The sequence below is a fragment of the Collinsella aerofaciens genome (genome assembly GCF_040926405.1).
GTDB lineage: Bacteria > Actinomycetota > Coriobacteriia > Coriobacteriales > Coriobacteriaceae > Collinsella.
In genome coordinates this window covers 1-46,555 of record NZ_JBCOIG010000018.1, presented here as the reverse complement: position 1 = coordinate 46,555, position 46,555 = coordinate 1, and the positions used below count along the sequence as shown (strand labels likewise).

Sequence of the window (46,555 nt, the reverse complement as noted above, 5' to 3'; positions counted from 1 at the left end):
ATAGTCCACTGGAACACGAGCCGGAGGCAGGTAAGATTGAAGGGCCTGACCCCGGAGGAGTACCGGAATCAGGCCCTTGCGGCCTAGTCGCTATTTAGGGCGTCCAAGATTTGGGGCGCGGTTCACAACGTTCTAGCGGGCTTTTTGTTACCGAAACCACTGGGGTAGGCCTCGAGCCCGCACAATGCTCCATCGGGTTCCCCTAATTCATCTGGGAAAACGACTGCAAACGATTGCAAGTAACCGGTGAACGGTCGAAAACTACCGTTCACCGATAATCTCAAAACTGGTTCTAACTGGTATTAAGTCAAAAAGACCAATTCACATATCTTCACAATGACCTGCAATTTTTCTACACGCTATTTTTAGCCGCCCTGCGTTGTTTAGACACAGGAAAAGATCCGATCTTTTGCCAAAGCATTTCGGAACGGTTTCAAAACCGCAGGTAGAAGTATTAACGACCGGTAAACGGTCGATTTATCACCGTGAGCGGTGCAAAAATGTTTTACCGTATGAATCAACGAAAGCGACCTCTTCTGGGGTGATATAGTGACAACAACATATCACGTGGTTACTACCAGTTTAGAAACCACTGGTCTTCAAAGTACGCTTTCTAAGAAGCTTTAAGGGCGAGCGCCCGCTGGCTTCCGAAAATCATCGGACTCAGATCGTACACACCTTCGGAAGGGAAATTTGAATGGTTGGCTTTATTCTTACCGGTCATGGACAGTTCGCACCCGGCCTCGCAAGCGCTATCGCTATGGTTGCTGGCGACCAGCCCGCTTTTACCGTCGTTCCTTTTGAGGGCGACCAGGCTGCTTCCTACGGTGAGGATCTCCGCGCCGCTATTACCGCCATGCGCGAGGAGTGCGATGGCGTGCTCGTCTTTACCGACCTGCTTGGTGGCACCCCGTTCAACCAGGCGATGATGATTGCCCAGGATGTCGACAACGTCGAGGTTCTGACCGGCACCAACCTTCCCATGGTTATTGAGCTTCTGTTCCTCCGCGGCAACGCCACGCTCGCCGAGCTTGGCGAGCAGGCCGTGACCGTTGGCCAGACGGGCATCACCGCCCAGACGGTCGCATCCGTTGCCGGCTCCGACGAAGAGGATATCTTCGGCGACGAGGACGGCATCTAATGGCCGATTTCGGAGCCAACGTCCTGAGCTCCTCGGTCGCCCTTTTAGGCCTGCTTGTCATCATGGGCTTGATTTACACCATCTGGTCGCAAATCAACATGAAGAAGAAGCAGAAGTACTTCAAGGAGCTGCACACCGAGCTCAAGCCGGGTCAAGAGGTTCTTTTCGCCGGCGGTATCTACGGAACCGTCAAAGGCATCGAAGGCGAGAAGGTCCAGATTAAAGTCCGATCCGGAGCCGTCGTAGATGTTTCGCGTTACGCGATTCAGGAGATCAAGTAACTGTCGTCAGCAAATAACGAAAGGAAGCTGATCAACATGGCAGAACCCAACATTCTTCTTACCCGCATCGATAACCGACTGGTTCATGGTCAGGTTGCCACCCAGTGGAACTCCACCCTGGGCTCCAACCTCATCCTCGTCGCCAACGACGACGTGGCGTCCAACACCATGCGCCAGAACCTCATGAAGATGGCCGCTCCCGCCGGCGTCGCTACGCGTTTCTTCTCTCTGCAGAAGACCATCGACGTCATTGGCAAGGCGAGCCCGCGCCAGAAGATCTTCATCGTGGCCGAAACACCGGAAGACGTGCTTACGCTCGTCAAGGGCGGTGTGCCTATAAAGAAGGTAAACATCGGCAACATGCACATGTCGGAAGGAAAGCGCCAAGTCGCCACCTCCGTCGCAGTTAACGACGAGGATGTCGCTGCGTTTAAAGAGCTGCAGGAATTGGGGGTGGAGTTGGAGATCAGGCGCGTTCCGAGCACGCCTGTTGAGGACACGAGCAAGCTCTTCTCGTAATCCTCGTGATCCACGTTGTCAGGAGTGAAACCCTGACGTTCTGTACGTGAAATCCAAAGTGCGTACATACATTTTGAAAGGAGGAGCAAGATGGAATACTCGATCATCCAGATCGCTCTGGTCTTCGTCGTCACGTTCATCGCGGCAATCGACCAGTTTGACTTCCTCGAGTCTCTCTATCAGCCCATCGTCACCGGCGCCGTCATCGGTCTTATCCTTGGCGACCTCAACACCGGTCTTCTCGTGGGTGGTACCTATCAGCTCATGACGATCGGCAACATGCCGATCGGAGGCGCTCAGCCGCCTAACGCCGTCATCGGCGGCATCATGGCAGCCATTCTCGCTATCGCCACGGGCCTCGAGCCCAACGCGGCAGTCGGTCTCGCCATTCCGTTCGCTCTGCTTGGCCAGCTCGGCGTTACCCTGGTCTTCACGCTTATGTCCCCGCTCATGTCCACGGCCGATAACATGGCTCACAACGCGGACACCAAGGGCATCGAGCGCCTGAACTACTTCGCCATGGCTCTGCTCGGCCTGATCTTCGCTGTCGTCGTCACCCTGTTCTTCATCGCTGGCGCTACCATTGGTCAGACCATCGCTTCCGCCATCCCGACTTGGCTGCAGACCGGTCTGTCCGCTGCAGGCGGCATGATGCGCTTCGTCGGCTTCGCCGTCCTGCTCAAGGTTATGATGAACCGCGATATGTGGGGCTTCTTCCTCATGGGCTTTGGCCTCGCGCTCATCACCGTTGCCAACGATTCGCTGGCAACCCCTGCTCTGCTCATCCTCGCTCTCATCGGCTTCGGCATCGCTTTCTGGGACTTCCAGCAGCAGACCGAGCTGAAGGGTGCAGCTGTTTCTGACGGAGGTGACTTCGAAGATGGCATCTAATGAGTATGTGATCCCGGAGCACTACGAGGATCTCACTCCTGCTCCGCAGCTCGACCAGAAGACCCTCAACAAGATGGCTTGGCGCTCCTGCTTCCTGCAGGCATCGTTCAACTACGAGCGCATGCAGGCCGCTGGCTGGCTCTACTCCATCATCCCCGGTCTGGAGAAGATCCACACCAACAAGAACGACCTCGCGGCTTCCATGAGCCACAACCTGGAGTTCTTCAACACCCACCCGTTCCTTGTCACCTTTGTTATGGGCATCGTGCTTTCGCTCGAGCAGAACAAGGTTGACATCCCCACGATCCGCGCCGTCCGCGTCGCCGCAATGGGCCCGCTCGGTGGTATCGGTGACGCCCTGTTCTGGCTGACGCTCGTGCCTATCACGGCCGGCATCACCTCCAACATGGCCATCAACGGCAACGCCGCTGCACCGATCATCTTCCTGGTGATCTTCAACGTCGTCCAGTTCGCTCTGCGCTTCTGGCTCATGAACTGGTCCTACAAGCTTGGCACCAGCGCTATTGACGCTCTGACCGCCAACATGCAGGCCTTCACGCGTGCCGCTTCCATCATGGGCGTCTTCGTCGTCGGTTGCCTGGTCGTCACCATGGGTGGCACCCAGATCAACCTCCAGATCCCCAACGGCACCACCCGTGGTCTCTCCGCTACTACCGTGATCGTCTCCGAGAAGGAGGCCGAGAACTTCACCGGTATGGAGGGCATCGATACCGAGACCGCTGAGGCCGGTACCATCGCCATGACCGATAAGGACGGCAACGCCCTTACCGCTTCCGATGCCGACGGCAACGCTGTCGAGTGCGGCGTCACCGATCTGGGTAACGGCATGGAGTCCGTGACCTACGGCACCGTTACCGAGGATCCGGTCAACTTCTCTGTTGCCGACACCCTCAACACCATCGTCCCGAAGCTCGTCCCGCTTATGCTTACGCTGCTGCTTTACTACATGTTCGCTAAGCACAGCTGGACCCCGACCAAGGGCATTCTCCTGCTCTTCGTCCTTGGCATCCTGGGCGCTGGCCCGCTTGGTCTCTGGCCGAGCATCTGGTAAGGCTCTAGCTTGAGGGGTGTGTCCCTACGCGGCTCACACCCCGACCCCTTAAGCCATGTGTATGTTAAAAGCCGCGTGCTCGAAAGAGCGCGCGGCTTTTGTTTTCTTAATGATTCGGGTGTGGCAGACAGATAATGCATAACACCCTAGGTAGTTAGCCGAATTCGAGCAAAAGGGAGGATAGGATGGCGATCGGAGCGCGTAAGCAACCGCTGTACGATCAGCTGGTCGATATTCTGACCGAAAAGATTGACCATGAATATCGCGCCGGTGACATGATTCCTTCCGAGCGCGAACTTTCGGAGCGCTATGGTCTCTCGCGCACTACGGTACGCCTGGCTCTGCAGGAACTGGAGCGTTTAGGACTGGTGGTTCGGCAGCACGGTCGCGGTACCTTTGTGACCGACCGTTCGGCAAAAGCAACCAATCTTATGCAGTCCTACAGCTTTACCGAGCAGATGCGCGCGATGGGTCGAGAACCCGAGACCACGATTCTCGAGTTTTGCGAGATGGAGGCCGATAAGAATCTGGCCGAGCATATGGGATTGCGCATCGGTGATCGCATTTTTAAGCTCAAGCGCCTTCGTTCTGCCGACAACATGCCCATGATGGTCGAACGCAGCTATCTTCCGGTTCGTCAATTTCTGTCCCTAAAGCGACCGCTGCTGGAGCGTAAGCCGCTTTACGATGTGATTGAGCAGGACTTTCAGCAAAAGATTCGCGTGGCCGAAGAGGAGTTCTATGCGAGCATAGCCCGTCCCACCGATGCCCACCTTTTGGGAATTGTCGAGGGCTCGCCTGTGCTCGATTTGGTCAGGACTACGTATAACGAGTCAAACGAGGTAGTGGAGTACACACTCTCGGTTGCTCGTGCCGATCAGTTTAAATACAAGGTTTACCACCAGCGCAGTAACTAGTGCTCGCATCGTTTCCATATGGTGATTCTTTGCATTTAACTGGTTACTACCAGATAACCAACCGAAGTGTATAATTGCACGTCAGAGGATTACTTCTAGAGAGAGGTATTAGAAATGTTCGAGAAGAGTGTCGAGGAGCTCACCGAGCTCGGCGCCCAGATCACCACGGCCGAGATTGCTCAGCAGCCCGAGCTTTGGCGTGATACGCTCAACATCTATCGCGAGAACAAGGAGGCCATCGAGGCCTTCCTGGCCGAGGCTCGCGCTATGGGCGAGGGCCGTCTGTCCGTTGTCTTCACCGGTGCCGGTACGTCCGACTACGTTGGCGATACCTGCGCCCCGTACCTGCGTCACGCTGGCAACACTGATCTCTACGACTTTAAGCCCATCGCCACGACCGACATCGTGAGCGCTCCGCGCGATTTCCTGCGCGCCGAGGATCCCACGCTCGTGGTTTCCTTTGCCCGCTCTGGCAACAGCCCCGAGAGCCTTGCCGCCGTTGCCGTTGCCAAGGAGCTCGTCCACAACGTCAAGTTCCTCAACATCACCTGCGCTCCCGAGGGCAAGCTTGCCGTCGAGTCTGCCGATGATCCCAATGCGCTGACGCTGCTCATTCCGCGCGCCAACGACAAGGGCTTCGCCATGACCGGTTCTTATTCCTGCATGACCCTGCTCTCCACCCTTATTTTCGACACTGCCTCTGACGAGCAGAAGGCCGAGTGGGTCGAGACGATTGCCAAGATGGGCGAGGAGGTCATCTCCCGTGAGCCTGAGATCGCCGATTACCTGGCTGGCGACTTCAACCGCGTGACCTACTTGGGTTCTGGCTCCTTTGGTGGCCTTGCCCAGGAGAGCCAGCTCAAGATCCTCGAGCTCGCTCACGGTCTGGTTGCTACTTCCTACGACACCTCCATGGGCTATCGTCACGGACCTAAGTCCTTCGTCGACGATAAGACGCTCGTCTTCGTGTTCGTCAACAACGACGCCTACACCCGTCAGTACGACATCGACATCCTCAACGAGATCGGTGGCGACAAGATCGCTCAGCACACCGTTGCCGTTCAGCAGGATGGCGCTACCGTCTACGAGGGCGAGTCCTTCACCTTTAAGGGCTACGAGGCGCTTCCCGAGGGCTACCTTGCCCTGCCGTTCGTGATGTTTGCCCAGGCTATCAGCCTGCTCAACTCCGTGCGCGTGGGCAACACGCCCGATACGCCGAGCCCCACCGGCACGGTCAACCGCGTGGTTAAGGGCGTGACGATTCACCCCTTCACCGCTTAATCGCGTCCCCCTGTAAGGGCGCCCGTCCGCTCATAACGGCGGGCGGGCGCTTTTTGTTTTTACATGGACCGGGTATAAGCATTACCACAGTCAACTGCTTTAGAAGCAAGGAGTGCATATGAGCACGTACGCAATTAAGGCTGACAAGTTCTTCTTGCCGGCAGGCCCGCAACTGGGCGGCTATCTTATGGTCGAGGATGGCGTTTTTGGCGCCTGGCAGGCCGACGAGCCCTCTTGCGAGATCAAGGACTACACGGGATCGTGGATCGCACCGGGTATGGTCGATACTCACATCCATGGCTTCTATAACCACTCGACTACCGATAACGATCCCGAGGGCATTGATATCAGCTCGACCGAGCTCGCCCGTCGCGGTACCACCAGCTGGCTGCCCACGACGTTCACCGATGGCGTCGAGCAGATCAAGGATGCCTGCGCCGCCATCGCCCAGGCGGACGAGGGTCGCGGCCCCGACTTCTGCGGTGCTCGCATTCAGGGCATCTATCTGGAGGGCCCCTTCTTTACCATGAAGCACGTGGGCGCGCAGAACCCCGCTTATCTTATCGATCCCTCCGAGGAGGTCTTCGATCAGTGGCAGGAGGCTGCGGGCGGTCGCATCGTTAAGAGCGCCATGGCGGCCGAGCGCGACGGTGCCGCTGCTTATGCGGCTGCTCTGAACGCCAAGGGTGTGGTGACCAGCATCGGTCACTCCGACGCCACCTACGATGAGTGCATCGCCGCCATCAACGCCGGTGCCAGCTGCTTTACGCATACCTATAACGGTCAGCGCGGGCTGCATCACCGTGAGCCCGGTGTCGTGGGCGCTGCCATGTCCACGCCCGAGACCTACGCCGAGATCATCTGTGACGGCAAGCACGTTAACCCTGCCGCCATCAAGGCGCTGCTGCAGGCAAAGGGCTGGCAACACACGGTGCTCATCACTGACTGCCTGGGCTGCGGCGGCATGCCCGAGGGCAGCTACACCAGTGGTGGCATGGACGTCATCATGAAGGACAACCTGTGCTGGCTCGCCGACGGCAAGAGCATTGCCGGCTCGGTGCTCACGCTTGCCCAGGGCGTCAAGAACATCGTTGACTGGGGCATCGCCAGCGCCGATATCGCCATTCGTATGGCAACCGAGGTGCCGGCACGCTCCGCGCACATCGAGGATAAGTGCGGCAGCATCATGCCGGGTCGCGACGCCGACTTTGTCGTGTTCGACCATGAGCTTACCCTCGTCGAGACGTATGTTGGCGGCCAGAGCGTCGGCAACGCCTTTACCGAGTAACGATAGAAAAAGACGGCGGGCCCGAATCTGCTCGGACCCGCCGTATGGGTTGAACGCTCAAAAGCACCTTCACAGTTACAGCTTGTTAGCGATTTTCTTTGCCGTGCGCTTGACGCCGGCCACCAGGCCTCCTGCAGGATGCTCCTTCTCGTATGCTAGACGCTTCTCGCGCTTGGCGTACTCTTCGACGATGATATCGCCATATTCGTCTTCGATCTTGTCGAAGAAGTCGACGGCGCCCTTAATTTCCTCAGCGGTCGGGTGTCCCTTTTGGACACCGCCGGCGAGTTTGAACGGCCCCCACGTATCAAAGCCGGGGCAGCCGTAGACACCCATAAAGATGGCCTGCCTCATGCGGCAGATGCCATCGATATCCTTGCCGTACCACTTGTTTTTGCCACCGTAGGTCATAAGGCCAAACACCTTGTCCTGCGGCTGCAGCACGTTCGTGAGCACTCGTGCCATGTCCTTGTCGATCTCGGAGTAATAGATGCCCGTGGCGACACCGATCAGATGATATTCGTGCAGGTTGGGATACTCGTTTTTACCGAGTGCCTTGACGTCGAGGGTATCGATCTCGGGGTGTGCCTCGACGATGGCGTCCACGAGCTTTTTCGTATTGCCGTGATGGCGCGAGGCGTAGAGGATGATGGTTCGCATAAGAAGGCCTTTCAGCTGTAATTGCATCAATGTCTGTATGGTACCCCGTTACATGGCTGGGATACCGGACGCATCGATGAACGTGCGGGTTTGTCCTTTGGTTAGGGCCGAGACGGGTACTTGCGAGCAAAAAGCAGTTGTTCGAAAGGATGGGCAATGGAATACGCTCTCTCCAACGATTCGATTTCTATTAAGGTGTCCACGGCTGGTGGTTCGTTTACCTCGATCAAGGCCGGAGGTTGCGAGTATCTGTGGCAGGGCGATCCCGCCGTGTGGTCCGGCCAGGCACCGATTTGCTTCCCGATTTGCGGAGGCTTGCGCGATAACAACGCCATGACGTTTGCCGGGCATCATGTAAAGCTCGCTCGCCATGGGTTTGCGCGCAAACAGGAGTGGAAGCTGCTGAGCCAGAGCGAGAACGAGCTGGCGATGTGCCTGGCTTCGGAGGATAACGCCGCGCTGCTGAGCGATTATCCGTATCCGTTTAAGCTTGTCGCTCGTTATACGCTTGAGGGGGATGCCGTTCGCGTCTCCTATGAGGTGACCAACGAGGGAACCGAGGACATGCCGTTCTTTATCGGCGGTCATCCCGGCTTTAGGTGTCCGCTCGATGAGGGCGAGGCCTATACGGACTACGAGTTGCGCTTTGAGAAAGACGAGGCTGCGGAGCTCTGCACCGCCGTTCCCTCGACTGGCTTGATTGACGTGACCAATCGCTCCAAGAACCCCATGGTGGGAAAGACGCTGCCTCTGTCACATGAGCTCTTCGATTTTGCGGAGACCATCTTTGACGTGCTCGAGAGCTGTCAGGTCACGCTTTCCAAAAAGGGCGAGGACAAGGGCGTCCGCCTGAGCTTTGAGGGCTTCCCATATCTCATTGTGTGGAGCAAGCCCGAGGGCGATTTTGTGGCGGTTGAGCCCTGGGGCGGCCTTTCGACCTGCTCCGATGAGGACGACGTGCTTGAGCATAAGCGCGGCTGCCTTGTCGCAAAGCCCAAGGAGACCGTCGTTCGCTCGTTCACGATTGAGATTCTGTAATTCCGTTTTGTCGACTCGTATCGCGAGGCACAAGGAGCCTGCGAGATAAGGAGCTAAAAATGATCCTCACCGTTACGATGAACCCGTCTGTCGATACGCGCTATCAGCTCGATGAGCTCGTTATCGACGACGTCAACCGTGTGACGCCCGAAAAGACCGCTGGCGGCAAGGGCCTCAACGTGGCCCGTGTGCTGGGTCAGCTGGGCGACGACGTTGTGGCAACAGGTCTGCTCGGCGGCCACATGGGCGCCTACATGGCTGAGCTCATGGACGCCAACGGTATTAAAAACGACTTTGTGCCCATCAAGGGCGAGACTCGCATTTGCCTCAACATCCTCCACGCCGGCAACCAGACTGAGCTGCTCGAGAGTGGCCCGACAATTGCCCCCGAGGAGCTCGATGCCTTTACTGCAAAGTTCGCCGAGCTTGCAGGCAAGGCCGATGTCGTCACCATCTCGGGTTCGCTGCCCCGCGGCGTCGAGGCGGACTACTATGCCAAGATCACGGGCATTGCCGAGAACGCCGGCGCCAAGGTGCTGCTCGATACCTCGGGTGCTTCGCTCGAGGCCGCCCTTAAGTCCGAAATTAAGCCCGAGCTGGTCAAGCCTAATCTGACCGAGATTAACGGCCTTCTGGGCACGAGCTTTACCACCGACGATGTGGACGAGCTCCGCGCCGCACTTGCCTCTGACGCCCGCTTCTCCGATATCCCCTGGGTCGTCGTGTCCATGGGTGCCGCCGGTTCCGTGGGCTTCCACAATGGCCGTGCGTTCCGCGCCAAGACTCCCGATATCCCCGCCGTTAACGCTACGGGCTCTGGCGACTCCACTATCGCAGGCTTCGCGCATGCCATCGCTGCTGGCGCAGACGACGAGACGGTACTGCGTACCGCCAACACCTGCGGCAAGCTCAATGCCATGGATCCCATGACCGGCCATCTGGTCATGGACCGTTGGGACGAGGTCTACAACGGCGTTGTCGTGACCGAGCTGTAAGAGCTTGGGTGACGGCCCCGGCATCGCTTGCTAGCTCATGTCGACGACAAGTGCGGTAGCATTATGCCGGGGCGCGACGCCGAGTTTGTCGTGTTCAATCCCGACCTTACCCTGGTCGAGGCGTATGTGGGTGGCAACAGCGTCGGTAACGCGTTTGCCGAGTAGCCGCCAAAGAAGCGATCCGAGAGGGGATTTAGATGATTTACGGTGCATTGGGCGATATCGAGGAGTATCGCGGAATGCTCAAGGGCCTCGACGTGTTGATCGACTGGCTCGAGGAGAACGACCCGGCGGAGCTCGAGGTCGGCAGCCATCCGATTCTGGGCGACAAGGTCTATGCGAACGTCATGGCTCCCACGACGCGTCCCGAGGCCGAGGCTCACTATGAGACGCATCAGCGCTATCACGACCTGCAGATCGATGTCGAGGGTCGCGAGGCCTTTAAGGTTGCCACGGGCAGCCTGACGTTGGTTCAGGAGTTTGACGAGAAGGACGACTACGATCTGGTCGATTCCGATGCTTCGATCGCCGGCGATCTTGCCGACGACAAGTTCGCGCTGTTTGTTGCCGGCGAGCCTCACATGCCCACGCTCGAGTTCCCGGGCGATGGCGCACAGCCGGTCAAGAAGATCTGCTTTAAGCTGCTTGCAGACGCTTACTGGGAGGAGTAGCGCACTGCTCGGCTGAGCTGCTCGTCTGATGACGTGATTCCATTGAGGAGCGCGCTTGAGCCCCGTTAATCGCGGTTCCCTTGGGGATTGCGGTTGGCGGGGCTTTTTTGTTGAGTAGGGGAGTTGCCGGCGGCGTTGTGCTTGGATTGGCGGATATGCGCCCGAAATTGGCAACAAAAAAGCCGCCCGAAGGCGGCTATCTTGTGCAATGGAGCCAGCGACCGGGCTCGAACCGGTGACCCCCGCTTTACGAGAGCGGTGCTCTACCAACTGAGCTACGCTGGCGGCCATATGGTGACGCAACTGAGGCGTCAACGGCTGTCTATGATACGGGACATCGCAAATCCGCGCAAGTGTTCTGACGGCTTTTCTCACTTTAAATGCACTAATATTAGAGGCGTGATGTCTTGCTCTTACGGGTCTCAAGCAGAATGGGGCAGCGATGGCACAACCCAAGATCCTTCTTACACGTATCGATGACCGTTTCATTTACGGGCAAGACGTTGAGCTGTGGAACGAAGCCGTGGGCTCCAACCTTGTCCTAATCGTCAACGACGAGATTGCGGCGGATTCGCGCCAATGGGCACCCATGAGGGTGGCGGCGCCAGAAGGCGTTTGGACAAGGTTTTTCTCGGTGCAAAGGGCCATCGACATCATTCATACCGCAACGCCGCGCCAATTGATTCTGATCATGGTGGCCTCACCCGCCGATGCACTCGCGCTGGTTAAGGGTGGCGTGCCGATCACCAAGATCAGCATTGGCCATATGCAGGCAGGGGAGGGCAAGCATCCCGCAGTGCCCGCAGTCGCCACAGACGATGCGGACGTCGCTGCTCTCAGAGAGCTGCAAAAGCTCGGCATAGAACTAGAAATCCGCTATCTCCCCAGCTCCAATCCCGACCCCATCGGCAATCTGTTCAACTGATCCCTTGGGGACGGAGAAAAACGAATCATTTTGCCCTTGCGAGGGACGCGTGCGATGCTGCCTGTCAAAAACAATGCCCATTTACTACGTTTGATCGGCTATCGCCGAGCATGTCGAATTTGAGAAAAACAAAACCGCAGGTAGGTGGCTCGCGAATTTAGCAAAAACCGGTGCATGGTCGAGCATCCCGGGCTAAACGTAGTAAATGGGCATTGTTTTGATATGTCACTCATATAGTCACAGCGAAATTGAGCCCAAAAGATGAAAAAACGCCCGTCGGCGGTGGTGCCGGCGGGCGTTGCTGTGCAATATGTCGCGTTGTGGGCCTAGTGCCTCATAAAGTGGTATTCGATCACATTGCTGTATGGGTGACCCGGGCCCACAATGCCCTGCGGGAACAGCGGCTGGTGCGGCGTGTCGGGGTACATCTCTGCCTCGAGGGCAAAGCCGGCGCCCCAGCTATAGTTGGCATCGTCCTTGGCGTGCTCGTCGCCCAGCCAATTGCCAGTGTAGAGCTGCACGCCCGGGGCGGTGGTGTAGTAGTCCAGCTCGCGGCCGGTCCACATCTCCTCGACATGCAGGGCGCGGCGCAGGTTGCGACCGTATTGATAGTCATCGATGCACAGGCAGTGGTCGTAGCCGCGTGCCTGCTTAATCTGCGGATCGTCGGCCTCCATGCCAGGCGCGACGGGGCGCAGCTCACGGAAGTCAAATGGCGTGCCCTCAACCGGAGCAATCTCGCCGGTGGGGATGTTCTGCTCGTTGATGGGCAGGTAGTGGGCAGCGTTAGCAACAAAGAAGTGCTCACAGTCCATTCCGGCGTTATGGCCGGCAAGGTTAAAGTACGTGTGGTTGGTCATGGCCACGTAGGTGGCGCGGTCGCTCTCGCAGCCGTATTCGATACGGAAGCAGCCGGTGCGCGTCACGGTAAACACGGCCGTAAAGGTGCGGTTGCCGGGAAGACCCAGCTCACCGTCCTCAAGCGAGGTGGTCATGCGCACGGCATTGTGGACCTCGTCGAGCTCAACGTCCCACACGCGCTTGTGCAGGCCGTGCTCAAGGTCGCTGTGCAGGTTGTTGACGCCCTCGTTGGCCGGCATATGCCAGTCCGTGCCGGCGATGGTGATCGTGGCGCCCGCAGTGCGGTTGGCCACGGGGCCGATGGTCGCGCCAAAGCAGGCGGGGTTGTCAAAGTAATCCTCGAGCTTATCGAAGCCCAGCACCACATCGCGCACGTTGCCGGGGATGTCGGGCACGTCGATGCCCAGCACGGTGGCGCCAAAGTCCATAATGCGAACGCAGATCTCGGGCCCGTTGAGGGTGTAACGATGAACGGGGGTACCGCACGGCGCGGTGCCGAAAAGCTCGGAAGTGATCATTTGGTTCCTAACATCGAGGTATTTCCGACAAACTGTAGCGCGAACAGGCGAGATTATCACTACACCCCACTAAAGCAGGGGGTATTTTTCTCAAAAAAGTGATGATTGAGCTGTACGGGCGTTCATTTTTGACACGCACGGGTCTGATACAATTTGTTCGTTACTGTTTGAATGATATGCACGCATAGAACGGCGAGGATTCATCGTGATTAAGGCAGAGCGACAGGATAGGGTTCGTCAGCTGCTCGAGGAGCAGGGCACGGTCTCGGTCAAGGAGATTTCGGATGCACTGGGTGTCTCGGATATGACGATCCGCCGCGATCTCGAGGAGCTTGCGAGCCTGGGCGAGATCGAGCGCGTGCACGGTGGAGCCCGCAGTGCGCAGGGCCGTCCACATGCTATGTTGCGCCATGAGTATTCGCACAGCGAAAAGCGCACCAAGCATGCCGAGGAAAAGTTGCAGATCGCGCGCCGCGCCGTGGAGCTCATCGAGGAGGGCTCGACCATCTTTTTGGGTACGGGCACCACGGTTGAGCAGATGGCCTCGATGCTGCCGGCATTTCGTCTGCGCATCGTGACCAATTCGCTTTCGGTGTTTAACCTGCTCGAGGCGCGCGAGGACTGCGACCTGTGCCTAGTGGGCGGCATGTACCGTCGCCGTACCGCCGCTTTTGTGGGACCAACGGCCGAGGATACCCTGCGTGCGCTGGGTATCGACGCGGCGTTTATCGGCGCCAACGGCATTCTGGATGGCGACGTGTCTACGTCTAATATGGATGAGGGTCGTATCCAGCAGCTCGCCTTTAGCAAGGCCGACTCGCGCTATCTGATCGCCGACTCCAGTAAGATCGGCAAGCGCGACTTCTACACCTTCTGCCGCCTGGACAGTTTGGACGCCGTGGTGTGCGAGCCGAGTATCGCCGCCGAGGATCGTGTCGCCATCGAGGAGCATACGCAGGTCATCTGCTAGCTTAGGTATTACAGATCTAGATATTTCGAGCCGGGTGCCCCCCGTTCATCTCAATCTGTAACAATTGGGGCCGAAAATCCCTGCTAGATGTTACAGATCGAGACAAACGGCCTGCTCGGGCCGAGCCAAAAAAATCGGCCGCATGCGAACCCATGGAGGGATTCGTATGCGGCCGACAGGGGGTATGCGGCAAAAGTTAGGCCATGAGCAGGCCGGTCTCCGCGACGTTCTTGTACCAGTACGCGCTTGCTTTGGGATAGCGCTTCTGGGTCTCAAAGTCGATGTAGAACAGGCCGTAGCGCTTGTTGTAGCCGTTGGTCCAGGAGAACTGGTCCTGCAGCGACCACACAAAGTAACCGTCGACGTTTACGCCGCCGTCGATTGCCTTGAGGATCCATGCGAGATGCTGACGCATGTAGTCGATGCGAGGGGCGTCGTCGATAAAGCCGTCCTCGAAGTCGTCCTTATAGCCCATGCCGTTCTCGGTGATGTAGATCTTCTTGTAGTTGGGGTAATCGTTCTTAATGCGGAGCAGTAGGTCGTACAGGCCCTCGGGATAGATGATCCAGTCCCAATCGGTGGTGGGTACGCCTTCGCGCACGCATGACTCGCCCACGCCCTTGAGGAACCAGCGCGAGGAGCCCTTGTCGCCGGTGCCATTGTGGTTGATGTTGTTTTCGCCCTCGGCGGCACGCAGGAACTGGCACTTGTAGGTGTTGACGCCCAGGCAATCGTTGTAGGGGAGCGCGGCGGTCAGCGCGGCGATGTCCTCGTCGCGGACGTCGAGCTCGCCGCCGGCGATATGGGCCAGCTTGGTCGCAGCCTCCATGGTGTCGGCTGCATAGTGGCCGCGGAAGGTGGCGTCGAGTACCCAGCGGTTGTTGATGACGTCGGCCATGCGAGCTGCCTCGCAGTCGGCAGCGCTGTTGGGATCGAGGGGATACTTGGGCTCTAGGTTCTGGACAATGCCGATCTCGCCCTCAAAGCCGCCCTCATGGAAGGCGACGACAGCCTTGGCGTGGGCCACCATCATGTTGTGCATAAGCTGGAAGGCCTTGTCCAGACGATACTTCTCGCCGTGCGGCCAGTTGCCGACGATAAAGCTGCCCTCGGCGGTCGCGGGAATCTCATTAAAGGTGAACCAGTGCTTGACCTCGGTGAACTCGGCAAAGCAGAACTTGGCGTACTCGACAAAGGCGTCGATCGTCGTGCGCGTCAGGAAGCCCTCGCCGCCGTTCTGGTAAAAGGCCTCGGGCGTATCGAAGTGATCGAGCGTGACATAGGGGATAACGCCGGCTTTATTGCAGGTGGCGAAAAGCTCGTGATAGAAGGTGACACCCTCGGGGTTGATCTCGCCAGTGCCGCTGGGGAAGATACGGCTCCAAGCGATGGAGACGCGGATACCGTTGATGCCGAAGCGCTGGCACAGGTCGATGTCGACCGGGTACTTGTTGTAGAAATCGCTTGCGGGATCGGGGGAGAAGCGACCCTGAGCAGCCAGGAAATCGTCCCAGGGCACTTTGCCCTTGCCGTGCGTACGGGTCTCGCCCTCAACCTGGTAAGCAGCGGTGGCGCCGCCAAACACAAAGCCGTCGGGGAACTGCATGGGGTTGGTCATGAGTCATCCTTTCTGTGGGATACGAATAGGGAGAGGTGCCCGAACTGGGGATCCGGGCACCAATAGAGGGAGGAACCTAGTCGAGGTTCTCGCGGAGCCACTTAATGGCGCCAGCGGGGTCGCGAGTAAGGTCGATATATTCCTTGCCGCGCGGGGCGAGCAGCTTAATGCCCAGGCGATCGGTGTCGGCCTTCATGTCGTTGTAGTAGCTACGAACCTGCGGGGCAAGCACGATAACGTCGTACTGATCCATGATGGCAGTGTGCTGGCCATAGGCGCCTGCGGAGGAAGCGATGTTCTCTCCGGTCTGCGCAGCACCTTCCTTGATGGCGTTGGCAAGCATGGCAGAGGTGCCGGCGCCGGCGCACAGGACGAGGACCTTCAGACCGTCGACATCCTTCTTAGCGGATGCGTCGGCGGCGGGCTCGGGCTGATCGGCGACAGGCTTGCTGTCGGCGGCAGCAGCGGTCGGCTCGACGGAAGCGGCGGTCTGCTCGACAGCGGCCGCAGAGGTGCTGGCGGCGATGGTGGCAGCACCATCGGACTCGAGACCCAGCTCGGCGGCGCGCTCGGCCTCCTGGTCGCAGAGCAGCTTATCGTATGCCTTCAAGAACGGCAGGTAGATGATGGCGTCCAGCAAGATGATGATCGCGACAAATACCAGGGCGATAAGCTGGAAGTTCGTGGTGATGAAGATGCCGATGGGGGCAGGGGTAGCCCAAGGCACCACGAAGGAGAAGCCGTTCATGCCCACGTTGTCGATAAAGAACTTGGCAACACTTACGTTGACGCAGCCGGCGGCAACAAAGGGGATGAGCATGTAGGGGTTAAGGATCATCGGCGCGCCAAAGAGCAGCGGCTCGTTGACAGCAAAGGCAACAGGAACAATCGAGGCCTTACCGACGGCTTTGAGCTGCTTGGACTTCATAAAGAGAATCAGCAGAAGCGGCACGATGAACGTAGCGCCAGTGCCGCCGAACTCACCCACGAGCGACATGTTAAAGGTGAGGGAGTGGGCGGGGTGGCCACCGGCCAGCAGAACCTGCAGGTTCTCGGCCTGGTTGGCAAGACGGATGGGGTCGATGCCCGGCTGGACAATCGAAGGGCCGTGGACGCCGATGAACCAGAAGAACGCGGTGGCTGCCTGGATAAGGATGAGGCCAGGATAGGTTTCTGCCGCAGTGAAGAGCGGGGAGAGCAGCTTGATGAGCAGCTCGGAGAACGGAACGCCCATGAGGTTGCGCACGACAACATCGATGATGCCGCAGATGATGACAGCGCCGCCAAAGGGGATGATGTCGCGGAAGTTCTGAGCGATGGCGCCCGGAACCTCCTTGGGCAGCTTAATGGTCAGATCGCGCGAGACGCAGAACTTATAGACCCACACGGTAATGAACGCGGCGATATAGGCGGAGAACAGGCCACGCGTGCCCATGCTGGTGCAGTCGAAGACCGAAAGCTCGGAGCCGTCGAGCTTGGTGGTGAACTGCGTAACGGCGAGCAGCAGCATGCTGCACTGGGCGGCTACCATGGTGGAGCCGTCGTTGAGCACCTTGCCGGCGGGCATGCGACGGTTCATGGAAGCCGTAAAGTTCTTGGCAGTGGTGCCGGCAACCATGATGCCCATGACGCCCATGGTGAAGTTGTATAGCTTGTTGCACCAGTCGATGAGCGGCTGGTGCAGCGTGATGCCGACTACGCCGGGAAGGGTGGCAATGAGCAGAAAGATCGAAGAGGTGAGGACGATGGGCATGCACCCAAGGAATCCGTCCTTAATAGCCTGGAGGTAGATGTTCCTCGAGATCTTCTCAAAGAACGGCTGATGCTTTTCGAGCATCTTTACGATGGCGTCCATAGAGCTCCTTTGCTACTTGATGCGCGATGCATGTGGATGGAACTGGTCGTCGATGGATGGTCAGGACTGCCCGGAAACCTTCCTGCTTAAGGAAGGCATTGCGAAATGACAACGTAAGACATTTTTGGAAGAGCAACAAGGATATACGGGTGAGCGGTCGATATTGTCCGGTAAACGGTTGATTTATCAGTCAGGCAGGTGGTGTATGCTAGAACGCAAAAAACAAGCGATAGAGAACCGAGTGGAGAAGTAGTGGCAACGATGGACAAGAAAAATGTCTCAATGAACGATGTGGCGATTGCCGCGGGTGTTTCTCTCAAGACGGTTTCGCGTGTGATTAACGAGCCCGGTAGCGTGCGAGAGTCGACACGCGATAAGGTCCATTCCGCAATGGAAGCGCTCGGGTTCCGGGCGAACTTTGCCGCGCGTTCGCTCAAGTTGGGCCGTTACGGGTGCATCGGCGTGGTGCTGTTCCACTTGTCGGGCGGTGCCGTGGACATGATTGACGGTATCGCAGATGCCGCCGAAGAACGCGGCTTTGCGCTCACGATGATCAAAAAGCGGGCGGGGGAGAAGATGACCCTTGCCGAAGCGGCACGTAGGATGTCGCAGCTGCCTGTTGATGGCATGATCTTCAACCTGCGTCAGATGGTCGATGACTTTGATACTTTTGAGGCACCGAAAGACCTCAAGACGGTGATTATCACACCGATGGAACATCCTACCTGCTCCACCGTCAGTGACGATCAAGAGGGCGGCGCGCGCATGGCGTGCGAGTACTTCTTGAATCACGGGCACAAGAACGTGTACTTCGTCTCTGGTAAGAAAGAAGCGCTGTCGAGCCAGTGCCGTATGAAAGGTTGGCGAGCGGCACTCGAGGCGCATGGCATTGAGCCGCCCGAGCCTCTGCAAGGCGATTGGAATGCGGATAGTGGCTATGCCGCGGGCCTTGTGCTTGCCGATAAACCCGATTGCACGGCGGTCCTCGCTGCTAACGACTGCATGGCAAACGGCGTGATGATGGCTCTACGTGACAAAGGGCTCAGTGTGCCCGACGACGTGTCCGTGATCGGCTTTGATGACGAGCTTTACAAGACGATTCCCAACTCGATTCTGACGTCGGTGAAGTTCCGTCACCGCGAGCTGGGCGTCCGTGCGCTTAACGAGGTCGTCGCAGGTCTGGAAGCCCCGAGCTCCAGAAGCCGTACGCTCGTCTCGGGCGTGTTGGTCGAACGTTCCAGCGTAAAGGACCTGCGGGCGTAGACGTGCTCGGCCTGTTCGTCTAAATCTGTAACAGGTAGGGCCGAAAATCTCAGCTAGTTGTTACAGATTTAGACAATTCGGTCCGGTATATTCCGTTTGTCTCGATCTGTAACGTCTAAGCGGTCAAAAGTGGTCTACATGTTACAGATTGAGATTTTCGGCTTGGCCTGTGCGTTCATCTCGATCTGTAACAGCTAGGACCGAAAAACTCGGCTAGATGTTACAGATTGAGATGAACAGGAGGACGGGTGCGGTCTAAACAAAATGGCCCGCGCATCACACATCGATGCACGGGCCATTTATTGTCTGCAAGCGGCAGGTGGTGTCAGCGTCTTATGCCTCGAGGTTTTCCTCGATCCAGGCGACGGCGCCCTTGGGATCCTTAGTGAGGTCGATGTACTGTTTGCCCTTGGGCGACAGCAGCGTGATGCCCAGGCGGTCGGTGTCGGCCTTCATCTCGTTGTAATAGGTGCGAACCTGCGGAGCCAGGACGATGACGTTGTACTGGTCCATGATGGCGTAGTGGCTGCCGTAGGCACCGGCGTTGGCGGTAATGTCGATGCCCAGCTCGTCGGCGCCTTCCTTAAGCGCGTTGGCGAGCAGTGCAGAGGTGCCGGCGCCAGCGCACAGAACCAGAACCCTCAGATCCTTGCCCTTAAGGGCGGACGGAGCTGCGGAGGCCTCGGTGGCAGAAGCGGTCTCGACAACAGGAGCCTCAACGGCGGGGGCGGCAGCGGTCTTGACGGCCTTGGTCTCCTCGGCCTCTTCTTCGGCCAGGGTCTCGGCCTCCTGCTTGCACAGGACGTTGTCGTAGGCCTTGCAGAATGGGTAGTAGATCAAGAAGTCAACGACCAGCAGGACGACAACCAGGACCAGAGAGATCGGCTGGAAGTTGGTGTCGATGAAGGTGCCGATCGGTCCGGGGAGTGCCCACGGCATGGCATAGATAAAGCCGTTCATGCCCAAAAAGTCGATGAAGAACTTACCAATGAGGACGTTGGCCACGGGGGCAAACAGGAACGGGATCAGGAAGTACGGGTTGAGGATGATGGGCGCGGCGAACAGCAGCGGCTCGTTGACGGCGAACATCACGGGTACGACAGAGGCTTTGCCGACGGCCTTGAGCTGCTTGGAGCGCATAAAGAGCAGGAAGATGATCGGGACAATGAACGTGGCGCCGGTGCCGCCGAGTTCGCCGATGTAGTTACCGAAGTTTTCGGTCAGGGCGAGGGCGGGGTGACCGCCGGCCTGCAGCGTGGCGAGGTTGGTGGTGATGTTGCCAAACAGCGCGGCGTTGAGGGCAGGCTTAACGACCGAGGGGCCGTGGATGCCCATGAACCAGAACAGCGGGATCATGAACCAGATGAGGGCGAGGCCGGCGTAGGAATCGGCAGCGGCGAACAGCGGGCTCACCAGCGTGGAGATGACGTTGGCAAACGGGACGGCCAAGCAGGTGCGGCAGATAACGTCGATGACGGCGACAAACAGGATGGAGAAGCTGAAGGCGAAGATGTCGCGGAAGTTCTGGGCGATGGCGCCGGGGACTTCTTTGGGCAGCTTGATGGTGATGTCTCGCTTAATGCAGAAGGCATAGATGTTGACCGTGGCAAATGCGGCGACAAAGGAGCTCAGCAGGCCCTTGGTGCCCATGTTGTCGGTAAAGAACACCGAGACATCGGCGCCGTCGATCTTGGCACTCGTCTGGGTAACGGCCAAGATGAGCATAGCGCACATGGCGGCGACCATGGTGCTCGTGGCGTTGATGGCCTTGCCGGCAGGCATGCGGCGGTTCTTGGAGCCGGTCAGCGCGCTTGCGGTGGTGCCGGCGACCATGATGCCCACGACGCCCATCGTGAAGTTGTAAACCTTGTTGCAGAAGTTCACGACGTCGACGTTCCACCAGTCGGGCAGCGTAAAGCCGCCGACCGTGGCGACAACGCCCGGCAGGGTCGAAATAAGCAGGAAGACAGAAGAAGACAGGATAATGGGCATTGCTGCCAAAAAGCCGTCTTTAATGGCCTGAAGGTAGATGTTCTTAGAGACCTTGTCGAAGTACGGCTGACCTTTCTCCAAGAACTTAACGATCGATTCCATAGTTCACGCTCCTCTTTGCATGAAATCTTAATGGCATGGACGTTGAAAACCTATATGGTCTCCCGCTTGCTAAAAGCCCGGGTGCAGGCGGGGTCGGTCCCAGGGGGAGAGAGGGGAGCGGCTGGGTTTGTATCGCATAGGGCCGCTCCCTTCTCGGGGGAAAGCGAGGCGATGCGCTACTGCGCGTCCGCCATAGTGTCGGCGAGCTCCTTGTACCAGAGTGCCGACTGCTTGATGTAGCGTTTTTGCGTGTCGAAGTCGATGTAGAACAGGCCGTAGCGCTTGTTATAGCCATTGGCCCACGAGAACTGGTCCTGCAGGCTCCAGATAAAGTAGCCCTGGACGTCGACGCCCTCGGCGCGCGCCTGGAGCACCTTCTCCATGTGCTGGTCGACAAAGTCGATGCGCTCGGGATCGGCGACGATGCCGTTTGCGTCGGGCTCGGGGTCCTTGTGGCCCAGGCCGTTTTCGGTGATATAGATGACGGGGAGGTTGGGATAGGTGGCGCTGATGTGCTTGAGCGTGTCGTAGAGGCCTTGCGGGTAGATGAGCCAATCCCAGTCGGTGGTGGGGATACCCGGCATATCGACCTGCTGCCCGACGCCCTTAAACTTAAAGCACGAGGTGCCCTTGTCTCCGGTGCCGTTAAAGCTGTTGGTTGACTCGCCATCGTAGGCGGCGATAAACGCCGACTGATAGTAGTTGAGGCCGAACATATCGTTGCGGGGCGCCGCCTTGGCGAGCTCCTCCATGTCGCTGTCCTCAACCGTAAGTGTGGCGTTGTTGGCACGCAGAATCTCGTTGATGAGTGAGAGGGTGCGCGCGGAGTAGTGACCCAGGAAGGCGCCGTCCATGATGAAGTCGGTGTAGAAGGCGTTGTACAGGTCGGCGGCGTGCTGGTCGGCGGGCGAGTCGGTGGCAGGATATGCCGGCGTCAGGACGTTGACCATGCCAATGCGTCCGCCCAGGTGCTCGGTCTCGTCAAGATCCTTATACAGGTTGACGGCGCGGGCGTGGGCAACGAGCTCGTTGTGCTGGCTCTGGATGCCGCTCGTCACATCAAAGTGATGGTTGGGCGGGAAGTTGCCTTGGATGTATTGGGAGTGCGAGAGGCTGATGAGCTCGTTGATGGTGAACCAATTCTTGACCTCGCGGAACTCGCGGAAGCAGAACTCGGCATAGCGCACATAGGCGTCGACGGTCTTGCGGTTGAGCCAGTCGCCCTGGTTGAACAGGGCGGCGGGGGAGTCAAAGTGATGCAGGGACACATAGGGCTCGACGCCATACTTTTTGCAGCAGGCGAACAGCTCGTGGTAGTGCTTAACGCCCTCGGCGAGGGGTTCGGCATCGTCGCCGTTGGGGAAGATGCGGGTCCAGGCGATGGACACACGAATGGCGTTGAGTCCATGCTCGGCAGAAAGGCGGATATCCTCCTCGTAGCGGTTGTAGAAATCACTGGCCGGGTCGGGCAAAAAGCGACCCTGGGCGACAAGGTAATCGTCCCACATGGTCTTACCCTTGCCTGCCACCTTCGTGGAACCTTCCGTTTGGTACGCGGCGGTTGCGGCGCCCCAAACAAAGCCCTTCGGCAGCTGCTGTACGCGGTTTAGCAAAGACATATGCATACACCCTCTCGTCTCGCTGTTCGATATTGTGCGTTTGCGCTCAGGAGGCTCCCTGGTTAGCGTTCAGCGGTGAAAAAGCCCGATAAACACTATCTTAAAATGATTAGAACCAAAATGAGCACGTGAACATTTGACAATGAGCACGTTAACATCCGGCTGGGATGTATAGAAACAAAACAACTTCAAACAGCCGCGAACGGTTGTATTTGTTCGGTAAGCGGTTTTGATTGACAGAAGTTTTCATGTTGTGGTATATGGCTCGGGTATCATGAGCACGTTATCAATGTATGTACGATGCGCCATGGGCGCGGGGAATAGTTGGGAAGCAGGTTAGCGTGGAAGGCATGGATCAGCAGACAAGGAATGGTCGTTCGGCGAGCGCGGCAGAGGTTGCGGCGCTCGCTGGCGTGAGCCGCCAGACTGTGTCTCGCGTGGTCAACGGTATGCCCAACGTGGCGGAAAAGACGCGCAAGCGTGTGCTGGCCGCCATGGAAGAGCTGGGCTTTCGTCCCAATTTTGCTGGAGCGGCGTTGCGCGGCGGGTCGTATCGTTCTATTGGCCTGTGCATGTACAACATCACACGTGTCGGTAACCTGGCGACGCTCGAGGGTATCATGCAAGCGGCGCGCGAGCACGATTTTGCCGTCACTATGATCGAGATGGGCGGCGACAAGCCCTATGCACTTGCCGATGCCTCGCGCCGCATGGTCGAGCGACCCGTCGACGGCATGATTCTCAACATGAACCGCATGGCTCCCGATTTTGAGGAGTTTGTTCCCCAGCCGGGAATGCGAACGGTCATCCTGTCCATGTATGCGCATCCGCGCTGCACGACGATCGACTCCGACCAGTATGGTTCGTGCGAGCTGTTGACCAATTATCTGCTGGAACATGGTCACTCGAATATGCGGTTTGTGGCGGGTCCGGAAAACTCGATTTCCTCGCGTTTTCGTGAGGCCGGTTGGCGCGATACGCTGGGTCGTGCTCATGTCGATGCCGCTCCGATGCTGCGTGGCGATTGGAGTGCGGACAGTGGGTACGCCATGGGCGAGCGGATTGCGGCCGAGGTGCTTGCCGGCGGGTCGCAGGCGCCGACTGCCGTGCTTGCGGCAAATGACCAGATGGCGCTGGGCGTTATCGCCGCGCTCGAGAACGCGGGCCTGTCCGTGCCCGACGACGTGAGCGTGGTTGGTATCGACGACGCACTCGAGGGACTTGTTCCTCACAATCGGCTGACGACGCTGCGATTTGATTTGCGCGGTGTCGGTAAGCTTGCGTTTGAGGCGGCGATTGGAGAGAGCTCGTCTATCGAGGCGATTCATGTGCCGAGCACGCTGGTCGAACGCTCGACTGTTAGGGACATACGGGGTTAGGTCCTACTCCGTTTGTCTCGATTTGTAACAGGTAGACGGTCAAAAGCGGGCTACGTGTTACAGATTTAGATTCTTCGGAAAGAGCAATCCTGTTCGTCTCAATCTGTAACAGCTAGGACCAAAAAACTCAGCTAGATGTTACAGATTGAGACGAACGGCTTCCGACCTGAACAAAAAGGTCGGGGGCGGCTCGCCGTGTGACGTGCCGCCCCCGGCTGAGAAATGGGGACAGGTTATGTGGGCGGTGCAACTCCGCCAACCGCTCGTCGCAAGCCGCTAGTCCAGACGACGGGTCTGCGCCACGTGCTTATACCAGTATGCGCTTGCCTTGGGCGTGCGCTTCTGGGTTTCAAAGTCAACGTAGAAGAAGCCGTAACGCTTGTTGTAGCCATTGGTCCAGGAGAACTGATCCTGCAGGCTCCACAGGAAGTAGCCGCCCACGTTGACACCCACCTCCATGGCCTTGAGCAACCAGCGCAGGTGCTGCTCGATGTAGTCGATGCGCGGCTGGTCGTCCACAAAACCGTCCTTGTAGGGGTCCTTGTAGCCCATGCCGTTCTCGGTGATGAAGATCTGCTTGTAGTTGGGGTAGCGCTGCTTAATGTAGACGAGCAGATCGAACAGGCCCTCGGGATAGATGATCCAGTCCCAGTCGGTGGTGGGGATACCAGGCTTGTTCACATGCTCGCCAATACCCTTAACGCGCCAGCGGCCGGTGCCCTTCTCGCCCGTACCGTTGTGGTGCAGGTCGTTCTCGCCATCGTAAGCCTTCAAAAAACGGCACTGGTAGTTGTTAACGCCCAGGTAGTCGTTGTAGAGCGCGGCCTCGCGCATGATTTCCAGATCCTCGTCCAGGATCTCGATGGTGCCGCCCGAGACGGCAGCCAGGCGGTTGGCGCACTCGAGGGTGTCGGGGGCATAGTCGCCGCGGAAGGTGGCGTCGAGCAAGAACTGGTTCTGCAGCACGTGCTCGTTGTTGGCGGCTTTGATGTCGGCGGGGTCGTTCTCGTTGAGCGGATACTTAAACTCCAGCGACTGGATGACGCCGATCTTGCCCTTAAAGCCGCCGTTGTGGAAGGCCAGCACGGCCTTGGCGTGGGCGAGCATCATGTTGTGCTCGCACTGGAAAGCCTCGGCCAGATGCGCCTTGACGCCACCGGGGAAGGTGCCCTCGATGTAGGTGTTGGAGGCGTCGGCCCAGATCTCGTTAAAGGTGAACCAGTAGGTCACCTGGTCGGCGTACTCCTTAAAGCAGAAGGTGGCAAAGTCCACAAAGGCGTCGATGGTCTCGCGGTTGAGGAAGTCGCCCTTCTCAAAGAGGGGCAGCGGCGTATCGAAGTGATGCAGCGTGACAAACGGCTCAACGTGGTGCTTGTGGCACTCGGCGAAGAGGTCGTGGTAGAACTGGACACCCTCGGGGTTGATTTCGCCGGTACCGTTGGGGAAGATGCGGCTCCAGGCGATGGAGAGGCGGATGCCGTTGATACCGAACTCCTCGCACAGCTCCAAGTCGACGGGGTACTGGTTGTAGAAGTCCGAAGCGGGATCGGGGGAAAAGCGCCCCTGGGCCTCCAAGAAGTCGTCCCAGGCGACTTTGCCCTTACCGTGGGTGCGGGTCTCGCCCTCTACCTGGTAAGCAGCAGTGGCGCCGCCAAAGACAAAGCCCTCGGGAAACTGCGCAGGCGGGTTGGTGACGCTAGCGGGGTTAACGGACATGATGATCCAATCGTTTAAATCGAAGGACCAGCCGGTCTTGGATGGTCGGCTGGCCCTGAGCGTTACTTACTTCGAAAGCTGCTCGGAGACGAAGGCGAGAGACTTATCGCCGTTCTGGGAGAGCTCGATGTACTGCTTGCCGCGGCAGGCGACGCACTTGTTGCCCACGCGCTCGCAGTCCTTCTGCAGGTCGGCCAGGTAGCTTGCGGCCTGCGGGGCCAGGACGACCAGGTCAAAGTCGGGAAGCATGTCAACGTGGTTGCCATAGGCCTCGGCAGCGGTCTCAAGATTGATGCCGCGCTCTTTGGCGGTCTTGGCCAGCGCGTTGGCGAGCAGGCCCGAGGTGCCGCCACCCTGGCAGAGCACGAGCACGCGCTTGCCGTTGAGGTCACTGGCGGCCGTTGTCTCAGTGGCGACAACGGCGGGAGCGTCGGCCTTCACGGCCTCGGCAGCAGCGCCGGCGGCAACGCTCTTGGCATCGGCCTTGCCCTGGAAGGCATCGTTGAGCTTGGCGGCCTTCTCGGCGTTCTTGGCGGCGAGCTCCTCCTGGGAAATCTCGGCCTCCTCGGCGCACTTCTGGGCGTCGTAGGCACGGAAGAACGGGTAGTACAGAACGAAGTCGACGACCAGGATAAGGGCGAGCATCACAAAGGCGAGCGGCTGGAAGCCCAGGCCCATGATGGTGCCGATGGGGCCGGGGACAGTCCAGGGCAGGGTGTACATAAAGCCGTTCATGCCCAAGAAGTCGATAAAGATCTTGAGGATCCAGATGTTGGCGATCGGGGCAAAGACAAACGGGACAAAGAAGACGGGGTTGAGCACGATGGGCGCGGCGAACAGCAGCGGCTCGTTGACGGCAAAGCAGACGGGGACGATGGCGGCCTTACCGACGGCGCGCATCTCCTGAGACTTGGCCAGGAAGCAGAACATAAAGACCAGGACGAGCGTGGCGCCGGTGCCGCCCATGCAGACGACGAAGTACTGGGCACCCTGGGTCAGGACAGCGGAAGCGTGCTGGCCAGCCTGGAACGCAGCCAGGTTGTCGGTCATGTTGGCAACGAGAGCGGCGGCGATGGCGGGCTCGACGATCGAGGGGCCGTGGACGCCCACGAACCAGAACAGGCTCATGGCGCCGTAGATCACAGCGAGGCCGATGTAGCCATCGGCAGCGGTGAACAGGGGCTGGAACACTTGGATGACGCCCTGGGCAAAGCAGAAGCCAAAAGCAGCGCGGAAGACGATGTCAAAAACCCAAAAGACGGTGATGCAGACGGAGAAGGGGATGATGTCCTTGAAGGTCTGCGAGATGTTGGGCGGAACCTGCTCGGGCATCTTGACGGTGATGTTGCGCTTAATGAAGAACTTGTAGATGATGCCGGTCACAAACGCAGCGATGAAGGCGGTCAGCAGGCCCTTGGAACCAAGGTAGGTGGTGTTGAAGCCGCTGGCGGCGTCCGTGGCGACCGTGTCGCTCGAAAGGAGCAAGAAGCCGATGATGGCCGCGCACATGCATGAGATAAAGTTAATCTGGTTATTCTTGGGCAGGTCGCGGTTCTGAGCGTCGGCGAAGTGCTTGGCTGTGGTGGCGGCGCAGGCGATGGCCAGGATGCCCATGGAGTAGTTGTAGCACTTCCACAGAGCGTTGTTGATGTCATCGGGCCAGTAGAAACCCCAGATGTTGGGGACCGAGGCTACCAGGCAGAAGATGGACGAGAAGATGATGATGGGGATGACGGAGATAAAGCCGTCGCGGATCGCCTTGAGGTACTTGTTGCGGGCGATCGCGTTGAAAAAGGGCTGGCCCTTTTCGATGATGGCGATGAGTTGCTCCATGCAATGCTCCTAAGAGTCGGTGGGTTAGCAACGATGGTAGCTTTTGACGTTCGGTTGCCAAAATGTTGACGTTGCCATTTTGTGACACAAAAAAAGACGCGAACCGGTGGTTCCTGTGCCTGCGAACCGTCGATTCCTTACGCGTAAACGTTTGAGCCGCCCGGTGGCTCTGTGTTTGCACAATGGCAACGTTAACATTTGGGCGACAAAAGCCGTTCGGGGAAGCAAAAATGTCGGTGAACGGTAGGTTTTGGGTGGTGAGCGTATGGTGGGGGAGGCGTTAGATATACTTGAAGACGTTTCATTTGACTGCGTAGGGTGCCACCAATGGCATCGTTGACATAGAAAGATCGACCTATGGCCGCTGTTAAAAAATCGGTATCCGTCAAAGACGTGGCGCGCCTCGCGGGCGTCTCGGAGCAGACGGTCTCGCGCACCGTGCACGATTCGCCCAGTGTGCGCCCCGAGACCAAGGAACGCGTGCGTGCCGCCATGCGCGAGCTGGGGTATCGCCCCAATTTCGCCGGTCGATCGCTGCGCCGTGGCAAGTTTAAGACCGTCGGCGTCGCCATGTTCAACATTACCGGTACCGGCAACCTCGACCGTATGGAGGGCTTTGCCGCCGCGGCCGACAAACATGGCTATGCCATCACCCTCACTAAAGTAGATGGACATCCCTATACCCTCGAGAGCGCATCGTCGCGCATGAGCGCGCTGCCGGTGGATGGCATGGTCGTGATCATGAATCGCATGCCGGCGGACTTTGGCACCTTCGAGCCGCTGCCCGGCATGCAGACGGTGCTCGTTACGATGCTGGAGCACCCGCTCTGTTCAACGGTCGATAACGACCAGTTCGATTGCTCGCGCCAGGTGGTCGAGTACTTGCTGGGGCGGGGGCACAAAACCGTGCACTTTATCTCGTGTCCCGAGCGCTCACTTTCGGGCATGCGGCGCGAGGAAGGCTGGCGCGAGACATTGCGCGCGCATGGAATTGAGCCGCCGCGACTCGTCCGTGGGGATTGGACGGCACAGAGCGGATATGCTGCCGGTCAGGCTCTGGCGGAAGATCCGACCTGTACGGCCATTTATGCTTCCAACGATGCCATGGCATACGGCTGCATTCGCGGGCTCGAGTCGTGCGGAAGGCGTGTGCCCGAGGAAGTGAGCGTGGTGGGTGTTGATGACAGCCTGGGCGATATCGTGCCCGACCGTCGCCTGACCACGGTGCGCTTTGACAACAAGCGCGTCGGCATGTGGGCGGTCGACAAGATTGCCGGCGCTGATGGGGGTGCGTCTGGCGTGGAGCACATGCTGATCCCCGGTGTGCTCGTAGAGGGCGATACGGTGCGCGATTTGCGTTAGGTGCGGCCCTGTTTGGGTTGCCGCTAATTGTGTTCGATATTGTTCAGATTGGTTTAAAAACCGTTCACGGGCGAAAAGTGACCGTTCATAGTTTGAAATTACGTTTTGAGCTGTTCTTTTTTGTTTGAATGTTATTGTTTCTGTCATACACAACGCAGCGCGTATGCCCGGACGCGATGCTCTCCATTGGTTCATATGTGAAAGGAACGCAATATGGCAACCAAAGAAGAAATCTCGATGGTTGGATTCGAGATCGTCGCATACGCAGGTGACGCCCAGACCGATCTGCTTGCAGCGCTCGATGCTGCTCGCGAGGGTGACTTTGAGAAGGCCGAACAGCTGCACAAGGATGCCAGCGATGCGCTCATCGGTGCCCACGACACGCAGACCAAACTGCTTTCGCAGGAGGCCGGCGGCGGCGAGATGGAGATGACCTTCATCATGGCTCACGCTCAGGACACTCTCATGACCACTATGATTCTGGAGAAGCAGACCCGCTTTACCATCGATGCCTACAAGCGCATCGCCGAGCTCGAGGCCAAGCTCGCCTAACGAGCCCTCACAACCAAGTCCCCTTCCAAAAGCTCTGCCGCTACCCGCGGCAGGGCTTTTTCTGTCCTCCTCCAAGTTGCGGTGAAATGGGGACTGAATAGGGGCCGGCGGGCGCAAAACAATCCCTATTCCACCGCAACTCATCCGGAGATAGTCATTGGGGACAGTCTTGGTGCGCTTCGTTCGTCCTCCCGTTCGATTTTTGCTCGGTGGGTATACTTTCTTTCGCATTAAGCCCCGGACTGAGGAGGTGTCCAAATGCCGGACAACGGATTGATTCAAAAGACAGATGCGCGCGAGATGGCTCATGGGCGTCCTGTCCAGATAACCGAGCATACGACGGTAACCGAGCTGCAGCCCAGCCTGTCCGATGTCGTGTGCGCAAACAAAAAGCTGCAGATTGGCTTTATCGTTGCGCTCGTGGTACTGGCGCTGTTGTCGGGCTTTGTAGCTCGTCCGCATTTTGCCGATACCAAGACTTGGGACTCCACCATCGAGGTCATCGATCAAAAGAAGGGCAATGTTTTGGCGCTCACAACCTCGTGCGTCGCCCTATCTGCGGGTATCACTGCGCTGCCGGGCGATACGGGAACGCCAGTTGCCGAGCAGCTCGCGCAGCTTTCGGGAAACTTGGGTATCGTGCTTGCCGTGCTCTACCTCGAAAAATATCTGCTGACCATTTTATGGTCGGTCGGGCTGGGCATCCTGATTCCGTTCTCGCTCGTACTCTTCGCGGTGTCGCTTGGCATTCACGGACGCTGGAGCACGAGCGCGGTCATTCGCCGCGTGGCAACGCGTGTGCTGGTGGTCGCCATAATTGGCATGGCGTTGGTGCCTGCAAGCGTTTGGGTGTCGCAGAAGGTCGACGAAACGTATCGCGTTAGCATCGAGGCGGCCGAGCAAAAGGCGGCCGACGCTGCGGGTGCGGCAAATAGCGATAGCTCCAAAACAAGCAAGAAAAAGACCGAGTCCGCAGAGTCCAAGAGCGTGCTCGAGCAGCTTGCCGACGGTGCCTCGGGCCTCGTCACGTCGGTGACCAGCGGCGCCAAGCAGATGACCGATGAAATTGTGCAGCAAGTGACCGATCTCATCGAAGGCGTCATTGTGATGATCGTGACCTCGTGCGTTATCCCGCTGCTGGTGCTCGCGGCGTTTCTGTGGCTGGGACACACGCTACTGGGGATTGATATTTCCGGCCCGGCGAACTATTTGACGGGCCGCTTTCTGAGTGCTCCGTCCAAGCACGCCAAGAAGGGCAGGCAGTCTGAGTAGGCGGCAAAGCGTTCTTTGGAAGATCAACTGTAAGAAGGGCGGCCGAGACACGTTCTCGGCCGCCCTTTTGTTTGTTGAATACGCGGTCGCTACGTCCGCGTCGGGTCCAGACGGTCGGCAATCATCCGTGAACGGTATTTGTTCAAAAAAGAACAAAGATAAACAAATAATTCTTGCAGTTGATGTTCGAATGTGTTCAAATAAACACGAACAGTGAAGAACCGCACATTCAGATGCCCGGACCTGAACGCGATTCAACACTTCCAAACAGAAACTACGCACCTGCGTATCTCTCAAGGAGGATGTCATGAGGGTTGTAATCGCTTCCGATGCCGACGGTATGTCGATGAAGGAGTCCATCAAGGAGATGCTCATCGCCGACGGTCACGAGGTCGTCGACTATTCCGAGACCCCTGCCGCGGACTTTGTCGATTCCGCGACCGCCGTTGCCAAGGACCTGCTGGAGCACAAGGATTCCCAGGGCTTCGCATTCGATAAGTACGGCGTCGGCTCCTATATGGCCGCCGTCAAGATCAAGGGCATGGTCGTCGCCAACATTTCCGACGAGCGTTCCGCCTACATGACCCGCGAGCACAACGGCTCGCGCATGGTCACCATGGGCCCGGGCGTTGTGGGCACCGAGGTTGCCAAGAAGATCGCCCGCGAGTTCCTGCGCGCCCAGTACGCCGGCGGCCGTCACCAGATCCGTGTCGACATGCTCAACAAGATGGCCTAACGAGAGCCACCGAGAACTCGAACTTCTACCTCAACTTGTGAATTCAGACGAAAGGACGTTCTGATGAAGAAGACCATCGCAATCGGTTGCGACCATATCGTTACGGACGAGAAGATCTATCTGGCCGACCGCCTGGAGCAGGCTGGCTACAAGGTGCTCGACTGCGGCACCTACAGCCACACCCGTACGCACTATCCCATCTACGGTAAGGCCGTGGGCGAGGCTGTTGCCAGCGGCAAGGCCGACTTTGGCGTGGCCCTGTGCGGCACCGGCATCGGCATCACCAACGCCGTCAACAAGGTTCCCGGCGCCCGCTGCGCCCTGGTTCGCGACATGACCTCTGCCCTGTATGCCCGTCGCGAGCTCAACGCCAACATCGTGGGCTTTGGCGGCAAGATCACCGGCGAGTTCCTGATGGCCGATATCATGCTTGCCTTCCTGGAGGAGCCCTACGAGAAGACTCCCGAGCACGATGCCCTGATCGCCAAGATCGATGCCTGCAATAAGGCCGACGCCGAGGCTCAGGCCGACCCGCACTTCTTTGACGAGTTCCTCGAGAAGTGGGACCGCGGCGAATACCACGATTAGCGGGTATCCGGCGTAATTAACTAGTCCGTTGACGGCTCGCGTTTCTGTGATGGGGCGCGGGCCGGTTTGCTATCAGCCCAATTGGCCCAGCGGGCTGGACGTGCATTGTTCTTTTGTTTGCGGCGCTGCCTCATTACCTTTCTGCTAAAGGCACGACGTTCACAATGGATCGTGCGAGATGATATGTGAAGGAGAAGATTCCCATGGAGTTTGTTCTTGATAACGGCTCTGTCCGCATTGCGTTGAGCACGGCTGGCGGATCGTTCACTTCTATTACGGCCAACGGCCGTGAGTACCTGTGGCAGGGTGACCCGGCGGTCTGGTCGGGCCAGGCACCCATTTGTTTCCCGATCTGCGGCGGCCTTCGTGACGGTCGCGCAATGACCATGGGCGGCCGCGAGGTTAAGCTCGCCCGTCACGGCTTTGCTCGCAAACAGGAGTGGAAGCTCGAGGAGCAGGGCGACAACATGGTCGCGCTGAGCCTAAGCTCTGCCGACCATGCCGAGTTGCTCGAGCAGTACCCGTATCCGTTTAAGATCGTTGCTCGTTACACGATCGATGCGGCTAAGGTGGCCGTGTCGTACGAGGTGACCAATGAGGGCACCGAGGACATGCCGTTCTTTGTGGGTGGCCACCCTGGCTTTAAGTGCCCGCTTGACGAGGGCGAGTCCTATGACGACTACGAGCTCCATTTTGATCAGCTCGAGGCCGCCGAGCTCTGTACTGCCGTTCCTTCGACGGGTCTGATTGATGTTGAGCATCGCAGCAAGAACCCCATGATCGACCAGAACCTGCCGCTGACCCACGAGCTCTTCGACTTCGCGGAGACCATCTTTGACGTGCTCGAGAGCCGCGTGGTTACGCTGACCAAGAAGACCGAGGACAAGGGCGTGCGCCTGACGTTCCCCGATATGCCGTACCTGATTGTGTGGAGCAAGCCCGAGGGCGACTTTGTGGCCGTGGAACCGTGGGGCGGCCTGTCCACCTGCTCCGACGAGGACGATATTCTGGAGCACAAGCGCGGCTGCCTGGTGGCCAAGCCGGGGGAGACCGTCACCCGCGGCTTTGAGATCGAGATCCTTTAACGAGCTATCGTATGTTTGGGGCCGCGCGTGTCGTGCCCCGGAAACAGGAGTTCAATATGATTCTGACCGTTACCATGAACCCGTCGATTGATACGCGCTATCAGCTCGATAAGCTGATCATCGACGATGTTAACCGTGTGACGCCCGAAAAGACCGCTGGCGGCAAGGGCCTCAACGTGAGCCGTGTGCTGCTGCAGTTGGGCGACGATGTGCTCGCGACCGGTCTGCTCGGCGGTCACATGGGTGCCTATATGGCCGAGCTCATGGATGCCGATGGCGTCAAGAACGACTTTGTGCCCATCGCTGGCGAGACACGCATCTGCCTGAATATCCTGCACGAGGGCAACCAGACCGAGCTGCTGGAGAGCGGCCCGCAGATCGCCCCGGCCGAGCTCGAGGCCTTTACGGCCAAGTTCGCCGAGCTTGCAGCGAAGGCGGACGTTGTGACGCTTTCGGGCTCGCTGCCGCGCGGCGTCGATGCCGGCTACTATGCCGAGCTCGTCAAGATCGCTGAGGAGGCGGGCGCCAAGGTGCTGCTCGATACCTCGGGTGCATCGCTGGAGGCCGCGCTTGAGTCCGACGCTAAGCCTGAGCTCGTAAAGCCCAACCTGACCGAGATTAACGGCCTGCTGGGTACGTCCTTTACGACTGATGATGTCGATGCCCTGCGCGAGGCGCTCGCCGCCGATGGCCGCTTTGCCGGTATTCCCTGGGTTGTCGTTTCGATGGGCGCTGCCGGTTCGGTGGGCTTCCATGAGGGTCGCGCGTTCCGCGCCAAGACGCCCGCGATTGCGGCTGTGAACGCTACGGGTTCCGGCGACTCGACCATCGCCGGCTTTGCGCATGCCATTGCTGCCGGCGCCGACGACGTCACGGTGCTCAAGACCGCCAATACCTGCGGCAAGCTCAACGCCATGGATCCCAAGACCGGCCACCTGGTCATGGACCGCTGGGACGAGGTCTACAACAGCGTTGTCGTGACTGAACTCTAGGGTTACGGCGTTTTACCAAACGCCGAAACGGCTCGACGCTACAAACGCCCCTAAGCGGCAATCTGACGTTCAATCGTCGGGCATGACCAGAAGGTCAATGCCCTCCTCTTTCACGTCACCTTGCTCGCTTAGGGGCGTTTTCGCTGTCGTTGCCAAGACACCGGCGTTGCCTTGGTCGCAAGTAGTCATTGGGGACGCTCTTTAATGACTAGTCGTTTAAGAACGCCCCTTAAGAATGACCCCAATGACTACACTCAAAAACGGCGCCCGCCGGCGATGTTGCCGGCGGGCGCCGTTGTCTTGAAGACGAAATGATCCGTTTTCCTCCGTCCCCAAGGGATCATTACAACGAGTCGATAAAGCGCTGTTGGGCGGCGCGGCCGGCTTCGTCCCACTTAAAGACGCCGGCGTTGTCGAGCACGTGGCCAAACACCACGCCGACCTCTTCGTGCAGGATGTCGATGGCGTTGTCGGCCGTAAGCTCATCGGCACGACGAACAAAGACGTCCTCGGCCCATGCGGCGTGGCTGCGGCAAAGGTCGTCGCCCTCGAGCGCGCCGGCGAGATCGTAGCTGGCATCGGCCTTGGCCGCCAGCAGGTGCTCGCGGACAGCGCCGAGCTCGGGAACCAAGCGCGGCGGTAAAATGGCCAGGCCCATGACCTCGATCAGGCCGATGTTCTCCTTTTTAATATGGTGATACTCGGCATGCGGGTGGAACACGCCCAGCGGATGCTCGTCGGTCGTGATATTGCAGCGAAGCGCCAGGTAGGCCTCGTAGATCTCGCCGCCGGCATTGCCGCGGGAATCGACGCGGCGGATGACGGGCGTCACGGTGTTGTGCGCTACGCCGTCGACTGTGTGCGCGACGATGCCAACCGACTCATCGGTCCACTCGCGCCAAGCGAGGATAATCTTCTCGGCAGCGTCGAGCAGCTGAGCGCGGTCATGCGAGCGCAGGCGCAGCACCGAAAGCGGCCATTGCAGCACAGTGCCGCTGACCTGGTCAAATCCGGGTACGCTAAACTGCGAGACCTCGGCGGCATGCATCATGGGGAACTCGTGCGCACCGCCTTGGAAGTGGTCGTGCGAAAGAATCGAGCCGCCCACGATGGGCAGGTCGGCGTTGGAGCCAATAAAGTAGTGCGGGAACAGGTCCACAAAGTCGAGCAGGCAGGTCAGTCCCTTACGGTCGACGTGCATCGGGCGATGCTCGGAGCTCATGGCAATGCAGTGCTCGTTAAAGTACGCATACGGGCTGTACTGGAAGCCCCAGCGCTCGCCGTCGAGCTGGATGGGGATGACGCGCAGATTCTGGCGGGCGGGGTGAGCGCCGCCGTCGGCTGCGGCGGAACGTCCGGGATAGCCCTCGTTTTCGATGCAGAGCTGGCAGGCGGGATACTTCTCGCCCGTGTTCTTGGCTGCACCTGCCGCGGCGATATCGCGCGGGTCCTTCTCAGGCTTGGACAGGTTGATAGTGATCTCCAGGTCACCCCAGTTGGTGGAAGTGCTCCATTTGATGTTGCGCGCGATGGCGGCGCGGCGCACGTAACCGGCGTCACAGCACAGGCCGTAGAACCAGTCGGTCGCGGCGCGGGGTTCGTGGACGCCCATACGTCCGTTGAACTCCTCGTTTACAACCGAAGGCCTCGGCATGAGCCCGCCCATGATGCGCATGGCGATGCGGTCGCGGCCCGACGCCGTGTCCTCGGCAGCACCGTTGGCCACGGCGGCCTCGGAAAGCGCGGCAAGCGTGCCCTCCAGGTCAAAGTCGGGGAGTGTATCGGGGTGCAAGAGCGAAATCTTCTCGGTCTTGAGCGCCCAAGCCATGTCGAGCGCGGGACCCGTGGCGCCGATGCACTCCAAAATGGTGTTGTATGCCCAGATGCGATCGTCCTGGCCGATCATCGATCGGTGAATAGCGTACTCGATCAGGTTCTGCGCGGCCTCGCGCACGTCAGTCATTACAGCCATGCCGCGTAAGCCCCCTTGTCAGAGATGGCGTAGTGACGGGCAGAGCCCTCGCCCAGCCAGCTGTTCATCTTGGTGATGAAGGTGTCGACCAGATCGAGCGGCACGAAAGCCTGGATGGTACCGCCAAAGCCGCCGCCGTGAATACGAACGGCGCCACGGCCGTCGAGCACATGCTCGGCAAGAGCAAGCGCGTACATGGAAGGCTGCTCGGCACCCAGTTTGGCAACAACATTCTGCAGGTACATGGCAGAGCTGGCGCCGGACTCGCGCGTCAGGACCAGGAACTGGTCAATGTCGCCGGCGTTCAGGGCCGCCCAGCGTTTATCGACCAGGCCGTTCTCGTACCAGTAGTGAACGGCGCGCAGGCAGGCACGGTCGCCCAGCTTGGCGCGCAGCTCGGGGAGCTTGGCGTCAAAATCGGCAACGTTTACCTCGCACAGGCGTGCCTTGCCAAACTCGGCGGCGACGTCTTGCATTTCGCGCGGAACGGCCGCGTAGTCATCGGTGGCGGCCACGTGGTCGGCGCCGACCTTAACGAGCACGAGCGCATAGCCGTGGTCCTCAAAGTTGAGCTCGAGCTTCTGGGTCTTAGGCTGAGCCTGGTCCTCAAAGTCCATGTAGGCAAGGCCGCCCAGACATACGGCGGCCTGGTCCATCAGACCGCAGGGCTTGCCGTAGTAGTTGTTCTCGGTGCGCTGGCTCATCTGAGCGAGCGTGACGGGCTCAATGGCGGGCGCGCCCCAGAGCGTCTCCATGGCACGACCGTACGCGGCCTCGACGGCGGCAGAGCTGGAAAGGCCACCACCCGAGGGGACGGAGCAGGTGAAGGCGAAGTCGAAGCCGTGGGGCTCAACGCCAAGGGCTGCAATCTCGTGTGCCATGCCGCGGACGAGGCTTGCGGACGTGCCCTTCTCGGACTCCTGAACATCCAGCGTGTCGAGCGTGATCTCAAACGTAGGATAGCCCTCGTCGGCGACGCGAATCCTGTTGGAGTCGGTTGCCACGGCGATACCGTCGACAGCGACATCGAGCGAGCCGGCGATAACGTGACCGCCCTCGTGATCGGTGTGATTGCCGCTGATCTCGGAACGCCCGGGCGCGTGCACGTAGAGCACCTGGCGGTCGCCGATGGGGCCAAACTCCTCCTCAAACAGCTTGGTGAGCGTGGCGAGTGTCTTTTCGTCGGGGGCGGTCATGGTGTCTTCCTTTCTTGGTTATCCCGAGCTACCGGGCTTTGCTTATGAGTACGTAAACATATCAAGGTGCGAGGAAGTAGACGGGAGTCATAACGCTGCTCCCTCGCATCTCGACGAGGGTGGGTTAACAAATCGTCGAGAATCGGTACACGATTGTCGAGCTAAACGGGTGGTCAGGCGTGCAGACGGGATGTGCCCAATCTGTGTGATGGTTGTTGTCAGGCCAAAACTCGGGCTCAAATGCGACGCCGTCGCGAGGACCGTAACTGCAGCCGTCTTTGGCGTCGATATCGCTGAGCCAGTTGCCGGTATACAGATGCGCGCCCGGTGCGGTTACGAAGATGTCGAGCGTGCGGCGCGAGTTTGGATCTTGCAAGCGCAGTGCGTGGCGCGGGTCGGCGTCGGGGGTAAAGCTATCCAGGCAGAAACAATGGTCAAAGCCCCGTGCAATCTTGAGCTGCTCGTCGTTCGCCTCGATGTCGCGGCCGAGCGCCTTGGGTGCGCGGAAATCGAATGGCGTACCGGCCACGGGGCGAACCTCGCCAGAAGAGACGTTGTCCTGGCGCTGGGGGAGGAAAGCCTCGGCGTCGATAGTCGCGACCTGGTCCAGAACCGTGCCGGCATCGTGCCCCGCAAGGTTGAAGTACGTGTGGTTGGTCATGTTGACGAAGGTGTCGGCATCGGTAACGCAGCTTTGCGTGCAGGTGAGCTCTGCGGCACCCGTTGGCCCTGCCTGCAGGACATAGGCAACGGTAAAGGTGCGGTTGCCCGGGAGGCCCAGTTCGCCGTCGACCAACTTGCATGTAAAACTCACCGTGTTGGTAATCTCGTCGACCGTGGCGTTCCACACGCGCTTATGAAGGCCATGTTCAAGGTCGGTGTGCAGATTATTGGCTTTGTTGGGACCATCGTTGCATGCCATCTGATAGACCGTGCCGGCAATCTCGATTTGGCCTTTATCCGTTCGGTTGGCCGAAGGCCCAATGGTTCCGCCGTAGCACGCCGGATTGTCGAAGTAGCCATCGAGGGCATCGAAGCCGAGCGCGATGTCGGCAACATCGCCTGAGGCATCGGGAACCTCGATGCTAAGGATGGTCGCGCCATAGTCCATAACGCGCACGCGGGCACCTGCGCAAACAAGGTTATAGACCGTAACCGGCGAGCCGCCGGGGGCGGTGCCGAACGGAGTTGTGGTAATCATGAGCGTCCTTTCGAATACGACGCCATGGCCTGTGCGCCCGGAGCGCAGGCCATCATGGTATCGGTGTGCTTACGCCTTATGTTAACGTACTCATAGCCTGGAACCACGGACTTCTTCGCTTTCCTGCAATCGGTCGAAAATGAGCCGTGAACGGTATTCAGGTGGTATTGAGGGCGCTGCATAACTGCTGATAGGTATAGTAGAGTACGTTAACATTATCGGAAGACAACAAAGCCTCCCGTGTGACCAGCAATTTCGCATGGGGTATTTAGGCTTCCTACAGGAGCGAAGGTGATTTTGTGGCAAGGCGCCCTTCCAACGACACGGGTTCGCGTCCGGTTTCCATGGCCGACGTTGCCCGCGCTGCCGGTGTTTCGCAGCAGACGGTTTCGCGCGTTGCCAACGGATTGCCCAACGTGAACGAACAGACGCGTCAGCGCGTGCAGGCAGCCATGCAGGAGCTCGGTTTCCGTCCGAGCTATGCCGGTCGCTCGCTGCGCGACGGCCGCTACCATTCGGTCGGGCTGTGCGTTAACGACGTCACCAAGTTCGGTAACCTTACGATGATCGACGGCATTGCCAGTGCAGCCCGCGACCGCGGTTGTGCTATCACGCTGGTCGAGATGTCCAAGACTGAGGAGTTTTCGCTTGCCGAGGCAACGCGTCGTATGGCAGCGCTGCCCGTGGACGGCATCATTATCGGCATGAGTCGTATGGCGCCCGATTTTGAGGCGTTTGATCCGCTGCCGGGCATTGGCACGGTTATCGTCACCATGTATGCGCACCCGCGGGTGACCACGGTCGACTCCGACCACTATGGCTGTTCTCTACTGCTTATGGATCATCTGTTTGAGCTGGGCCACGAGCAAATTCGCTTTATCGGCGGTCCGTCCTTCTCGGTCGACGAGCAGTTCCGTCGGGCCGGTTGGAGAGATTCTCTCGAGCGCAGGCATATCAAAATGGCTGAACCGCTCGAGGGTGACTGGTCTGCCAACAGCGGTTACGAAGCCGGCAGATATCTGGCTGAGCACGACCGCACCATGACGGCGATTTACGCGGCAAATGACCAGATGGCAAACGGTGCGATCGCTGCGTTGCGCGACAGCGGATTGCGTGTGCCCGAGGACGTGAGCGTGGTGGGCGTCGATGACTCGCTCGACGACTTTGTCGCGCATAACGAGCTCACGACCGTGCGATTCGATCTACATCAGCGCGGACGCGAGGTATTCGAGCATGCGGTTCCCAAAGCGGGGGCAACGGGCAAGACTGTTGCCATTCGTATTCCGGGCAAGCTCATCGTTCGGCACACCACGGCAGAGCCTCGCGTATAGTTTTTGCAGGTCAAAAGCGGTATATTCCGCATCAATAACAATCGGTAAGGATGCTGGCAGATAGCCGTGGCTACGAGGGCGAGTGCTATGATAGACGGGTTCTTTTGTCTATCTAGGAGGCTTTGCCTGATGGAGATCACCAAGGATATCCGCTACATTGGCGTCAACGATCACGACATTGACCTGTTCGAGGGCCAGTACGATGTGTCCGAGAATGGTATGGCATACAACAGCTACGTTATCTTGGGCGAAAAGATCGCTGTCGCCGATTCAGTCGACGGCGGTTTTGTTGACGAGTGGCTCGGCAACCTCGAGGCCGTGCTCGATGGCCGCACGCCCGACTACCTGATCGTCCATCACATGGAGCCCGATCACTCCGCCGGCATCGCCGCCTTTATGGAGCGCTATCCCCAGGCGCAGATTGTTGCCAGCATGGGCGCCTTCCGTATGATGGTCAACTACTTTGGCACCGACTTCCCCGAGCGCAAGATGGTCGTCAAAGATGGCGACGTGCTCGACCTGGGCGGCCACAGCCTAACCTTTGTCGGTGCCCCCAATGTTCACTGGCCCGAGGTGCTCTTCTCCTACGAGTCCACCGACAAGGTGCTCTTTAGTGCCGACGGTTTTGGCAAGTTTGGCGCCAACGACATCGAGGATCCCGAGGGCTGGGCTTGCGAAGCGCGCCGTTACTACTTTGGCATCGTCGGTAAGTTCGGCAAGTTCGTGCAGGCCGTCCTCAAGAAGGCCGCCGACCTGGACATCCAGATTATCTGCCCGCTCCACGGCCCCGTGCTGACTGAGAACCTGGGCTACTACCTCGACACCTATAACACCTGGTCGAGCTATCAACCCGAGGACGAGGGTATCACGATTGCCTACGCGAGCGTGTACGGGCATCTGAAGGCTGCCGTCGAGGAGCTCGCATCTGCGCTTGAGGCTCGCGGCCAGAAGGTCTCCGTCTTTGACCTGGCTCGTGACGACATGGCCGAGGCCGTTGAGGATGCGTTCCGCTACGACCGTCTGGTGCTCGCCTCCATCACCTATCAGGGCGAGATCTTCCCGTGCATGAGCACCTTCATCCATACGCTCGCCGAGCACGCCTACCAGAACCGTACGGTGGCGCTCGTCGAGGCCGGCTCTTGGGCACCCGCGGCTGCCAAGGTTATGACCAAGGAGCTCGAGGGCATGAAGGACATCACCCTGACGCAGAACAAGGTGACTGTGCTGGGCTCGCTCAACGAAGCCTCGCGCGCCCAGATCGAGGCCCTCGCCGACGAGCTGTCCAAGTAGCGACACGCTCACTTTTGACGCTCAGCCATCACAACCACCACAAAGGGGACAGGCACCTTTGTGGTGGTTTTTGTTTAAGCGCCGGCGATGATGAGGGCTGGACGTGCGCTGTCGGTGGCCTCGGCGATTGAGGTGGCGACGGCATGATCGGGGTCACGGTCCATCACGATGGTGTCGACATCAGTCAGTTCGGCAAAGCGGTACATGCCGCGTCCGTTAACCTTGCTAGCGTCCATGAGGGCGACGCTTTGATGGGCTCCGGCGATCATAGCTGTTTTGGTCTCGGCCATCTGGGGAAAGTCGGTCGTAAAGCCGCAGCCGGGAACAAAAGCGCCAGGGCACATGACGGCAAGATCGGCGTGGACCATTTGGAGAGCCTGCATGGTAAGTGGGCCGTACAGATAGCGATGACCTTTGCGCAGTGCCCCGCCCAGCATGACGACATCGACCGAGGGCATGCTCTCGTCAATATAATCGGCGATGGTAATGTCGGCCGTGATAACGGTGATGCCGTCGCGCTGATCAAGGAGCCGGACGAACTCGAGCGCCGTGGTGCCCGAGTCGACGAGCAGGGTGTCACCGTCATTGACGAGTTCAATGGCGCTTTGTGCGATGGCTTGTTTGGCGGCGACGTTGACATTGATGCGGCGATCCTGCGTGGAAACAGTCAGACGCTTGTGGAGCGATACGGCGCCACCATGCGTGCGGCGCAGCTTGCCTGCTTCGGCGAGCGCGTCCAGGTCGGCGCGGGCGGTGACGGAGGACACGCCAAAGGTCTGGGCGATTTCTGCTACCTGCACCGAGGCGTTGTGCTCGAGCATTTCCATGATGGCGGCGCGGCGTTCGTCGGCAAAAGCACGGTTGGTAGCTTGGGTCATGTCTGCTCCATTCTCGGCTAAATTTGCAGGAATTGTGTTGACTCTATTTTCGTTCATTTTCTTTTTGAGTAAGAAAACACCTTTCGATTACTTATCTTTTCTATAAAAGAAAGACGCTCAACGCTCAAAATTCAATATCGAACACGCCCGCCCGGCCCCAATTCCTTCCGTTTACTTTTCAAAAACGACTGTATTGACCTGCATGGGCTCAATATCTCGCACATGCAAAGACGCTGAATTTCATACAATGAGCGCAGTAAAACGCAAGGTAAAACGCTTTGTGAACAACTACGCCCGATGTCCAGATGCGGGCGAGGGAGAGGAGCAAACGCTCATGGCACTTGTTACCACCGAAAAGATGCTCAAGGACGCTCAGGCCGGCCACTACGCTGTTGGCGCTTTCAACGTCGAGAACCTCGAGTTTGTTATGGCCGTTCTGGCCGCTGCCGAGGAGACCAAGTCCCCCGTCATCATGCAGACCACCCCGGGCACCATCAAGACCGCTGGCCTGGACTACTTCTACGGCATGGTCAAGGCTGCTGCCGAGCGCGCTACGGTTCCCGTTGCCCTGCACCTCGATCACGGCGATGGCTACGAGCGCTGCATGCAGGCTCTCCGCACCGGCTACACTTCCGTCATGATCGACGGCTCGCACGAGTCCTTCGAGGATAACATTGCCCTGACCAAGTCCGTCGCCGACGCTGGCCGCGCCATGGGCGTGCCCGTCGAGGCCGAGCTCGGTAAGGTTGGCGGCAAGGAGGACGACGGTCCTGCGGTTGAGGGCGAGAGCCCCTACACCGATCCGGCCGAGGCCAAGGAGTTCGTCGAGCGTACCGGCTGCACCTCCCTCGCAATTGGCGTTGGCACCAGCCACGGCGTGTACACGAGCGATCCGCACATCGAGCAGTCCGTGGTCAAGGCCATCCGCGACGCCGTCGACGTGCCGCTGGTTCTGCACGGCACCTCCGGTGTGCCCGATGAGCAGGTCGCCGAGGCAGTCAAGAACGGTATCTGCAAGGTTAACTACGCCACCGAGCTGCGTCAGGCCTATACCAAGGGCTTCATGGCCTACATGGCCGAGAACCCCGCCTGCTTCGACCCCAAGAAGCCGGCCAAGGAGGGCATGCGTGAGATCACCGAGCTGGTTAAGATCCGCATGACCAACCTCAACTCTGTGGGCAAAGCAGAGTAACAGCAAGGGTACTCTGATCCCACCGGACGGCTTGGGCGGGTCCCCGTACTTAGTTTCCAAAACGTCCTCGCGCATGAAGGCCCCCGTTGCCTCGCTTCTACGAAGCGTTGGCAACGGGGGCCTTCGCGCTGCGGAATGATTTTGGAAACTAAGTACGGGGACCCGCCCAAGCCGTCCTGCTCGATCGCCCTTGTGGCGTTAGGGCGGAAAGGATGGGGCGCGAGGGGCGCTTTGTTGATGAGGGGTTAGTATGCCCGGGCTTGGTTGGGGAAGGTTTTGTCTAGAGATGCTTGGAGCTTTTCGAACGATGCTCGTAAGTTGTGGCTCTGGTCGGTTGAGCGTTTGGCTTTTGTGGTTGGGGAGTCGAGGAGGCCGTTTCTCTGTGTCGGGGGGAAGGAGAAAAGGTCTGCATGTGTTAGGGATGGCTGCTGTGCTGCGTCATTGGAAGAATGCATGCTTATGCGGCCTCCTCGATGTCCACCAAAAGGTTGCGCACGGGGTGTGCTGCTAGGTCCCGTGCGTTGGCAGTATTATGCCGCGGCTGCTGCAAAGAAGTGCTAAAGAAAGGCTTAATGAGGTTTGACGTTGCGATGAAACCGCAGGTCAAAGCTATCGAGTAACACTCTTGAAAGGTTTTGAGCTTAAGGGCTTTCTAAGGTTTGTGGCGCGGATGTGGCTCGCCTGTGTGGGGCGTGTGGACGGCTCGTTCTTAGCGCTGCGGTGCGGCGGCGCGTACTTGTTCGATGACCTTTTCCATCGTGGCGTCGATGTGGTCTTTTTTGAGCTCGCATTCCCAGATGGTTATGGGCGTCCAGCCCATTTGAGTGAGTGCTGCCACGGCAGCGTGGTCGCGCTCGACGTTGCGACGGAACTTTGCCTCCCAAAACTCAACGTTGCGCTTGGGCTGGCTAGGGTTGCACTTGGGGCAGCGGTGCCAAAAGCAGCCGTTGACGAAGATGGCGATCTTGCGCCCGGGGAAGGCGATGTCGGGTTTGCCGGGAACCTTCCATTCCAAGCGATAGCCCGTAAGGCCCGCGGCGCGCAGGCGCTGTCGTACGAGCAGCTCGGGCTTGGTGTTGGCGCGCTTGTTGCCCTTCATGGACTTTTTGATGGCGGCGCGACGGCGCACGAGCTCACGCTCGTCGGCGGAAAGGTCCGAGGTATCGATGCCGTCGAGCAGACCTGGTTTGGGGCGTTTTTTGCTACGGCGCTTAGGTGCGCGCTTGGGTTTGACGGCGGGCTCGTCGGTCGTGGTGGCCCCGGCGTCGTTGGCAGTGCCGTTGGCCCCAAGCCGATCTTCCTTCAGCTCAATCAGCGCATCGATAAGCCCCTTGTCAGCGGGCATCCATTCCACCGTGGCAAGCGAGGTGCGCGGAATCCAGCGGATATCAAGCTGACGGTCATGCTTCTGGGGCTCGCCAGACCCTTTGGTCAGCGAGCAGTAGTAGCACTCCATGGAGAGATGGAAATCGGGGTAGTCGTACTCAACGGTATAGAAATCGCGCAGGTTGGTGACTTTTACCTGCAGCTCTTCCATGAGCTCGCGGCGTACGGCGTCCTCGGGCGTCTCACCGCGCATGAGCTTGCCACCGGGGAACTCCCAAAGTCCCTGCATGTCGCCGTAGCCGCGCTGCACGGCAAGCAGCTCATCGGATCCTTCCTTGCGAATGATCCCAGCGGCAACATGAACAGTCTTCAACAGGAGTCCTCTCTCAACATCAACACGTGGCAGGGTAGCTACGCGTACCTTACACAACGGTAAGGCAAGCGTAAGCCATATCGATGGTAGCCGACTCGTCTTCTTGCGACTATAGATGCCGTAGACTAATTGCAAGAAAGGACTCGGTATGCAAACCACGCACATGGCGACCCCGGTACTGGAGGCCGCGCATCTCGAAAAGGTATACGGAGCGCTGGGCAACGTGACGCGCGCGCTCAACGACGTCAGCTTTACCGTCAACCGCGGCGAATTTGTTGGCATCATGGGCGCTTCGGGATCGGGCAAGTCGACCCTGCTCAACTGCGTGTCGACCATCGATAGCGCCACAAGTGGCACGATCCGCATCAACGGGCAGGACGTAACACGCATGAAGCAGGCTAAGCTTTCGCAGTTCCGCCGCGAGGAGCTCGGCTTTATCTTCCAGGACTCCAACCTGCTCGATACGCTCACGGCACGCGAGAACATCGCCCTGCCGCTCACCATCGCCCGCACAAACTCGGCAGAGATTTCGGCCCGCGTGCAGGATGTGGCAGCGCGCCTGTCCATCAGTCAGGTGCTCGACAAGTATCCCTACCAGATGTCCGGCGGTCAGCAGCAGCGCGTTGCCGCGGCTCGCGCGCTCGTCACCGACCCCACCATGATCATGGCCGACGAGCCCACCGGCGCCCTCGATTCTAAAAGCGCTCGTCTGCTGCTCGAGAGCCTGGAGGCCCTTAACCGCCGCCTACGCGCCACCGTGCTCATGGTCACGCACGACAGCTTTGCCGCCAGCTACACGAGCCGTGTGCTGTTTATTCGCGACGGCAAGATCTTCACCGAGCTGCGCCGCGGCGACATCGACCGCCGAGAGTTCTTCGACCGCATTATGGAGGTCGTTGCCATGATGGGCGGTGAGGGCTCCGATGCTCTGTAAACTCGCTTGGGGCAACGTCCGCCGCGCCGGCCGCGACTACCTCGTCTACCTTTTGACGCTCACCCTGGGCGTCACGGTCTTCTATGCCTTTAACACCATCTCGATGCAGGTCGACATCGCCGGCATCGATGAAAAGGGCTTGGCACAGGTTATGGGCAGCATGCTCGGCGACCTGACGTACTTTTTGGCCGGTGTCATGGCCTTTTTGATGGTGTATGCCAATAACTTCATCATGAAACGCCGCAAGAAGGAGTTTGGCCTGTACCAGGTGCTCGGCATGGGGCGCGGGCGCGTCGCCACGATTATGGCGCTCGAGACGGTGATTGTCTCGGTCGTGGCCTTTGTCGCCGGCATTGTGCTGGGTGTGGGACTCTCCCAGCTCATGACGTTCTTTACGGCCTCGCTTTTTAAGACACAGATTGCCAATTTCCACTTCTTTTTCTCGGTGCATGCGTTCAATCTGACCCTTGCCTGCATGCTCGTAATGTTTGTGCTCACGCTACTGCTGAACCTTCGCGCCGTGCGTCGTACCAAACTCATCGAGCTTATGGGTGCCGAGCGTCGCAACGAGAGCATCAAGACACGCAACCCCTGGATTGCGATTGCCATCTTTGTCGTGGGCGTGGCGCTTGTGGGCGTGGCCTATTACCGTCTGTTACGTGATGGGTTCCCGCTAACCGCGACGGACAGCAAGCTGCAAGAGGCCATGAACCAGTTTGGTATTACGACCGCTATGGTTACCGTGGGCACCTTTGCCCTGTTCTGGGGGCTCTCGGGCATGCTCATCAAGCTGCTGCAGAGCCTGCGCAGCGTGTATTGGCGTGGCCTCAATATGTTTACCGTGCGTCAGCTTTCGGCCAAGGTCAATAC

42 protein-coding genes and 1 tRNA gene are annotated in these 46,555 nt (G+C 58.9%); 29 read left to right on the top strand and 14 right to left on the bottom strand.

Features of this window, described 5'->3' with window-relative positions:
• The 9 genes from AB5758_RS07295 (at position 1) to nagA (ending at position 7,390) form a co-directional block, all read left to right on the top strand.
• The gene (locus AB5758_RS07295) at positions 1–87 is read left to right on the top strand and encodes an IS3 family transposase (protein WP_368141377.1); all 87 of its coding nucleotides are present in this window, start codon (positions 1–3) and stop codon (positions 85–87) included.
• Positions 88–697: 610 nt separating this feature from the next.
• The gene (locus AB5758_RS07290) at positions 698–1,141 is read left to right on the top strand and encodes a PTS sugar transporter subunit IIA (protein WP_022094613.1); all 444 of its coding nucleotides are present in this window, start codon (positions 698–700) and stop codon (positions 1,139–1,141) included.
• Positions 1,141–1,422, top strand: a complete 282-nt coding sequence (yajC, locus tag AB5758_RS07285) for a preprotein translocase subunit YajC (RefSeq protein ID WP_022094612.1) — start codon at positions 1,141–1,143, stop codon at positions 1,420–1,422. Before AB5758_RS07290 ends, yajC begins: the two co-directional genes overlap by 1 nt.
• A gap of 36 nt (positions 1,423–1,458) precedes the next feature.
• Entirely contained in the window at positions 1,459–1,941 is a 483-nt protein-coding gene (gene agaV, locus AB5758_RS07280; RefSeq protein ID WP_022094611.1) for a PTS N-acetylgalactosamine transporter subunit IIB, read from the top strand.
• A gap of 90 nt (positions 1,942–2,031) precedes the next feature.
• Positions 2,032–2,832, top strand: a complete 801-nt coding sequence (locus tag AB5758_RS07275) for a PTS mannose/fructose/sorbose/N-acetylgalactosamine transporter subunit IIC (protein WP_022094610.1) — start codon at positions 2,032–2,034, stop codon at positions 2,830–2,832.
• Entirely contained in the window at positions 2,822–3,904 is a 1,083-nt protein-coding gene (locus AB5758_RS07270) for a PTS system mannose/fructose/sorbose family transporter subunit IID (protein WP_055251210.1), read from the top strand. The genes AB5758_RS07275 and AB5758_RS07270 overlap by 11 nt, the downstream gene beginning before the upstream one ends.
• A gap of 185 nt (positions 3,905–4,089) precedes the next feature.
• On the top strand, positions 4,090–4,821 hold the full coding sequence (locus AB5758_RS07265; RefSeq protein ID WP_022094608.1) for a GntR family transcriptional regulator: 732 nt from the start codon (positions 4,090–4,092) through the stop codon (positions 4,819–4,821).
• A gap of 114 nt (positions 4,822–4,935) precedes the next feature.
• A complete protein-coding gene (locus tag AB5758_RS07260; RefSeq protein WP_250787258.1) occupies positions 4,936–6,102 on the top strand; it encodes an AgaS family sugar isomerase in 1,167 nt (388 codons plus the stop codon).
• 118 nt (positions 6,103–6,220) lie between these two features.
• Positions 6,221–7,390, top strand: coding sequence for an N-acetylglucosamine-6-phosphate deacetylase (gene nagA / locus AB5758_RS07255; RefSeq protein ID WP_022094606.1), 1,170 nt, complete (start codon positions 6,221–6,223; stop codon positions 7,388–7,390).
• Positions 7,391–7,465: 75 nt separating this feature from the next.
• Here the strand turns inward: nagA and AB5758_RS07250 are convergent, their stop codons facing one another.
• Positions 7,466–8,050 (bottom strand): NADPH-dependent FMN reductase family protein, encoded by a 585-nt coding sequence (locus AB5758_RS07250; RefSeq protein WP_233543636.1) that lies wholly within the window; start codon positions 8,048–8,050, stop codon positions 7,466–7,468.
• Positions 8,051–8,206: 156 nt separating this feature from the next.
• Here AB5758_RS07250 and AB5758_RS07245 point away from each other — a divergent pair, with 156 nt between their 5' ends.
• Genes AB5758_RS07245 through AB5758_RS07230 form a run of 4 tightly spaced genes read left to right on the top strand, consistent with a single transcriptional unit; the run spans position 8,207 to position 10,754 of the window.
• Positions 8,207–9,088 carry an aldose 1-epimerase family protein gene (locus AB5758_RS07245; protein WP_368141373.1) on the top strand — a complete coding sequence of 294 codons (882 nt, stop codon included), beginning with the start codon at positions 8,207–8,209 and terminating at the stop codon, positions 9,086–9,088.
• 59 nt (positions 9,089–9,147) lie between these two features.
• Positions 9,148–10,083, top strand: a complete 936-nt coding sequence (locus AB5758_RS07240) for a hexose kinase (RefSeq protein WP_138374500.1) — start codon at positions 9,148–9,150, stop codon at positions 10,081–10,083.
• A 27-nt stretch (positions 10,084–10,110) separates the two neighbouring features.
• Positions 10,111–10,248, top strand: a complete 138-nt coding sequence (locus AB5758_RS07235; protein WP_347494102.1) for a hypothetical protein — start codon at positions 10,111–10,113, stop codon at positions 10,246–10,248.
• Between the two features lie 32 nt (positions 10,249–10,280).
• Positions 10,281–10,754, top strand: a complete 474-nt coding sequence (locus AB5758_RS07230) for a NanQ anomerase/TabA/YiaL family protein (protein WP_117716293.1) — start codon at positions 10,281–10,283, stop codon at positions 10,752–10,754.
• A 209-nt stretch (positions 10,755–10,963) separates the two neighbouring features.
• On the opposite strand, the gene AB5758_RS07225 is transcribed toward AB5758_RS07230, so the two are convergent.
• A tRNA-Thr gene (locus tag AB5758_RS07225) sits at positions 10,964–11,039 on the bottom strand.
• 157 nt (positions 11,040–11,196) lie between these two features.
• On the opposite strand from AB5758_RS07225, the gene AB5758_RS07220 reads away from it, so the two are divergent.
• A complete protein-coding gene (locus AB5758_RS07220; RefSeq protein WP_196022288.1) occupies positions 11,197–11,679 on the top strand; it encodes a PTS sugar transporter subunit IIB in 483 nt (160 codons plus the stop codon).
• A 326-nt stretch (positions 11,680–12,005) separates the two neighbouring features.
• Here the strand turns inward: AB5758_RS07220 and AB5758_RS07215 are convergent, their stop codons facing one another.
• Entirely contained in the window at positions 12,006–13,058 is a 1,053-nt protein-coding gene (locus AB5758_RS07215; RefSeq protein WP_196022289.1) for an aldose epimerase family protein, read from the bottom strand.
• A 205-nt stretch (positions 13,059–13,263) separates the two neighbouring features.
• Between AB5758_RS07215 and AB5758_RS07210 the strand changes: the two genes are divergently transcribed.
• Positions 13,264–14,028 carry a DeoR/GlpR family DNA-binding transcription regulator gene (locus AB5758_RS07210; protein ID WP_368141372.1) on the top strand — a complete coding sequence of 255 codons (765 nt, stop codon included), beginning with the start codon at positions 13,264–13,266 and terminating at the stop codon, positions 14,026–14,028.
• Positions 14,029–14,224: 196 nt separating this feature from the next.
• Here the strand turns inward: AB5758_RS07210 and lacG (AB5758_RS07205) are convergent, their stop codons facing one another.
• Positions 14,225–15,646, bottom strand: a complete 1,422-nt coding sequence (gene lacG, locus AB5758_RS07205) for a 6-phospho-beta-galactosidase (protein WP_368141371.1) — start codon at positions 15,644–15,646, stop codon at positions 14,225–14,227.
• Between the two features lie 76 nt (positions 15,647–15,722).
• Positions 15,723–17,501: a PTS lactose transporter subunit IIBC gene (locus AB5758_RS07200; RefSeq protein ID WP_368141370.1), complete on the bottom strand. Its 1,779-nt coding sequence runs from the start codon at positions 17,499–17,501 to the stop codon at positions 15,723–15,725.
• Positions 17,502–17,762: 261 nt separating this feature from the next.
• Between AB5758_RS07200 and AB5758_RS07195 the strand changes: the two genes are divergently transcribed.
• Complete coding sequence (locus tag AB5758_RS07195) at positions 17,763–18,764, top strand: LacI family DNA-binding transcriptional regulator (RefSeq protein ID WP_368141376.1); 1,002 nt, start codon at positions 17,763–17,765, stop codon at positions 18,762–18,764.
• 333 nt (positions 18,765–19,097) lie between these two features.
• On the opposite strand, the gene AB5758_RS07190 is transcribed toward AB5758_RS07195, so the two are convergent.
• Together AB5758_RS07190 and lacG (AB5758_RS07185) are read right to left on the bottom strand one after the other, a co-directional pair.
• Complete coding sequence (locus AB5758_RS07190; protein ID WP_022094682.1) at positions 19,098–20,858, bottom strand: PTS lactose transporter subunit IIBC; 1,761 nt, start codon at positions 20,856–20,858, stop codon at positions 19,098–19,100.
• Positions 20,859–21,034: 176 nt separating this feature from the next.
• Complete coding sequence (gene lacG / locus AB5758_RS07185; RefSeq protein WP_022094683.1) at positions 21,035–22,477, bottom strand: 6-phospho-beta-galactosidase; 1,443 nt, start codon at positions 22,475–22,477, stop codon at positions 21,035–21,037.
• A gap of 350 nt (positions 22,478–22,827) precedes the next feature.
• Here lacG (AB5758_RS07185) and AB5758_RS07180 point away from each other — a divergent pair, with 350 nt between their 5' ends.
• Positions 22,828–23,856: a LacI family DNA-binding transcriptional regulator gene (locus AB5758_RS07180; RefSeq protein WP_368141375.1), complete on the top strand. Its 1,029-nt coding sequence runs from the start codon at positions 22,828–22,830 to the stop codon at positions 23,854–23,856.
• Between the two features lie 276 nt (positions 23,857–24,132).
• Here the strand turns inward: AB5758_RS07180 and lacG (AB5758_RS07175) are convergent, their stop codons facing one another.
• Entirely contained in the window at positions 24,133–25,572 is a 1,440-nt protein-coding gene (gene lacG / locus AB5758_RS07175; RefSeq protein WP_368141369.1) for a 6-phospho-beta-galactosidase, read from the bottom strand.
• Positions 25,573–25,638: 66 nt separating this feature from the next.
• Positions 25,639–27,405 (bottom strand): PTS lactose transporter subunit IIBC, encoded by a 1,767-nt coding sequence (locus AB5758_RS07170; RefSeq protein ID WP_368141368.1) that lies wholly within the window; start codon positions 27,403–27,405, stop codon positions 25,639–25,641.
• Positions 27,406–27,762: 357 nt separating this feature from the next.
• On the opposite strand from AB5758_RS07170, the gene AB5758_RS07165 reads away from it, so the two are divergent.
• The 7 genes from AB5758_RS07165 (at position 27,763) to AB5758_RS07135 (ending at position 33,992) form a co-directional block, all read left to right on the top strand.
• A complete protein-coding gene (locus AB5758_RS07165; RefSeq protein WP_368141367.1) occupies positions 27,763–28,767 on the top strand; it encodes a LacI family DNA-binding transcriptional regulator in 1,005 nt (334 codons plus the stop codon).
• A 213-nt stretch (positions 28,768–28,980) separates the two neighbouring features.
• The gene (locus tag AB5758_RS07160) at positions 28,981–29,319 is read left to right on the top strand and encodes a PTS lactose/cellobiose transporter subunit IIA (RefSeq protein ID WP_006234827.1); all 339 of its coding nucleotides are present in this window, start codon (positions 28,981–28,983) and stop codon (positions 29,317–29,319) included.
• Positions 29,320–29,577: 258 nt separating this feature from the next.
• Positions 29,578–30,591 carry a hypothetical protein gene (locus tag AB5758_RS07155; RefSeq protein WP_368141366.1) on the top strand — a complete coding sequence of 338 codons (1,014 nt, stop codon included), beginning with the start codon at positions 29,578–29,580 and terminating at the stop codon, positions 30,589–30,591.
• Positions 30,592–30,898: 307 nt separating this feature from the next.
• On the top strand, positions 30,899–31,327 hold the full coding sequence (lacA, locus tag AB5758_RS07150; RefSeq protein ID WP_006234830.1) for a galactose-6-phosphate isomerase subunit LacA: 429 nt from the start codon (positions 30,899–30,901) through the stop codon (positions 31,325–31,327).
• Between the two features lie 63 nt (positions 31,328–31,390).
• Complete coding sequence (gene lacB, locus AB5758_RS07145) at positions 31,391–31,915, top strand: galactose-6-phosphate isomerase subunit LacB (RefSeq protein WP_006234831.1); 525 nt, start codon at positions 31,391–31,393, stop codon at positions 31,913–31,915.
• Between the two features lie 203 nt (positions 31,916–32,118).
• Positions 32,119–33,000, top strand: a complete 882-nt coding sequence (locus AB5758_RS07140) for an aldose 1-epimerase family protein (RefSeq protein WP_368141365.1) — start codon at positions 32,119–32,121, stop codon at positions 32,998–33,000.
• 56 nt (positions 33,001–33,056) lie between these two features.
• On the top strand, positions 33,057–33,992 hold the full coding sequence (locus tag AB5758_RS07135) for a hexose kinase (protein WP_349071387.1): 936 nt from the start codon (positions 33,057–33,059) through the stop codon (positions 33,990–33,992).
• Between the two features lie 343 nt (positions 33,993–34,335).
• Here the strand turns inward: AB5758_RS07135 and AB5758_RS07130 are convergent, their stop codons facing one another.
• The 3 genes from AB5758_RS07130 to AB5758_RS07120 all read right to left on the bottom strand — a co-directional run bounded on the left by AB5758_RS07130 (position 34,336) and on the right by AB5758_RS07120 (position 38,361).
• The gene (locus AB5758_RS07130) at positions 34,336–35,964 is read right to left on the bottom strand and encodes a UDP-glucose--hexose-1-phosphate uridylyltransferase (RefSeq protein ID WP_368141364.1); all 1,629 of its coding nucleotides are present in this window, start codon (positions 35,962–35,964) and stop codon (positions 34,336–34,338) included.
• Complete coding sequence (locus AB5758_RS07125) at positions 35,955–37,160, bottom strand: galactokinase (RefSeq protein WP_368141363.1); 1,206 nt, start codon at positions 37,158–37,160, stop codon at positions 35,955–35,957. Before AB5758_RS07125 ends, AB5758_RS07130 begins: the two co-directional genes overlap by 10 nt.
• Before the next feature lie 124 nt (positions 37,161–37,284).
• Positions 37,285–38,361 carry an aldose epimerase family protein gene (locus AB5758_RS07120; protein WP_368141362.1) on the bottom strand — a complete coding sequence of 359 codons (1,077 nt, stop codon included), beginning with the start codon at positions 38,359–38,361 and terminating at the stop codon, positions 37,285–37,287.
• A 344-nt stretch (positions 38,362–38,705) separates the two neighbouring features.
• On the opposite strand from AB5758_RS07120, the gene AB5758_RS07115 reads away from it, so the two are divergent.
• Both AB5758_RS07115 and AB5758_RS07110 read left to right on the top strand, forming a co-directional pair.
• Positions 38,706–39,692 carry a LacI family DNA-binding transcriptional regulator gene (locus tag AB5758_RS07115; RefSeq protein WP_368141374.1) on the top strand — a complete coding sequence of 329 codons (987 nt, stop codon included), beginning with the start codon at positions 38,706–38,708 and terminating at the stop codon, positions 39,690–39,692.
• A gap of 129 nt (positions 39,693–39,821) precedes the next feature.
• Complete coding sequence (locus AB5758_RS07110) at positions 39,822–40,982, top strand: FprA family A-type flavoprotein (protein WP_161115048.1); 1,161 nt, start codon at positions 39,822–39,824, stop codon at positions 40,980–40,982.
• A gap of 74 nt (positions 40,983–41,056) precedes the next feature.
• Here the strand turns inward: AB5758_RS07110 and AB5758_RS07105 are convergent, their stop codons facing one another.
• On the bottom strand, positions 41,057–41,860 hold the full coding sequence (locus AB5758_RS07105) for a DeoR/GlpR family DNA-binding transcription regulator (protein ID WP_196032999.1): 804 nt from the start codon (positions 41,858–41,860) through the stop codon (positions 41,057–41,059).
• 334 nt (positions 41,861–42,194) lie between these two features.
• Here AB5758_RS07105 and AB5758_RS07100 point away from each other — a divergent pair, with 334 nt between their 5' ends.
• Positions 42,195–43,052: a class II fructose-bisphosphate aldolase gene (locus AB5758_RS07100; protein WP_161159316.1), complete on the top strand. Its 858-nt coding sequence runs from the start codon at positions 42,195–42,197 to the stop codon at positions 43,050–43,052.
• Between the two features lie 709 nt (positions 43,053–43,761).
• On the opposite strand, the gene vsr is transcribed toward AB5758_RS07100, so the two are convergent.
• Positions 43,762–44,751: a DNA mismatch endonuclease Vsr gene (gene vsr / locus AB5758_RS07095; RefSeq protein ID WP_368141323.1), complete on the bottom strand. Its 990-nt coding sequence runs from the start codon at positions 44,749–44,751 to the stop codon at positions 43,762–43,764.
• 148 nt (positions 44,752–44,899) lie between these two features.
• On the opposite strand from vsr, the gene AB5758_RS07090 reads away from it, so the two are divergent.
• Both AB5758_RS07090 and AB5758_RS07085 read left to right on the top strand, forming a co-directional pair.
• The gene (locus AB5758_RS07090; protein ID WP_368141322.1) at positions 44,900–45,685 is read left to right on the top strand and encodes an ABC transporter ATP-binding protein; all 786 of its coding nucleotides are present in this window, start codon (positions 44,900–44,902) and stop codon (positions 45,683–45,685) included.
• Positions 45,675–46,555 (top strand): FtsX-like permease family protein (locus tag AB5758_RS07085; protein WP_368155460.1); only part of this gene is annotated, 881 nt, incomplete at its 3' end. The genes AB5758_RS07090 and AB5758_RS07085, both read left to right, overlap by 11 nt.

Excerpts from the sequence above, each read along its gene's own strand:
- AB5758_RS07250 (WP_233543636.1), bottom strand. The coding sequence starts at position 8,050 with ATGCGAACCATCATCCTCTACGCCTCGCGCCATCACGGCAATACGAAA.
- AB5758_RS07290 (WP_022094613.1), top strand. The coding sequence starts at position 698 with ATGGTTGGCTTTATTCTTACCGGTCATGGACAGTTCGCACCCGGCCTC.
- lacG (WP_022094683.1), bottom strand. The coding sequence starts at position 22,477 with ATGTCTTTGCTAAACCGCGTACAGCAGCTGCCGAAGGGCTTTGTTTGG.
- AB5758_RS07270 (WP_055251210.1), top strand. The coding sequence starts at position 2,822 with ATGGCATCTAATGAGTATGTGATCCCGGAGCACTACGAGGATCTCACT.
- yajC (WP_022094612.1), top strand. The coding sequence starts at position 1,141 with ATGGCCGATTTCGGAGCCAACGTCCTGAGCTCCTCGGTCGCCCTTTTA.
- AB5758_RS07240 (WP_138374500.1), top strand. The coding sequence starts at position 9,148 with ATGATCCTCACCGTTACGATGAACCCGTCTGTCGATACGCGCTATCAG.
- AB5758_RS07265 (WP_022094608.1), top strand. The coding sequence starts at position 4,090 with ATGGCGATCGGAGCGCGTAAGCAACCGCTGTACGATCAGCTGGTCGAT.
- AB5758_RS07120 (WP_368141362.1), bottom strand. The coding sequence starts at position 38,361 with ATGATTACCACAACTCCGTTCGGCACCGCCCCCGGCGGCTCGCCGGTT.
- AB5758_RS07130 (WP_368141364.1), bottom strand. The coding sequence starts at position 35,964 with ATGGCTGTAATGACTGACGTGCGCGAGGCCGCGCAGAACCTGATCGAG.
- lacB (WP_006234831.1), top strand. The coding sequence starts at position 31,391 with ATGAAGAAGACCATCGCAATCGGTTGCGACCATATCGTTACGGACGAG.
- AB5758_RS07125 (WP_368141363.1), bottom strand. The coding sequence starts at position 37,160 with ATGACCGCCCCCGACGAAAAGACACTCGCCACGCTCACCAAGCTGTTT.
- AB5758_RS07275 (WP_022094610.1), top strand. The coding sequence starts at position 2,032 with ATGGAATACTCGATCATCCAGATCGCTCTGGTCTTCGTCGTCACGTTC.
- AB5758_RS07115 (WP_368141374.1), top strand. The coding sequence starts at position 38,706 with ATGGCCGACGTTGCCCGCGCTGCCGGTGTTTCGCAGCAGACGGTTTCG.
- AB5758_RS07135 (WP_349071387.1), top strand. The coding sequence starts at position 33,057 with ATGATTCTGACCGTTACCATGAACCCGTCGATTGATACGCGCTATCAG.
- AB5758_RS07215 (WP_196022289.1), bottom strand. The coding sequence starts at position 13,058 with ATGATCACTTCCGAGCTTTTCGGCACCGCGCCGTGCGGTACCCCCGTT.
- lacA (WP_006234830.1), top strand. The coding sequence starts at position 30,899 with ATGAGGGTTGTAATCGCTTCCGATGCCGACGGTATGTCGATGAAGGAG.
- AB5758_RS07155 (WP_368141366.1), top strand. The coding sequence starts at position 29,578 with ATGCCGGACAACGGATTGATTCAAAAGACAGATGCGCGCGAGATGGCT.
- AB5758_RS07090 (WP_368141322.1), top strand. The coding sequence starts at position 44,900 with ATGCAAACCACGCACATGGCGACCCCGGTACTGGAGGCCGCGCATCTC.
- AB5758_RS07260 (WP_250787258.1), top strand. The coding sequence starts at position 4,936 with ATGTTCGAGAAGAGTGTCGAGGAGCTCACCGAGCTCGGCGCCCAGATC.
- AB5758_RS07105 (WP_196032999.1), bottom strand. The coding sequence starts at position 41,860 with ATGACCCAAGCTACCAACCGTGCTTTTGCCGACGAACGCCGCGCCGCC.
- nagA (WP_022094606.1), top strand. The coding sequence starts at position 6,221 with ATGAGCACGTACGCAATTAAGGCTGACAAGTTCTTCTTGCCGGCAGGC.
- lacG (WP_368141369.1), bottom strand. The coding sequence starts at position 25,572 with ATGTCCGTTAACCCCGCTAGCGTCACCAACCCGCCTGCGCAGTTTCCC.
- AB5758_RS07110 (WP_161115048.1), top strand. The coding sequence starts at position 39,822 with ATGGAGATCACCAAGGATATCCGCTACATTGGCGTCAACGATCACGAC.
- AB5758_RS07170 (WP_368141368.1), bottom strand. The coding sequence starts at position 27,405 with ATGGAGCAACTCATCGCCATCATCGAAAAGGGCCAGCCCTTTTTCAAC.
- AB5758_RS07220 (WP_196022288.1), top strand. The coding sequence starts at position 11,197 with ATGGCACAACCCAAGATCCTTCTTACACGTATCGATGACCGTTTCATT.
- agaV (WP_022094611.1), top strand. The coding sequence starts at position 1,459 with ATGGCAGAACCCAACATTCTTCTTACCCGCATCGATAACCGACTGGTT.
- AB5758_RS07230 (WP_117716293.1), top strand. The coding sequence starts at position 10,281 with ATGATTTACGGTGCATTGGGCGATATCGAGGAGTATCGCGGAATGCTC.
- AB5758_RS07195 (WP_368141376.1), top strand. The coding sequence starts at position 17,763 with ATGGACAAGAAAAATGTCTCAATGAACGATGTGGCGATTGCCGCGGGT.
- AB5758_RS07200 (WP_368141370.1), bottom strand. The coding sequence starts at position 17,501 with ATGGACGCCATCGTAAAGATGCTCGAAAAGCATCAGCCGTTCTTTGAG.
- AB5758_RS07100 (WP_161159316.1), top strand. The coding sequence starts at position 42,195 with ATGGCACTTGTTACCACCGAAAAGATGCTCAAGGACGCTCAGGCCGGC.
- lacG (WP_368141371.1), bottom strand. The coding sequence starts at position 15,646 with ATGACCAACCCCATGCAGTTCCCCGACGGCTTTGTGTTTGGCGGCGCC.
- AB5758_RS07190 (WP_022094682.1), bottom strand. The coding sequence starts at position 20,858 with ATGGAATCGATCGTTAAGTTCTTGGAGAAAGGTCAGCCGTACTTCGAC.
- AB5758_RS07245 (WP_368141373.1), top strand. The coding sequence starts at position 8,207 with ATGGAATACGCTCTCTCCAACGATTCGATTTCTATTAAGGTGTCCACG.
- AB5758_RS07180 (WP_368141375.1), top strand. The coding sequence starts at position 22,828 with ATGGATCAGCAGACAAGGAATGGTCGTTCGGCGAGCGCGGCAGAGGTT.
- AB5758_RS07165 (WP_368141367.1), top strand. The coding sequence starts at position 27,763 with ATGGCCGCTGTTAAAAAATCGGTATCCGTCAAAGACGTGGCGCGCCTC.
- AB5758_RS07140 (WP_368141365.1), top strand. The coding sequence starts at position 32,119 with ATGGAGTTTGTTCTTGATAACGGCTCTGTCCGCATTGCGTTGAGCACG.
- AB5758_RS07160 (WP_006234827.1), top strand. The coding sequence starts at position 28,981 with ATGGCAACCAAAGAAGAAATCTCGATGGTTGGATTCGAGATCGTCGCA.